At 42.6% G+C, this 57,671-nt stretch carries 54 protein-coding genes and 1 riboswitch (1 of these 55 running past the window's edge); of the genes, 20 read left to right on the top strand and 34 right to left on the bottom strand.

Annotated elements, in window-relative coordinates; translation table 11 throughout:
- Positions 1-598: the 3' portion of a hypothetical protein gene (locus FTU82_RS06965; protein WP_180101181.1), read on the top strand. The gene continues 425 nt to the left of window position 1, outside the view; 598 of the gene's 1,023 nt are visible here — the last part of the coding sequence; its start codon lies off the left edge, out of view; the stop codon is at positions 596-598.
- Positions 599-1,053: 455 nt separating this feature from the next.
- Here the strand turns inward: FTU82_RS06965 and rplT are convergent, their stop codons facing one another.
- From rplT to FTU82_RS06940, 5 genes are all read right to left on the bottom strand, one after another.
- Positions 1,054-1,413, bottom strand: a complete 360-nt coding sequence (rplT, locus tag FTU82_RS06960; RefSeq protein WP_005095799.1) for a 50S ribosomal protein L20 — start codon at positions 1,411-1,413, stop codon at positions 1,054-1,056.
- Positions 1,414-1,424: 11 nt separating this feature from the next.
- Entirely contained in the window at positions 1,425-1,619 is a 195-nt protein-coding gene (gene rpmI, locus FTU82_RS06955; RefSeq protein ID WP_004278281.1) for a 50S ribosomal protein L35, read from the bottom strand.
- Between the two features lie 196 nt (positions 1,620-1,815).
- Positions 1,816-2,238: a YqaA family protein gene (locus FTU82_RS06950; RefSeq protein WP_005095796.1), complete on the bottom strand. Its 423-nt coding sequence runs from the start codon at positions 2,236-2,238 to the stop codon at positions 1,816-1,818.
- A gap of 7 nt (positions 2,239-2,245) precedes the next feature.
- Positions 2,246-2,536, bottom strand: a complete 291-nt coding sequence (locus tag FTU82_RS06945; protein ID WP_100329202.1) for a hypothetical protein — start codon at positions 2,534-2,536, stop codon at positions 2,246-2,248.
- 74 nt (positions 2,537-2,610) lie between these two features.
- Positions 2,611-3,231 carry a glutathione binding-like protein gene (locus FTU82_RS06940; protein ID WP_180101180.1) on the bottom strand — a complete coding sequence of 207 codons (621 nt, stop codon included), beginning with the start codon at positions 3,229-3,231 and terminating at the stop codon, positions 2,611-2,613.
- A 281-nt stretch (positions 3,232-3,512) separates the two neighbouring features.
- Here FTU82_RS06940 and FTU82_RS06935 point away from each other — a divergent pair, with 281 nt between their 5' ends.
- Together FTU82_RS06935 and FTU82_RS06930 are read left to right on the top strand one after the other, a co-directional pair.
- Positions 3,513-3,968: an Hsp20 family protein gene (locus FTU82_RS06935; RefSeq protein ID WP_074384066.1), complete on the top strand. Its 456-nt coding sequence runs from the start codon at positions 3,513-3,515 to the stop codon at positions 3,966-3,968.
- Positions 3,969-4,070: 102 nt separating this feature from the next.
- Positions 4,071-4,622, top strand: a complete 552-nt coding sequence (locus tag FTU82_RS06930) for a hypothetical protein (RefSeq protein ID WP_074384065.1) — start codon at positions 4,071-4,073, stop codon at positions 4,620-4,622.
- 43 nt (positions 4,623-4,665) lie between these two features.
- Here FTU82_RS06930 and infC read toward each other — a convergent pair whose 3' ends face one another.
- The 4 genes from infC to FTU82_RS06910 all read right to left on the bottom strand — a co-directional run bounded on the left by infC (position 4,666) and on the right by FTU82_RS06910 (position 9,835).
- A complete protein-coding gene (infC, locus tag FTU82_RS06925) occupies positions 4,666-5,163 on the bottom strand; it encodes a translation initiation factor IF-3 (protein WP_004647518.1) in 498 nt (165 codons plus the stop codon).
- Between the two features lie 59 nt (positions 5,164-5,222).
- Positions 5,223-7,145, bottom strand: a complete 1,923-nt coding sequence (gene thrS / locus FTU82_RS06920) for a threonine--tRNA ligase (protein ID WP_005095787.1) — start codon at positions 7,143-7,145, stop codon at positions 5,223-5,225.
- Between the two features lie 224 nt (positions 7,146-7,369).
- Positions 7,370-8,539 (bottom strand): alanine racemase, encoded by a 1,170-nt coding sequence (locus tag FTU82_RS06915; RefSeq protein ID WP_180101179.1) that lies wholly within the window; start codon positions 8,537-8,539, stop codon positions 7,370-7,372.
- 12 nt (positions 8,540-8,551) lie between these two features.
- Positions 8,552-9,835 carry a D-arabinono-1,4-lactone oxidase gene (locus FTU82_RS06910; RefSeq protein ID WP_180101178.1) on the bottom strand — a complete coding sequence of 428 codons (1,284 nt, stop codon included), beginning with the start codon at positions 9,833-9,835 and terminating at the stop codon, positions 8,552-8,554.
- 233 nt (positions 9,836-10,068) lie between these two features.
- On the opposite strand from FTU82_RS06910, the gene FTU82_RS06905 reads away from it, so the two are divergent.
- Complete coding sequence (locus FTU82_RS06905; protein WP_180101177.1) at positions 10,069-11,709, top strand: acyl-CoA synthetase; 1,641 nt, start codon at positions 10,069-10,071, stop codon at positions 11,707-11,709.
- A gap of 123 nt (positions 11,710-11,832) precedes the next feature.
- Here the strand turns inward: FTU82_RS06905 and trpB are convergent, their stop codons facing one another.
- Complete coding sequence (gene trpB / locus FTU82_RS06900) at positions 11,833-13,077, bottom strand: tryptophan synthase subunit beta (RefSeq protein ID WP_180040504.1); 1,245 nt, start codon at positions 13,075-13,077, stop codon at positions 11,833-11,835.
- The gene (locus FTU82_RS06895) at positions 13,058-13,702 is read right to left on the bottom strand and encodes a phosphoribosylanthranilate isomerase (RefSeq protein WP_180101176.1); all 645 of its coding nucleotides are present in this window, start codon (positions 13,700-13,702) and stop codon (positions 13,058-13,060) included. Before FTU82_RS06895 ends, trpB begins: the two co-directional genes overlap by 20 nt.
- Before the next feature lie 144 nt (positions 13,703-13,846).
- Positions 13,847-14,058, top strand: a riboswitch (cobalamin riboswitch).
- A 36-nt stretch (positions 14,059-14,094) separates the two neighbouring features.
- Here FTU82_RS06895 and FTU82_RS06890 point away from each other — a divergent pair.
- From FTU82_RS06890 to FTU82_RS06860, 7 genes are all read left to right on the top strand, one after another.
- The gene (locus FTU82_RS06890; RefSeq protein WP_180101175.1) at positions 14,095-15,990 is read left to right on the top strand and encodes a TonB-dependent siderophore receptor; all 1,896 of its coding nucleotides are present in this window, start codon (positions 14,095-14,097) and stop codon (positions 15,988-15,990) included.
- Between the two features lie 79 nt (positions 15,991-16,069).
- Complete coding sequence (locus tag FTU82_RS06885; protein WP_180101174.1) at positions 16,070-16,654, top strand: cob(I)yrinic acid a,c-diamide adenosyltransferase; 585 nt, start codon at positions 16,070-16,072, stop codon at positions 16,652-16,654.
- 142 nt (positions 16,655-16,796) lie between these two features.
- On the top strand, positions 16,797-17,510 hold the full coding sequence (locus tag FTU82_RS06880) for a glycerophosphodiester phosphodiesterase (RefSeq protein WP_005095772.1): 714 nt from the start codon (positions 16,797-16,799) through the stop codon (positions 17,508-17,510).
- 440 nt (positions 17,511-17,950) lie between these two features.
- Complete coding sequence (locus FTU82_RS06875) at positions 17,951-19,114, top strand: acyl-CoA desaturase (RefSeq protein WP_005095770.1); 1,164 nt, start codon at positions 17,951-17,953, stop codon at positions 19,112-19,114.
- Between the two features lie 135 nt (positions 19,115-19,249).
- Positions 19,250-20,695 carry a YdiU family protein gene (locus tag FTU82_RS06870; protein ID WP_180101173.1) on the top strand — a complete coding sequence of 482 codons (1,446 nt, stop codon included), beginning with the start codon at positions 19,250-19,252 and terminating at the stop codon, positions 20,693-20,695.
- A gap of 73 nt (positions 20,696-20,768) precedes the next feature.
- Complete coding sequence (locus FTU82_RS06865) at positions 20,769-21,140, top strand: MmcQ/YjbR family DNA-binding protein (RefSeq protein WP_064102305.1); 372 nt, start codon at positions 20,769-20,771, stop codon at positions 21,138-21,140.
- Positions 21,141-21,188: 48 nt separating this feature from the next.
- Entirely contained in the window at positions 21,189-22,673 is a 1,485-nt protein-coding gene (locus tag FTU82_RS06860; protein WP_180101172.1) for a DKNYY domain-containing protein, read from the top strand.
- Between the two features lie 216 nt (positions 22,674-22,889).
- Here FTU82_RS06860 and FTU82_RS06855 read toward each other — a convergent pair whose 3' ends face one another.
- The gene (locus FTU82_RS06855; RefSeq protein WP_004278304.1) at positions 22,890-23,576 is read right to left on the bottom strand and encodes a response regulator; all 687 of its coding nucleotides are present in this window, start codon (positions 23,574-23,576) and stop codon (positions 22,890-22,892) included.
- 13 nt (positions 23,577-23,589) lie between these two features.
- Complete coding sequence (gene baeS, locus FTU82_RS06850; RefSeq protein ID WP_159138715.1) at positions 23,590-25,242, bottom strand: sensor histidine kinase efflux regulator BaeS; 1,653 nt, start codon at positions 25,240-25,242, stop codon at positions 23,590-23,592.
- Positions 25,243-25,377: 135 nt separating this feature from the next.
- On the opposite strand from baeS, the gene FTU82_RS06845 reads away from it, so the two are divergent.
- The 3 genes from FTU82_RS06845 to FTU82_RS06835 all read left to right on the top strand — a co-directional run bounded on the left by FTU82_RS06845 (position 25,378) and on the right by FTU82_RS06835 (position 30,045).
- Entirely contained in the window at positions 25,378-25,989 is a 612-nt protein-coding gene (locus FTU82_RS06845; RefSeq protein WP_180101171.1) for a hypothetical protein, read from the top strand.
- A 303-nt stretch (positions 25,990-26,292) separates the two neighbouring features.
- Positions 26,293-28,095 carry an acyl-CoA dehydrogenase C-terminal domain-containing protein gene (locus FTU82_RS06840; protein ID WP_180101170.1) on the top strand — a complete coding sequence of 601 codons (1,803 nt, stop codon included), beginning with the start codon at positions 26,293-26,295 and terminating at the stop codon, positions 28,093-28,095.
- Between the two features lie 168 nt (positions 28,096-28,263).
- On the top strand, positions 28,264-30,045 hold the full coding sequence (locus FTU82_RS06835; protein WP_180101169.1) for an acyl-CoA dehydrogenase C-terminal domain-containing protein: 1,782 nt from the start codon (positions 28,264-28,266) through the stop codon (positions 30,043-30,045).
- A 62-nt stretch (positions 30,046-30,107) separates the two neighbouring features.
- On the opposite strand, the gene FTU82_RS06830 is transcribed toward FTU82_RS06835, so the two are convergent.
- Positions 30,108-30,314: a hypothetical protein gene (locus tag FTU82_RS06830; RefSeq protein ID WP_005095746.1), complete on the bottom strand. Its 207-nt coding sequence runs from the start codon at positions 30,312-30,314 to the stop codon at positions 30,108-30,110.
- Positions 30,315-30,487: 173 nt separating this feature from the next.
- On the opposite strand from FTU82_RS06830, the gene FTU82_RS06825 reads away from it, so the two are divergent.
- Complete coding sequence (locus FTU82_RS06825) at positions 30,488-30,985, top strand: phosphate-starvation-inducible protein PsiE (protein WP_005172599.1); 498 nt, start codon at positions 30,488-30,490, stop codon at positions 30,983-30,985.
- Positions 30,986-31,022: 37 nt separating this feature from the next.
- Here the strand turns inward: FTU82_RS06825 and FTU82_RS06820 are convergent, their stop codons facing one another.
- Positions 31,023-31,478 (bottom strand): RcnB family protein, encoded by a 456-nt coding sequence (locus FTU82_RS06820; RefSeq protein WP_180101168.1) that lies wholly within the window; start codon positions 31,476-31,478, stop codon positions 31,023-31,025.
- A 179-nt stretch (positions 31,479-31,657) separates the two neighbouring features.
- On the opposite strand from FTU82_RS06820, the gene FTU82_RS06815 reads away from it, so the two are divergent.
- Positions 31,658-32,110 carry a hypothetical protein gene (locus FTU82_RS06815; RefSeq protein ID WP_180101167.1) on the top strand — a complete coding sequence of 151 codons (453 nt, stop codon included), beginning with the start codon at positions 31,658-31,660 and terminating at the stop codon, positions 32,108-32,110.
- A gap of 83 nt (positions 32,111-32,193) precedes the next feature.
- Here FTU82_RS06815 and FTU82_RS06810 read toward each other — a convergent pair whose 3' ends face one another.
- Positions 32,194-33,657, bottom strand: coding sequence for a phospholipase D family protein (locus tag FTU82_RS06810; RefSeq protein ID WP_180101166.1), 1,464 nt, complete (start codon positions 33,655-33,657; stop codon positions 32,194-32,196).
- Between the two features lie 105 nt (positions 33,658-33,762).
- Positions 33,763-35,901: a zinc piracy TonB-dependent receptor ZnuD gene (znuD, locus tag FTU82_RS06805; RefSeq protein ID WP_180101165.1), complete on the bottom strand. Its 2,139-nt coding sequence runs from the start codon at positions 35,899-35,901 to the stop codon at positions 33,763-33,765.
- Between the two features lie 137 nt (positions 35,902-36,038).
- On the opposite strand from znuD, the gene FTU82_RS06800 reads away from it, so the two are divergent.
- From FTU82_RS06800 to FTU82_RS06785, 4 genes are all read left to right on the top strand, one after another.
- A complete protein-coding gene (locus FTU82_RS06800) occupies positions 36,039-36,803 on the top strand; it encodes a DUF4184 family protein (RefSeq protein WP_180101164.1) in 765 nt (254 codons plus the stop codon).
- Positions 36,804-36,965: 162 nt separating this feature from the next.
- Positions 36,966-38,750 (top strand): aspartate--tRNA ligase, encoded by a 1,785-nt coding sequence (gene aspS / locus FTU82_RS06795; RefSeq protein WP_180101163.1) that lies wholly within the window; start codon positions 36,966-36,968, stop codon positions 38,748-38,750.
- Positions 38,751-38,864: 114 nt separating this feature from the next.
- The gene (locus FTU82_RS06790) at positions 38,865-39,086 is read left to right on the top strand and encodes a hypothetical protein (protein ID WP_004733007.1); all 222 of its coding nucleotides are present in this window, start codon (positions 38,865-38,867) and stop codon (positions 39,084-39,086) included.
- Positions 39,087-39,104: 18 nt separating this feature from the next.
- Positions 39,105-39,950 (top strand): lysophospholipid acyltransferase family protein, encoded by an 846-nt coding sequence (locus FTU82_RS06785; RefSeq protein WP_180101162.1) that lies wholly within the window; start codon positions 39,105-39,107, stop codon positions 39,948-39,950.
- Positions 39,951-40,186: 236 nt separating this feature from the next.
- Here FTU82_RS06785 and FTU82_RS06780 read toward each other — a convergent pair whose 3' ends face one another.
- The 17 genes from FTU82_RS06780 to mazG all read right to left on the bottom strand — a co-directional run bounded on the left by FTU82_RS06780 (position 40,187) and on the right by mazG (position 57,537).
- A complete protein-coding gene (locus FTU82_RS06780) occupies positions 40,187-40,981 on the bottom strand; it encodes a glycosyltransferase family 2 protein (protein ID WP_180101161.1) in 795 nt (264 codons plus the stop codon).
- Positions 40,978-42,180, bottom strand: a complete 1,203-nt coding sequence (locus tag FTU82_RS06775; protein WP_180101160.1) for a hypothetical protein — start codon at positions 42,178-42,180, stop codon at positions 40,978-40,980. The genes FTU82_RS06780 and FTU82_RS06775 overlap by 4 nt, the downstream gene beginning before the upstream one ends.
- A 230-nt stretch (positions 42,181-42,410) precedes the next feature.
- The gene (locus tag FTU82_RS06770) at positions 42,411-43,208 is read right to left on the bottom strand and encodes a glycosyltransferase family 25 protein (protein WP_180101159.1); all 798 of its coding nucleotides are present in this window, start codon (positions 43,206-43,208) and stop codon (positions 42,411-42,413) included.
- Positions 43,209-43,222: 14 nt separating this feature from the next.
- Entirely contained in the window at positions 43,223-43,969 is a 747-nt protein-coding gene (locus FTU82_RS06765) for a glycosyltransferase family 25 protein (protein ID WP_180101158.1), read from the bottom strand.
- 15 nt (positions 43,970-43,984) lie between these two features.
- Positions 43,985-44,707, bottom strand: a complete 723-nt coding sequence (locus FTU82_RS06760; RefSeq protein WP_180101157.1) for a glycosyltransferase — start codon at positions 44,705-44,707, stop codon at positions 43,985-43,987.
- A 128-nt stretch (positions 44,708-44,835) separates the two neighbouring features.
- Complete coding sequence (locus tag FTU82_RS06755; RefSeq protein ID WP_180101156.1) at positions 44,836-45,762, bottom strand: branched-chain amino acid transaminase; 927 nt, start codon at positions 45,760-45,762, stop codon at positions 44,836-44,838.
- Positions 45,763-45,786: 24 nt separating this feature from the next.
- Positions 45,787-48,537 (bottom strand): bifunctional [glutamate--ammonia ligase]-adenylyl-L-tyrosine phosphorylase/[glutamate--ammonia-ligase] adenylyltransferase, encoded by a 2,751-nt coding sequence (gene glnE, locus FTU82_RS06750; protein WP_100355735.1) that lies wholly within the window; start codon positions 48,535-48,537, stop codon positions 45,787-45,789.
- 84 nt (positions 48,538-48,621) lie between these two features.
- Entirely contained in the window at positions 48,622-49,890 is a 1,269-nt protein-coding gene (locus FTU82_RS06745) for a sensor histidine kinase KdpD (protein ID WP_180101155.1), read from the bottom strand.
- A 985-nt stretch (positions 49,891-50,875) separates the two neighbouring features.
- Positions 50,876-51,409, bottom strand: coding sequence for a ribosome biogenesis factor YjgA (yjgA, locus tag FTU82_RS06740; protein WP_159516241.1), 534 nt, complete (start codon positions 51,407-51,409; stop codon positions 50,876-50,878).
- A 2-nt stretch (positions 51,410-51,411) separates the two neighbouring features.
- A complete protein-coding gene (locus FTU82_RS06735; RefSeq protein ID WP_034608740.1) occupies positions 51,412-51,681 on the bottom strand; it encodes an HPr family phosphocarrier protein in 270 nt (89 codons plus the stop codon).
- Positions 51,678-52,529 carry an RNase adapter RapZ gene (gene rapZ, locus FTU82_RS06730; RefSeq protein ID WP_005172647.1) on the bottom strand — a complete coding sequence of 284 codons (852 nt, stop codon included), beginning with the start codon at positions 52,527-52,529 and terminating at the stop codon, positions 51,678-51,680. The genes FTU82_RS06735 and rapZ overlap by 4 nt, the downstream gene beginning before the upstream one ends.
- Positions 52,530-52,547: 18 nt before the next feature.
- Positions 52,548-53,396: a pantoate--beta-alanine ligase gene (panC, locus tag FTU82_RS06725; RefSeq protein ID WP_005095700.1), complete on the bottom strand. Its 849-nt coding sequence runs from the start codon at positions 53,394-53,396 to the stop codon at positions 52,548-52,550.
- Position 53,397: 1 nt separating this feature from the next.
- Positions 53,398-54,207, bottom strand: a complete 810-nt coding sequence (gene panB / locus FTU82_RS06720; RefSeq protein WP_005095698.1) for a 3-methyl-2-oxobutanoate hydroxymethyltransferase — start codon at positions 54,205-54,207, stop codon at positions 53,398-53,400.
- Positions 54,208-54,260: 53 nt separating this feature from the next.
- A complete protein-coding gene (gene folK / locus FTU82_RS06715; protein WP_005172653.1) occupies positions 54,261-54,746 on the bottom strand; it encodes a 2-amino-4-hydroxy-6-hydroxymethyldihydropteridine diphosphokinase in 486 nt (161 codons plus the stop codon).
- Positions 54,743-56,215, bottom strand: coding sequence for a polynucleotide adenylyltransferase PcnB (pcnB, locus tag FTU82_RS06710; RefSeq protein WP_180101154.1), 1,473 nt, complete (start codon positions 56,213-56,215; stop codon positions 54,743-54,745). The genes folK and pcnB overlap by 4 nt, the downstream gene beginning before the upstream one ends.
- Before the next feature lie 136 nt (positions 56,216-56,351).
- On the bottom strand, positions 56,352-56,765 hold the full coding sequence (locus FTU82_RS06705; RefSeq protein WP_005172659.1) for a ComEA family DNA-binding protein: 414 nt from the start codon (positions 56,763-56,765) through the stop codon (positions 56,352-56,354).
- On the bottom strand, positions 56,725-57,537 hold the full coding sequence (mazG, locus tag FTU82_RS06700; protein WP_074384035.1) for a nucleoside triphosphate pyrophosphohydrolase: 813 nt from the start codon (positions 57,535-57,537) through the stop codon (positions 56,725-56,727). The genes FTU82_RS06705 and mazG overlap by 41 nt, the downstream gene beginning before the upstream one ends.
- Between the last annotated feature and the right edge of the window lie 134 nt (positions 57,538-57,671).

Raw genomic sequence — 57,671 nt, 5'->3', positions numbered from 1 at the left:
TTATGAGCTGAATCCCAAACTGGCCAAGCGTATTGACACAGATCTGGAAGCACCGAACTGGGACGATATCCAGGCTTATACCAATTATGAGTTATTTGAAAGCAGCCTAGCTCAAGATTTTATAGAACCGGCGTATACCAATCTTCCATACTACGGCACGATACCTGCAATTCAGGCAGATACAGAAAGTCATTTGGCCCTGATTCCGACCGACTATTCAGCTGATTATGCCCATCAGACTTTATACCGGCTAGATGCCTTAAATGAGTTTATTCAAACTAAAATTCAACATCCCTATACGTCAGATGGTGAAGTCCTGAGCCCAGATCAGCAGCTCAATTTACGCCACTTTTCACAAAAAATTGATGATTTAAGTGCCAAATTCATCAGCAAAGTTGCCAACCACTATAAAACTGCACAGCTCACCCCAAAAGTTGCGCCTGACCCATTTGTGGGTATGAGTACCGAAGATCGTTCACCCAAAATATCTAAAGCGGAAAAACCTCAAGATCCGGGCAAATCTAATTCTGCAAATGTACTGACCTTGATTGTGATTACCGTGATTATCTGTCTGATTGGCTACTATTTTGGTCTTTAAGATTTCAGCAAGAAAATATTAACTTCTTGGATAAAACTTAGCCGAATCCAGTGGATATGTCGATATTCGACAGCAGAGATGAGCTTGAAATAATGCTGTCGGTTTTCGCGATGAGTTTTGATCATCCATCAAACAATTGAATCTCGACTCAACCAGGGTTTGATATTTTTTCGATTATTTGAATTTAACCACAATTATTTTTTACTCAGCGCTCGAGATAATGCTCTTTTTATTGATCAGTAAAGATGGGAATAAAAGGTTAAATTCAAGCAGATTACAGTATTAGTTTCAGCCCATTTTTCTGAAATAGTATCGGTGTCGTTATTCGCAAACTTAACTTTTTTTAGTCTGATCGATGGGCGACCATATTTCACGAAAATCGCGCATTAGCTATTTCCCATCTTTCAGGCAAAAAAAGACCGCCAAATGGCGGTCTTTTTTCAAGTCATAAAGACTTATGCAGCCAACGCATCTTTTGCTTTTTGAGCAATCGCAGCAAACGCAACTGCGTCATGCATAGCGATGTCAGCAAGAACGCGACGGTCAATGATTACTTGAGCTTTTTTCAAGCCAGAAATCATGCGGCTGTATGACAAACCGTTTTGACGTGCACCAGCATTGATACGTGCAATCCACAAAGCGCGGAATTGACGTTTCTTCTGACGACGGTCACGGTATGCATATTGACCAGCTTTGATTACCGCCTGGAACGCTACGCGGTAAACGCGTGAACGAGCACCATAGTAACCTTTAGCGCGAGCAAGAATTTTTTTGTGACGGCGATGAGCCTGTACACCACGTTTTACACGAGCCATTTATAATCTCCTTAGATGTACGGGCACATACGACGAACTGAAGCAACGTCACTTACGTGAACCATTACACAGCCGCGCAATTGACGAATACGCTTAGCAGATTTTTTGGTCAAAATGTGGCGTTTGAACGCTTGTTTACGCTTAAAACCGTTAGCAGTCGCTTTAAAGCGTTTAGCTGCACCACGGCGAGTTTTCATCTTAGGCATAACAACCTCTTTTGAACACCTGTTCGGCTCGTTTGCACCATTACAAAACGACCTGCAGGTAAGGGAGCGAGTATTCTAAAGCATCTTTGTTTAAAACAAAAGCATCTTCATCCAATAAGCGAATTTAAACAGGATGGTTTTATGATTTCACTTTAAAAATAGTGCGCAAAACAGAATCAGAAAAATCGCTTCAGGTTTAGAACAGGGCAAAAGCCGCATAAATAAACAGATAACGTCCAATTTTCGCCAGGCTGACAATGAGCAAAAATCGGGCAAAGTTTTCTTTCAGTAGTCCTGCAATTAAAGTAATGGGATCTCCAATAATAGGCACCCAGCTCAGCAGCAAAGACCAATAGCCATATTTCTGATATATCATTTGTGCCTTGAGCATCTTGTCTTCTGACACCGGAAACCATTTTTTATTTTTATAATGCTCGATTTTGAGCCCCAGATACCAGTTGACACAGGAACCCAGAATATTCCCCAGACTGGCCACCGCAATTAACAGTGCCACACTATGGCTTGCCTGTACCAAAAGACCAAGCAGCACAGCTTCAGACTGTAAAGGCAGTAATGTCGCTGCACCGAAGGCTGATAGAAAGAGCAGAAACAGGCTCATGCCAGTATTAACGGCTTAAACGCAGTTTTTTCTTGGCTTTGCTATATTCCCAGCTGGACCACAGTACTGCTGCCACCATTGCCATGATCCGTCCCCATTTATACTGCTGGGTAATGGGTTCAATCGCTGCACGCAAAATCTGCTGATCTTTGGTATTGAGAGCAGCAATTACCTGATCAATATGTACAATTTCAGCAATATAAAGTACTAAACATGCAGCAATACCGAAGAGAATACTCCAGTAAATTCGGGTATTGCTTTCAACAATCTTGGTAAAATTCAGAAGAAAATCGTTCATATATCCATCCAATAAAAAACCACCTTAAGGGTGGCTTTATTTATTTAAGGCTATTTTAGCATAAAGGCTGCAGCTTAACTGACCTGTATAGCAAGCGCTTTCTGAACTGCAGGACGTGCATTCAAGCGATCGATATATTTAGCCACTTCAGGATAATCTGCCAGGTTAATCTGCTGCCAGTCGTGTCGCAACAACCACGGGAATATCGCCATATCGGCAATCGAGTATTCACCAGCCACATAATCCTGCCCGACCAGCTGCTTGTTTAGCACGCCATACAGACGTTTGCTTTCATTGACATAACGCTCGGTGGCATAGGCGATACGCTCAGGCGCAAAACGGCTAAAGTGATGATTTTGCCCAAGCATCGGGCCTAGTCCACCCATTTGCCACATCAGCCATTGTTCTACCTGAATACGTTTGATTTCATCTGTCGGATAGAACATGCCGGTTTTACGACCTAAATACTGCAAAATCGCACCCGATTCAAAGATTGAAATCGGCTGGCCATCTGGCCCTTCCTGATCGACCATCGCCGGAATTTTATTGTTAGGAGAAATAGCCAGAAAGTCAGACTGGAACTGGTCATTTTCCAGAATATTAATCGGAAAAATTTGATACTTCAGCAGCATTTCTTCCAAAGCAATGCTAATTTTATGGCCATTGGGGGTGCCCCAATAATATAAATCGATCATTTTTTTAATACTCCCTGCACTTTATCTATGCCATGATGCATTCAACATAGAGGATTCAGCCAGAAACAACAAGTCTGTATTTTAAAAATATTTTTATATAAATATCATTATCTTAATAAAAATTCATGTATTTTTTTATTTTTTATCTTGAAAATTTTTACAGCAGACACATATTTATTTGTGCATAAGGATTGCGTCAATCTTATGTACTGTCGATGTCTGACATGACAGATCTTATTTTCTTGTTTTTATAACTTTGCTTAATCGAGAAGGTTCTAATCATGAGCAACTTAAATCTTCATCCTCTGTTTCGTCGTAGTATCGGTTTTGATCGCTTGAATGACTTTATTGACTATGCCATGCAAAGTGATGCGCCGAATTATCCCCCGTATAATATCGAAAAGCATGGCGAAAATAATTATCGGATTGTGGTCGCAACTGCGGGTTTCCGTCAAGAAGAACTCGACATTCGTCTGGAAAATAAGTTACTGACCATTTTAGGTAAGCCTGAAAACCAGAACAATGACCATACCGAATTCTTGCACAAAGGCATTGCACGACGTACATTTAAATTGTCTTTACGCCTGGATGAATATATTGAAGTACAACAGGCAGATTATGAAAATGGTCTATTGATCATTGACTTGCAACGTATCATTCCAGAAGAGAAATTGCCGCGCCAAATTCCGATTGGCAATAAACTGCTGATTGAAAATGGTGAAAAATCAGTTGAATAAGCTGGATTTGACTTAAAAGAAGGCCCAAAAGGGCCTTTCTTTTTAACTCCAGATTCTCTAAGCTCATTAAAATAATACGCTTTATGATCATAAAAATAAGCTATGAACGCGTCAGAAAAAATCTTGTTTCATCAGAGTAGTCCGATCATGCGCGCTATCGGATATTTACTACTCTGTTATCCGGTTGGCATATTCAGCATTTTTTATTTAAGCAGTCTGCGTAGCAATTCCAGCTTTCTGCAAGGATTGTTATTTTTATGGCAGGAGTCGCCTGGCTTTTATGTTTATATCGGCGGCTTTCTTGGTCTTTCGCTGCTCATGCTGGGAACCAAACTAAAAATAACGTCTCAGGCAATTTATTATACTTTGGCCGGTTTCCGGATCAGCCTCTGCTTAAAACGACACTCGGTACACTATAGCTTTCTGAATCCGCGATACGATTCTCTCAAAGCCCATCTCAAGCGCTGGCTGAGTAGAACTCCAGCGCATCTCATCAGTCAACGCGATGGCACGCTAGATTTTAGATTATGCCAGCCTGATCTGATCAATCAAATCTGTCTCGGATTTTTCCGGATTCAATTGTCAATGTTTTCCCGGCAACAGGCTCAACAGATTATGCAGGCCATACAAACTGCTTGGAATTTTAGGGCATAAAAAAAGCCCTGCATCTGCAGGGCTTTTTTCGCTTCATGAGTGCTTACTTTTTCTTTTTAGGACCAAGCAGCATACCCATTTGACGGCCTTCCATTTTCGGCATCTGTTCAACAGTACCGAATTCAGCCACGTCAGCTTCAATTTTTTGCAATTGAGCCAGACCCAACTGTTGGTGCGCCATTTCACGGCCACGGAAACGAAGGGTGATTTTCACCTTGTTACCTTCTTCAAGGAACTTGATGATTGCACGTAGTTTTACGTTGTAATCACCAACATCAGTACCCGGGCGTAGCTTGATTTCTTTCACCTGGACTTGATGTTGTTTTTTCTTCGCTTCTTTCTGCTTTTGCTTAAGATCAAACAAATGCTTGTTGAAGTCCATGATCTTACATACTGGTGGCTCAGCATTGGCTACGATCTCGACAAGATCAAGTTCCACACTTTCTGCTGCGCGCAGGGCTTCAGCTAAGCTTACAATCCCTTTTTGCTCACCATTTTCGTCTACAAGACGGACTTCTTTCGCACGAATTTCATCATTCAAGGCAGGACGGTTTGATTTGTTACCGCCCTGTTGATTACGGTCAGGCTGTTTAATCGCTGTTACTCCACAATGTACCGGCCGCGTTCGGCAACGGCTGCTTTTACTAGGTCAACGAAAGCATCGATTGACATAGTACCCAAATTTTTTCCTGAGCGGGTACGGACGTTTACTGTACCTTCTTCAACTTCACGGTCCCCAAGTACCAGTAAGTAAGGAATACGCTCTAAAGTACGTTCACGAATCTTAAAGCCGATTTTCTCATTTCTCAAGTCAGAAATTGCACGAATACCGTTTTCTTTAAGTTTTGCGACAACTGACTCACATGCTTCTGCCTGAGAATCGGTAATATTCATCACACACGCTTGCATCGGCGCCAACCAAGGTGGCATGAAACCTGCGTAGTGTTCAATCAGTATACCAATAAAACGTTCAAAACTGCCAAGAATTGCACGATGTAACATTACTGGCTGATCGCGGTCGTTATCTTCTGTGACATAAGACGCATCTAAACGTTCTGGCAAGTTAAAGTCACACTGAATGGTACCACACTGCCAGACACGCCCCAGACAGTCTTTCAGAGAGAATTCAATCTTTGGACCATAGAATGCACCCTCGCCCGGCTGAAGCTCCCATTCAAGACCCGCAGCATCTAAAGCATCTGCTAAAGATTTTTCAGCCATATCCCAAAGTTTGTCATCACCGACACGTTTTTCAGGACGTGTTGATAATTTCATTTGTACTTCTTCGAAGCCAAAATCTTTGTATACGTCGAGTGTCAATTTGATAAAGTCTGCAACTTCAGGCCCAATCTGTTCTTTGGTACAGAAGATATGCGCATCATCTTGGGTAAAGCCACGTACACGCATAATGCCGTGTAAAGAACCTGATGGCTCGTTACGGTGACATGAACCAAATTCTGCCAGACGTACCGGAAGATCACGGTATGATTTTAAACCCTGGTTGAACACTTGTACGTGACAAGGACAGTTCATTGGTTTAACCGCGTAGTTACGGTTTTCAGAATGCGTGGTGAACATGTTGTCTGCATAGTTGGCAGCATGTCCTGATTTTTCCCACAGCGTGAAATCAACCACTTGCGGGGTACGGATTTCTTCATAGCCGTTGTCTTGCTGAACTTTACGCATGTATTGTTCAAGTACCTGGTAAATGGTCCAGCCGTTCGGATGCCAGAACACCATACCCGGTGCTTCTTCTTGCATATGGAACAAGTCTAGCGCTTTACCAATTTTACGGTGATCGCGTTTTTCTGCTTCTTCAATACGTTTTACATAAGCTGCAAGCTGTTTCTTGTCTGCCCACGCTGTACCATAAATACGTTGTAATTGTTCGTTTTTCGCATCACCGCGCCAGTAAGCGCCCGAGATTTTAGTCAGCTTGAACGATTTTAAGAATTTGGTATTTGGAACGTGCGGACCACGGCACATATCCAAGTAATCTTGATGGTAGTACAAGCCCATTTGTGTTTCTTCAGGCATGTCGTTGATCAAGCGTAATTTGTATTCTTCGCCACGCGCTGTGAATTCTGCAATCACTTCGTCACGCGGGGTCATTTTTTTCACAACATCATAGTCTTGATCGATGAGCTTTTTCATACGCTCTTCGATGGCTGCCATGTCGTCTAATGTGAATGGACGTGGCATCCAAATGTCATAGTAGAAACCTTCTTCAATGACCGGACCAATGACCATCTTTGCTTCTGGGAACAGTTGCTTAACCGCATGACCCACCAAATGCGCGCAAGAGTGACGAATAATTTCGACACCGGCTTCGTCTTTAGGCGTAATAATTTGTAAGGTTGCATCTTCAGTGATGAGATCAGACGCATCCACTAAACGGTCGTTTACACGACCAGCAACGGTATTTTTTGCAAGACCAGGACCAATGCTGAGTGCAACGTCCATCACAGATACGGCTTGATCAAACTGTTTTTGATCGCCATTTGGCAAAGTGATAATTGGCATAAGAAATCCTTAAGGAGTGATGCCCCGTACCATGGAGCATGTCACCGCGAGATTATGATCGAGGAAAACCTCAAAAGATAAAAACGGTGGATAAATAAAATCGATTCGAATTTTACACGGCTTGGCCGCATGATTAAACCTTTTCCCCAATAAAAATCAGATTTACTCCCAAATCTTTCCCTGATCTTTAAAGACTTAGGCTCATCTTTTAATTCAAAATGTGGTTATTCCCGGAAAGTCTGCCACTCAATAAATGTTCTCTCACGATAAACATAGAGCTGGGCAAATTGTGGAATGATGGCTTCACTTTGTGTCGGCCTTAAAAACACATAATCATCGACATGAATATCGCATTGCCTAGGTACCTGAAGCATTTCCTGATTACTACTGCGACCATACAACAGATGCGGCTGGCTTTTTTCAGGATAAATATAATCTGCCTGCCAATAGCCACCATAGATAAACAGTGCTTTATGCCGATGCGGCAAATGATTCAGCATTTCCAGACCCGGAATCTGGCTATAAGACAATACCTTTAAAATCGGTGTGGCAATCCAGAGCGCACATTTTAAAGCGGATAAATTGTCCAGATCGAAGTCACTGGGTTTGAGCAGCATCGAGCCAAAAGCCAGATCATTACAGACACTCTGCTGGCAATGCTGCATAAAGGTCGGACTGCCACCACCGTTAAAACACAAATCTGCCCGCCATAAATCTGGGAATTGCTGCTGAATAGTATTTTTATATTGTTGATAAATCTGCTGCGATTGCTGATAACTTTTTTCGGGGCTTTTCAAAATATTCGGCAATTTGGCGACATGTGCATCATAGCCCATCAACCCCGAAAGCCTGAGAGCGTCGGGATGTTGCTGAATGAGTTTGAGTAAGGCTATTAACTGTTGCTGGCTACTCACCCCACCACGATGTAAGCCGACATCAATTTCAATATTGATATTTAACTGAAGATTAGATTCTTGAGCGAATTGCAGATATTGCTTCAAGCGCTTTATGTCATCGATCAGCCATTGAATATTGCTTTGATCATTTGCTTTATTTTGTTCAGGAACGTTTTGATAAAAACCTTGTACCGCATGAATTGGCATCGGTTTACCCAGCAAGATATCAGCCTGTTCAAATGCTCTCATCATTTCTAAAAGATGGGGTAAATGAAATACCATAAATCGTCGGGTATTCAGCTTTTCACTGGCCAGTTTAAGTAGCTGGATACTGGCTAGAGACTTCACCACCAGACGCGGCTTGAGCTGCGCAGGGATTTTTGCCTGTACAATCTCCAGATTCTGCTGATATTGAGCCAGATCCAGAATCAGTTGCGGTGTACCAGTTCCCTGCTGCTGCAAATCTTGGGTCAGTTGCTGAAAATACTTCGATTGCATAATTCGCTCCTGCTATTCAGACAAAAATAACTGCTGTAAATGCGGATTCAGCCACTTTTGCTGTGGGTCCAGTTGCTGGCGCAATCTCATAAAATCATCCCATTTCGGATAGAGATCACGTAGCGAAGCGGCTGTCATGCTGTGCAACTTTCCCCAATGTGGCCGTCCCTGATACTTCTGAAAAATCGGCTCGACCAGATCGAAAATAGCTCGGCAATCCTGTTTATAAAACTGATGAATCGAAATCGAAACCGAATCACGCTGATAAAAAGGACTCAGCCAGATCTCATCGGCTTTGACATAACGGAATTCGATCGGGAAAAACATCGGCACATTCTGCTTCCTTAAGGTGGCTAAAACCTCCTCCAGACATTGCAAGCCGGAATCGACCGGAAGCTGATATTCCATTTCATTAAATCTGGTCTGACGCGGAGTCGGAAAAATCCGGGATGACCAATCCACATAACAACTCGGTTTAACAAAAACACCCAATAATTTTTGCAGATAAGGATTAGATGCAGGAATAAATCGGGTCAATTCAGAACACAAAGTCAATAACGCATCTTCAGATGGCCAGTTCTCCTGCCTTGGCTGAATTTCATCATTCGTTTCATCCAGGGTTTTTAGCATGACCTGATCAGAATGAAGAAAAGCCCAAAATTCAATATGCCGGTGCTGATGTTTCCATTGATCGATATGCGCAAATATGTCTTTTAATGGACACAGCCGAATCTGTTCTTTTAATTTATAGCGCGGACGATTTTGCAGGGTAATTTTGGTCAATATCCCCAGACTACCTAACGCCACACGCCCCGCTTGAAATATCTCGGTATTCTGCTGATGATTACATTGCAACAGCTCTCCATCTGCAGTCAGCAATTCAAAACCGTCCACAAAAGCAGATAAACAGGGTAAATCGATGCCGGTGCCATGCGTTCCCGTGGAAATCGCTCCCGCCAGACTTTGCTGATCAATGTCACCCTGATTGGGTAAAGCTTGATTGATCGGGGCAATATATTCACCTAAATCATATAAACGCGTACCAGCGTGCACGGTACATTGAACTTTTGCCTCATCCAAAGCCACCACACCTTTTAAATGATCGAGATGAAGCAGCACATCATTGGTTTTAGCCAAAGCACTAAATGAATGCCCCGCACCTACTGCACGAATCTTTGCCTGTGACTTCACCAAACCTTGTAATTCGCTTATTTCTCTGGGCTGAAAAACTTGAGGAGCGCTGTGCTGACTCCCTGACCAGTTTCGCCAGACTGCATTCGCCTGTTGTATTTTCATTATTATTCTCTGGCTCATATTATTTTACTGACTCAATTAGAGTAAAATACCTAAAAAATCAAATATGGGAACCCACGGGTTCAAAAAAATCAAATAGGGCTAAATATTTTAATTAATATTCAATGACTTAAAATTTATATTAATTTACTCGACTAAAGCATAAATGCAAGATTTCGAAGAAGTGCATATCTTTTCAAAAGGATATGAAAATAACGATACAACGGAGTTTTACCATGGTTAGCGCATACGATGAATTACCGCGTACCCCCGCAAATTTTGTAGCCTTGTCACCTTTACGCTATCTAGATCGTGCAGCTTATATCTATCCGAATCAAAATGCGATTATTCATGGTCAGCGCCGCATTACCTGGCGTGAAAAATACAATCGCTGCCGTCAGTTTGCCAACCAACTCCAAAAATTAGGCATCGGTAAAAATGATACCGTGTCTGTCCTGCTGCCTAACGTCCCTGCCATGATTGAAGCGCACTTTGCTGTGCCGATGGCAGGTGCGGTACTCAATACCTTAAATACCCGTCTGGATGCCAAGACTCTCGCCTTTATGCTGGAACATGCTGAAAGCAAAGTCTTATTGGTCGACCCTGAATTTACTGCACTTGCGACCGAAGCACTGGCGCTGGTTTCACAAGAGATCTATGTGATTGATGTGGCCGATGCAGAGTTTGAAGGTGAAGACAGCCGTATTGGTCAAATCGAATATGAAGACTGGATTGCCCAAGGCGATGCAAATTTTGACTGGCATTTGCCTCAAGATGAATGGGATGCCATCAGCTTAAGTTATACCTCTGGTACCACGGGTAATCCGAAAGGTGTGGTCTATCATCACCGCGGTGCCTACATTAATGCCGCCAGTAATATCATTGCTTGTGGCATGATGCCGCGTGCCACCTATTTATGGACACTGCCACTGTTCCACTGTAATGGCTGGTGCTTTGCATGGACTATGGCGGCCAACGGCGGAACCAACGTCTGCCTGCGTAAAGTCGATGCCGAACTGATTTTCAAACTAATTGCTGAACATAAAGTCGATTATTTCTGTGGTGCACCGATTGTCCTGTCGATGCTGATTAACGCGCCTGAAGAGAAAAAGACCAAAATTGACCATCGTGTCGAAGTGATGGTCGCGGGTGCTGCACCGCCAGCTGCGATTATCGAAGGCATGCGTAATATCGGAATTAACGTGACACATGTCTATGGCTTGACTGAAACCTACGGCCCTTCTGCGCTCTGTGCATCACAAGCTGGCTGGAGTGATTTGTCTATTCAGGAACAGGCGCAATTGCATTCACGTCAGGGCGTGCCATATCCGCTACAAGATGGTATGAAAGTGCTTGATCCTGACACCATGCAGGAAGTTCCGCATGATGGTCAGACCATGGGTGAGATCATGTTCCGTGGCAATATCGTGATGAAAGGTTATCTGAAAAATCCGGAAGCGACCGCAGAAGCTTTTGCCGGTGGCTGGTTCCATACCGGCGATCTGGCCGTGTGTCAGCCTGATGGCTATGCCAAAATTACTGACCGATCTAAAGACGTGATTATTTCCGGAGGGGAAAATATTTCCTCGCTAGAAGTCGAAGAAGTGCTGTATCAACATCCTGCCATTTTAACGGCAGCTGTTGTGGCCAAGCCGGATCCACGCTGGCAGGAAGTACCATGTGCCTTTGTAGAACTCAAAGCAGGACAAACTGCAACAGCGGAAGAGATTATAGAATTTTGCAAACAGCATCTGGCGCGTTTTAAAGTGCCTAAAGATGTTGTGATTACCGAAATTCCAAAAACCTCGACCGGAAAATTGCAGAAATTTGTTTTACGCGAATGGGCCAAAGAACGCGCTGAAGGTGAGTTTTCTTAATTCCATACCAGTGTATTTTTTCAAAATCTACTCAATAAAAAATCGTGCCAAGTTTTCTTAGCACGATTTTTTTTAACTTACCCTCTCCAAACCTATCCCATAGGGAGAGGCTGATCAGAACAGTTACATCTCAACCATTTCCACGCCATCAATACGTGCCACAGTCATCAAGTCTTTATCACCACGACCTGAAACCGTCGCAATAATGATTTGATCCTTGTCCATGGTCGGTGCAAGTTTAGACACATAAGCCATGGCATGTGCGCTTTCCAGCGCCGGAATAATGCCTTCAATCTTGGTTAAATCACGGAAACCCTGTAGGGCTTCATTGTCCGTGATCGGTACATAGTTCACACGTTCCATATCTTTCAGGAAGCTATGTTCTGGCCCCACACCCGGATAATCCAGACCGGCAGAAATTGAATGCGTTTCAATGATCTGACCTTCTTTATCAGACATCAGGTAAGTTCGGTTTCCATGCAGTACACCGACATGACCGGCATTCAATGGCGCTGAATGTTTACCGCTTTCAATACCCAAACCCGCGGCTTCTACACCGTACATTTGCACATCTTGATCGTTCAGGAATGGATAGAACAAGCCCATTGCATTGGAACCACCACCAACACAGGCTACCAAGGCATCAGGCAGACGACCAGCTTGCTCCTGAATCTGACGGCGTGCTTCACGGCCAATAATCGACTGGAAATCACGTACCAGCTGCGGATATGGATGTGGGCCTGCCACGGTACCAATCACATAGTAAGTTGAATCGACATTGGTGACCCAGTCACGCATGGCTTCGTTCATGGCATCTTTCAAGGTTTTAGAGCCACTTTGTACAGGCACAACTGTCGCACCAAGCAAACGCATACGGTACACGTTCATGGCCTGACGTTTGACATCTTCAGCGCCCATAAATACCACGCACTCAAGACCTAAACGTGCTGCAATTGTGGCGGTTGCTACACCATGCTGACCGGCACCTGTTTCGGCAATAATACGTTTTTTGCCTGACAATTTTGCAAGCAAGGCCTGACCAATAGTGTTGTTGACCTTATGTGAACCGGTATGGTTCAGGTCTTCACGTTTCAGATAAATTTGCGCACCACCCAACTCTTTCGACCATCGTTCAGCATGATATAAAGGACTCGGACGACCGACGTAAAACGCCAGATCACGGTCAAATTCTGCCAAAAACTGTGCATCATCTTTCATACGGAAGTAGAGCTTTTCCAAGTCTTCTAAAGCCGCCATGAGTGTTTCTGACACAAAACGTCCGCCATGAATACCGAAATGCCCGCGTTCATCCGGGAATTGGGTATAGTCAACTGCCTGACTGTTCTGGCTAGTATTTTGCTGATCCACGATGGACTCCTTGCATAAAGCGTTCTATGAGTTGTTGGTCTTTAATACCTTTTGCGGACTCGACACCGCCACTCACATCTACGGCATAGGCCTGTGTGGTGAGAATTGCCTGTTCAATATTGTCAGGATTTAAACCGCCTGCCAAGATCAAGGGAATATCAAGTTTGGGAAATGTGTCCCAATCGAAGCTGTGGCCCGTACCACCTTTCAGATCAGGATGCCATGCGTCTAACAGCACTGCACTCGCGCCTGCATCTTGATAACGTTGAATTTCTACAACTACGTCAAGATCAGGTTTTACCTGAATGGCTTTATACCAGCGGCGTCTGACTTGCTGGGCGATAGCCTGACACTGTTCAGGTGTTTCATCGCCATGAAATTGTAAAATATCCAGTGGAACGGTTTTCAGAATATCCTGAATTTCATCTGCATGACTATTCACAAATAAACCTACAGCCTGCACATACGCCGGAATCGCCCGGATCAGGATTTCAGCCTGCTCTAAAGTGACATGACGCGGACTCGGGGGATAAAATACAAATCCTATCGCGTCACAGCCAGCATTGACTACGGCATGTACATCTTCGACTCGGGTAATTCCACAAATTTTGGCACGGGTTCGCATATTATGTTGGCTCTAGATCTACCAATGTATTGAACAATCTATAAGATTGGGGCAAATCATTGTAATGCAATTTTTCTGACTTGCGTAAAGTTCATCCGGATTATTCTCTATGCAGATTGTATATAACTCATACTGACTTTATACTGCGCTCACTTTGCAGCAAGTCCAAGCCTTCAGGCTTTAGGGAAGCTGGTGTAAATCCAGCACTGCCCCCGCAACGGTAAAAAATGAAACGTCTATCAATTTAAACTCTTCGGTTTACACCACTGCATCTTGATGTGGGAAGGTGGATATACAGCAAAGTCGCTGCTTTGCACATTTAAGTCCGGATACCTGCTTGTTGTGTTCTCTCACTCAATCATTCACGGGGAAGTGAATGTATGGAGCACATTATGTCTATTCAATTTCAACCGACTGCTTTGGTCGGTGCGATCGCACTTGCGTTGGGTTCTACTTCATCTGTTTTTGCGCAAGAACAAGCGACTGCAAAAGTATCTTTAGAAACCATCGTTATTACAGCTACACGTTCAGAAGAAAAGATTGAAAATGTGCCTGCGCGGATTTCAGTCATCGGCGAACAGCAAATTCAACAATCTCCTATTGCAGATTTAGGTTCTCTACTGAATAGAGAAGCATCTATTAACATTGTGCAATCAGGTGGTATTGGTCAAACGACATCTGCGTTCCTTCGTGGTACAGATTCAAAGCACCTTCTATTTTTAAAAGATGGCGTCAGTTTAAATACCGCTCTAGATGGTGGCTCTAATATTCCTTATATAGATTTAAGCGATATTCAACGTATTGAAGTCTTAAGAGGTCCTGCATCCGTTCAGTATGGTACAGATGCGATTGGTGGTGTCATCAATGTGATTTCTGCTACACCTAAAAAAACTGGGTTTTCACTCACAAATGAAATTGGTGAGAATAAAACGTATAAATCTGTAATTGGTGCAGATTTCGTAGATCAGTCTGGTGTATATGCTCAAATTAAAGGTCAGCGCCTTGAAAGTGATGGTACTCCCGTCACCAATAAAGCAAAAGAAGATGCAGGCTACGACCAAAAAGGTTATAGCGCGAAATTGGGTCTCGACAAAGAGAAATACAGTACCAGCCTAAGTTTTAGCGAAAATGAAGGAACCAATGTTTACCACTACGGCTCACAAAATTTTTTAAACCAAGTCCTTATTGCTAAAGCAAGTGCTCAAGTTTCACCGAACCTGTTATTAAATGGACAATACTCAAACTTCAAAGATGAGTTATTGGGATCAGGAAATAGCTATCTATTTAACACTGAACGTGATGAAGCTGATTTAAGTGCAAAATGGAAATTATCTAATACACAGCATTTTCTTTTGGGTGCCAGTTTAAAGAAAGCAAATATTGAAAGTTATGCAATTTTGGGACAAAAACAGGACTTAGACAGTACTGGATACTATGCACAACATAATTACGATTCAGATAAAGTGCATACTCAAGCAGGTTTACGTTTAGAAGATCATGACAAGTTTGGAAGTCATGTCGTCGGTCAACTCGCAGGGCGATATAACCTAAATGCCAAAACCAGTGTTTACACCAATGTCGGGACTGGTTTTAAAGCACCGACTGGCAATCAGCTTTTTTATGCAAGTACATTTATTGATACATATACTAAGCCAACACCTGTTACCTATATCACTACTGGCAATCCAAACTTGGAACCTGAAGAAAGCATTTCGTTCGAGATTGGCATTGATCAAGACTTAGCCTATGGTTTCTCAACATCTGCCTCAGTATACGAGACCAAAGTCAAAAATCTCATTGATTATGTATCCGATTGGAATGAGGAGACTCAAACATCTTCATCTACCTATGTGAACACAAGTAAAGCGAAAATGATGGGCGGTGAATTGGGGCTTAAATGGCAGAATAATGAACTGTTTGTAAGTGGTGAATATGCTTACGTCAAAACGCAAAATGAAGATACAGGCATTGAATTAATTCGCCGTCCAAGACAATCGTTAACGATCTCTGCAGGTATTCAAAATGATGTATATGGATTAAGTACATCAATTGTTGCGAAATCAAAATCTAAAGACTTTGCTGATGACGAAAACTCTCCATTAACGAATGTTCCTGGCTACACCACTATAGACTTAAATGCTTATTGGAATTTAAATCAACACATCAAATTATTTACTAATATTGAAAATGTTGGCGATGTGAAGTTTAAAACTGCATACAACGGTTCAAATTCGTACTACAACAATGGCGGTCGTTTAGCTTCTGTAGGCGTAACATTTAAATACTAATGCACTCAAGCTAAAAACTCAGGATAATGTCATAAGACATTATCCTTTTTTAATATTAACGCATTTTCAAGGAACTCATATGGGTCACCGTTTAAGTAAAATTTATACCCGCACAGGCGATTCAGGCACCACAGGTCTCGGTGATGGTTCACGTGTACCAAAAGATGACTTACGTATTGATGCGCTTGGTGATGTCGATGAACTGAATGCCGTGATTGGTGTACTTCGCTCACACATTGCTTTAAGTACAATTGAGGACAAAGCCAAGTGGGATAAATCTCTTAGCTTAATTCAACACTGGTTATTCGATTTAGGTGGTGAAGTCTGTATTCCCGGCTTTAATCTTGTCTTACCAGTATCGATTGAATTTTTAGAAAATGATATCGACCGTATGAATGAAAGCTTACCGATGCTGAAAGACTTTATTTTACCTGCGGGAACCATGGTCTGTAGCCTTGCCCATCAAGCACGTGCAGTCTGCCGCCGCGCAGAACGTAGTGTGATGTCAGTCCACTCTCGCGACCAGAATATTCAGACAGCGTCGCTACAACTGCTGAACCGTTTATCAGACTGGCTATTTGTAGCATCGCGCACCTTGCAACGCAGCGAGGGCGGTTCAGAAGTGCTGTGGCAAAAAAATATCAATGACAGCATCGAAAACTAGAATTATTTCTTGATTCTAAATCTAAAAATACGCGTCAGATGTATCTTGATTTTACAGTGCATCTGACGACAATAAGCCTTATCATCTTTTTGTCACATAGCACGCATACAATGAAATCAACTTCTCAATTTATGGGCAGTCTATGCGCATAATTGGTCATCGTGGTGCACGTGGCGAAGCCCCTGAAAATACCCTAGGCGGTTTTCAATATATTCAAGACATCGGTATTCGCGCCGTTGAGTTTGATGTGCGTCAGCTCAAAGACAATGCCTTAATCATCATGCATGATGATGATTTTGTGCGAACCACAGGTTTGCAAAAGCATTTATATGAATGCAATCGTCAAGATCTTGCACACTATAATCATGCTGTGACCTGGTCAGACTGGAATAAAGTCGAAGCCACTCCCCTTTTAAATCAGACCTTAAATGTCATTCGAGACTTTGAGCATATTGAAGTCGAAATCAAAAGTGTCGATTCCGAAGCTGCGGCTGAGAAAATTGCACTGGGCGTTGCACAGCAACTGCAAGGCTATGAGCAGGCGGCCATCATTACCAGTTTTGATGCCAAAGTCCTGCAAGCCTTCAAACAGCAAAATTCCCGGCTAAAACGCGGTTTACTCATCGAAACCGACCTAAAATATCAAGCGATTGATCAGGCGCTAGAACTGGATTGCTGTCATATTGGCTGGATGAATGAGCTGGCCAGCAAAGACCTGATTCAGGCCACCCAGGCTGCTGAATTGAATATCAGTGTCTGGACGGTCAATGATGTGAGCCGAGCCAAAGAGCTGCGTGATTGGGGAATTCAAGGGCTGATTACCGATTACCCAAAACTGATGCTGCAGCAACTCTAAAAAACAGCCTGATTATTGATCAGTTCAAATCGTTTTATTTAAGACAGCTCGATTTCATGTCAAGCTATTAAAGCGTGTCTGACTTTTAGATTGATTCGACTTGAATGTTAAATTAATTTTCTATGAGATATATTCTGCAAATTTTCTGGCAATATTGTAGAAATGACGAACAGTTAAATCGCTTAATATTAGCCCAATTAAATAGTCTAAAAGACCGATAATCCTCAGTCACTTAGTCGGAAATCAAGCCCCGTCTAGACTGGCAAAATGGTCGTTTTTGCCCTACTTATCCTGTTACTGACAAGTACAATACAACCGTACAATAATGCTAGTGATGCTATAGGCCACATGCTAATATAAACAAGATAGGCTGCTGTTAAAATCAACAGTGGTTTCTGCTTTTTGTTAAACCTTCCGAGGTTCTAGGAGTGCTGTTGGAGATGAATGCTCCCTTACCCAAAGCCCCCATTAACTGGATTGCAGTGTTTGCATTGGTGTTATTACCCATTGTCGCCCTGATTGCAATTCCGTTATATGCGTATCACCATGATTTTAGCGCCGCCGCTTGGATCAGCATGTTTGTTTTACTGGGCGTAAGCAGCCTTGGCATTACAGCAGGATACCATCGCCTGTGGGCACATCGTGCTTATGAAGCCACTCTACCATTAAAAATCATCTTAATGATTATGGGTACATTTGCTGTACAGAATAGTATCTTGTTCTGGGCATCTGGTCACCGTACTCATCATCGTCATGTCGATGATGTGGATCAAGATCCGTACTCGATCAACAAAGGTTTCTGGTATGCACATATCGGCTGGATGTTACGTGATTATCCATCAGGTGTGGCAAACTATAAAAATGCGCCAGATCTGTTAAAAGACAAAGTGGTCATGTTTCAGGACAAATACTATATTCCATTAGTGATTGCCGTTCATGCTGCTATTTTGCTTCCAATTGGCTGGGCAGTCGGCGATGTCTGGGGAGTCTTGCTGCTGGGTGGATTAGTGCGTTTAATCCTGAGCCATCATGTGACTTTCTTCATCAACTCGCTGTGTCACATGTGGGGTAATCGTCCTTATACCGACGAAAACACTGCACGTGACAACTTCGTACTTGCGATTGCCACCTGGGGTGAGGGTTATCATAATTACCACCACATTTTCCAGTACGATTACCGTAATGGCGTGAAATGGTGGCAATACGATCCAACCAAATGGTTGATCTGGACCTGTTCTAAACTGGGTTTAGCCAAAAACTTACGTCGTATTCCTAGCTTTAATATCAAAAAAGCAGAACTGGCAATGAAGTTTAAATATGCTGAACAGGATCTTGCGGTGTATGGCCATGATGTTTCTGAAGACATCATTACTGTGAAAACCAAGATTGCACAGGAATATGATGCCTTTACCCAAACTTTAAATGACTGGGCCAAACTGAAAGAGCAAGAAATTCAGGTGAAAAAGGCTTCTATGGCAGAAAAAATTCACCAGATGGATGACAAACTGAAAGTTGAATTCCAGCTGGTTGAACAGCGTTTATCCCATCACCGGGCAACCTTAAATCTACTGGTTCGTAATTTGAAAAAATCAGCAGTATCTTAATAAAAACTGCTCACAAAAAAGCCCCAATCGGGGCTTTTTTTATGTCTGAAAGATAACTTGAACTCTCGTTTATACAACAGTTTTCTACAGGCAACTTTGTTATAGTCAAGGTATTCCAAGCCTGTACTGAGTGCCATGTATTTTAACTCTCGTTATCAAACCCTTCCTGCTGCCCTTTACCACCATCAAGTTCCGCTACCGTTGAAAGGCGCAAAAGCCGGGCATTTTAACGTAGCTTTGGCAGAACAACTGCAATGGTCAGATGAAGACAAAGCGCAATGGGTCGAGATGTGTAGTGGTCAGAAAGTCTTTGCTGAGTTTCAACCCTTGGCCATGGTCTACGCAGGTCATCAGTTTGGTCAATGGGCTGGACAATTGGGAGATGGTCGCGGCCTGTTAATTGCACAGATCCTTGATCAGGAAGGTCAGACTATTGACCTGCATTTAAAAGGTGCGGGTGCAACGCCCTATTCGCGTATGGGTGATGGGCGTGCAGTACTGCGTTCGGTGATTCGTGAATATCTGGCGGGTCATGCTTTAAATTCTTTGGGTGTAGCGTCGAGCAATGCGGTTGGCTTTACTTCCTCAACGCAAGGCATTCAACGCGAAAAGCTCGAACCCGGTGCAATGATGTTACGTACCTCAGACTGTCATATTCGTTTCGGGCATTTTGAATGGATCAATCAATATCAGCCGGATCTGCTGGCTGAATTTACCCAGAAATGTATTGAATGGCATTATCCGGAATGCCTGCAAGCCGAACAGCCGATTCTGAGCTTTGCCACCAAAGTTATTCAGCGCACTGCCGTCATGATTGCCAAATGGCAATTGGTTGGTTTTGCACATGGCGTGATGAATACTGACAACCTGAATATTACCGGTTCAACTTTGGACTTTGGTCCTTATGGCTTTATGGAGCGCTTCCGTCCGAACTGGATCAATAACCATTCGGATTATCAGGGGCGTTATACCTATCAGCAACAACCAAGTATCGGGCACTGGAACTTGTGGCAATGGTTAAACAATCTGGTTCCCCTCTGCCCTGCGGATTATGACAAAGAACAATGGAAACAGGATCTGGCCTACTGTCTGGAACATTATGAGCAGACGTTCTTGGAACATTACAAACACGGTTTAAACCAGAAAATGGGCTTGCCAAGTTTTCATAAAGACAGTTTTGATTGTGCGATGGCATTTCTACGCATTTTGCAAAGCGAGCAACTGGACTACACTCAGAGTTTTATCCGCCTGCAAAATAAAGACTATGACGCTATTAAAGATGATTGTCTGGATCGCCGTCAGTTTGAAGCTTTCCTGACACAATATGAAACTATTCGTGCACATCAGGATATTGAAGAACTGGATGCCGCCATGAAGCAAGCCAATCCGCATTACATTCTGCGCAATCACATGGCACAGAAAGCCATTGAACTGGCAGAGCGGGATGATTTTTCTGAAGTAGACCGCCTGTTTAAATTATTGAGTCAGCCTTATCTGAAACAGTCAGATCTGGAACAGCCTGAAGATTTAGCACCATTGCCAAGTGATGTGCCAGAAGTAATGGTCAGCTGTTCTTCTTAATTTATTCACATCTAAAATAAAAACTGTGGATAATTTAAACACTATCCACAGTTTTTTTATTTATTCACAGCTTATGACCTTACACACTCTTACTGCCCAAACTGCTTTAAAACTTCCTGAAGTAACAGTCACCCAGCCTTTTGGCAAGGGCTGTGATGTTTATAAAGTCATGGATAAAGTCTTTATGCTGACTTTTCATTTGCAAAGTAAAGCTGCCATTAATTTAAAAGTCGAGCCTGAGCACGGTGCAATGCTGCGGGATATTTATCCATATATTCGTACTGGCTGGCATATGAATAAACAGCATTGGATTTCAGTTTACGAGGAGGAAGATCTGGATGAATCTTTGATTAAAGATTTGGTGCTGAATTCTTATGAGTTGGTTGTGGCAAAATTGAAGAAAGTTGAAAGACAGAGAATTTCTCTATTAAATACTAAAAATTAAATAACCTAATACTTCAAGAATAAAATTTCATTGCTCATGTGAGGATGCATGTCAAATATAAAAATGATAGGGATTGCTTTAACCATACTAGTCTTAATCTATCTATTTCCTCAATTCACCAAACCCACTTTAAGCAAGGAGGAACGCTTAGCGCAATTCTCCCCTCCAGGACTCATCACAGATTATTTTAACCGTACAGGGGTCGCTCTTATTAAAAATGAATCGTCTCATTTTCAAAAATTTAATAATCAAATTTATTACTTTTTCCCCATTCCACTTGCTCGATATGGCGTTCCCATTCCAGAAGCGGATGTAAACTCATTTAAAACATTGGCTCAACATTTCCATTGGAAAGATTCTTTTGATCAAGATCAAAATCGAAGAAAAAATATAGCCCTAGATAAGAACAATGTGTATTGTGGATTTCAAAAAATTCCTAATCTAAGCCCTTCTCGTTTAATTTATCTGGGAGGGGGCTATCTGACTGATCATCAAAATACTTATTTTTGTGATTGGAATTTTAGGGCAAGTTCAGATTCGATCGATCCTACTTTATCTGAAAAAATAGATGCGATGTTATTGGGGAGAAAAATTACAAAATCAGGATACCACTACCCTCTATATCAGTTAAAAAATGGTAAGCAAAACTATAAGCTAATAATTAAAAATATCATGACGAATGGTGAATCGACTTATGTTGAAGGACAACAATTAAAATCAACAGATCCATATCACTTAAGATATTTAACCTCCTTTCAACCCCATGAAAAAATCTGGCAAGAAAACAGCTATATCACAGATCAAAAAAATGTTTTTTATAAACATGAAATTTTAGATTTAAATTACAATGACGCTTTAAAATCCATTCCATTTGACTTCGAAATTTACTTATATGACCCACTAAGCGATCGCTATTTTTATCAATCACATAAAATTGATTATCCAAATCTAAAGATAATTAAAAAAGATGACAATCATACCTTTTTCCCAATTTTTACTTCTGAGGATCAAATCGCTTTTTTTAATACTCAAAAGCTTCAACTCGAAGTCCTCAACAAAAATCCCTTTATCTCAGAACTTCACAGATTATCCCCAAGTGTATTCAGTAATGGTAAGCACATTTATTTTTTTAGAAAATATCAAACCTTCTCAAGCACTTTATTCATGTTTTTTTCTGAATTATGCTCAACAACTTCAGAAATTAGAATGCTAAACAATATGCCCTTCTCTCAATGGAAAAAAGAGGAAGATCTGTTCATTCAGTCTCCCTTATATAAAGGGATTCCAATCAAAGGGAGTTTTTGGACATATGGAGATCGACTTTTTTACCTCCCAGAATATGGAAGCTGGACTGAATCTATGTTTGAGGTGAGACAGAGCACTACAATTGATCAATTACGTAAAAATCAACTGAGCTACACTCAGGCAGAAGAATTATTAAAAAACCCGGACATATTCAAGTCAGTAAAAGGTAAAACATTCAGCAAAATTAAGGATATTCAACGTTTTTGCTTTAAAAACATTTTTTCTTAAGGCAATCCCACCGCCTACTTGATATCTATTTATGTAAGTGAACATTTATTTAGTGATAAACTTTTATGAGTTGGCAATAGTAAAGTTAAAGACAACTGAGATACTGAGGATTGCGCTTTTGAAAAGTGCAGTGTTCTCTGTCTAATCTAGATACTAGTGTCTAGTCCCGAAAAAAAGCGAACCATACCTGATTCGCTTTTTTATCTCAATCCCAAATCAATCTTCAGGATATTCAAAACGGTAACCGACACCGTACACCGCCTGAATCCATTCATGACGATTGCCAGTTTCAGCCGCATCTGAAATCTTACGGCGCAAATTCTTGATATGACTGTCAATCACACGGTCTGCCACATCAAAACTGTCCGGATTAATATGATCCAGCAATTGTGCACGTGAATATACCTGTCCGACATGTTCCAAGAATAACTCCAGCAAACGGAATTCGGTCGGCGTTAGGTTCAAAGCTTTTTGCTGGTACCAGATACGCTGCTGGGATTTGTCCATACGGAATAAATCATTGCTTTCCGGTTCTGATTTACGATCCAGACGACGTAACACAGCCTGTACACGCGCAACTAGTTCTTTCGGACTAAATGGTTTACACAGATAATCATCTGCACCCATATTCAGACCCAATACCCGGTCAATTTCTTCAGTACGCGCGGTCACCATAATAATCGGCAAATCTGACTGTTCACGCACTTTACGGCAAATGGTCAGACCATCCATACGCGGCACCATCAAGTCCAAAATCATCAGACTCGGTTTACGCTGGGTAAAACTGTTATATGCTTCCTGCCCATCATGAAACATACTGACCTCAAAACCAGCAGCTTCCAGATAGTCTCGCACCAATTGTGCAAGTTCGATTTCATCTTCAACCAGCATGACATGTTTCATCAATATATTTCCTTTAGGGTTTCATTTGTTTAGGAAAACTCAGTTTGCAGCGTAAACCACCGAGTGGTGAATGCGCAAAGCTTAAGCTGCCACCCAGCGCCTGCGTAATTTTACATGATAATGCCAAACCAAGCCCAGTTCCGCCAGTCGCCCGGGTACGCGAATCATCGACACGGTAGAAACGCTCGCCAATCCGCGCCAGTTGCTCATCGCTCAAACCAAATGGACTGTCATCGACATATAAGGTCCATTCTTTCTCATCCTGCGTGCTATGAATATGCACCTGCCCACCCGCTTCAGTATAGCGAATACTATTACTGAGCAAGTTGGCCACAATCTGTTTAAAGCGGTCCAGATCCAGATTTAACTCAGTATCTTCGCCATTTGCGGTGACCGTCAATTTGGCCTGTTCAAAGTTTGGCTGGAAGTTGATCAGTTCCTGCTGTACCACCTCCCACGGATTCACCGTCGAGAAGTAAAATTGCAATTGCTGCGCATCGGCCTGTGCCAATGCGGCCAGATCCTGTGTCAGTTTTTTCAGGCTGGTGACCTGCGCCAGCATGGAAGCAAAATGTTCAGGGGTGGGTTTACGAATCCCATCCTGCATCGCTTCAATCTGTGCCTGCAATACCGCCAGTGGCGTTTTCAATTCATGTGAGGTATCTGCCACCCATTGACGGCGTGAGGTTTCATGCTGATCCAGAATCACAGCCAAGGCATTTAATTCATTGGACAAATCACCCAATTCATCATTGCGGTTGACTTTGACCTGATACTGATAATTGCCTTGGGTCAGAGCACGCGTACCATTCAGCAAACGTTGAATTGGTTTCTTGAAATAAGTCGCCAATAACAAGGAGGCAATCAGACTGGCCAAAATACTGAGCGCATAGACCAAGAACAAATAACGCTTTTGATTACTAAAAAAATTAATACTTAAGGCATCATCCTGATCCAGAACCGGCTTTAAGCCCAAATAGCCGACAATCTGATTATTCACCATAATCGGGCGATAGGAAATCTGCTCATCTGAAGCCTCACCGACCACAAAGCGCCGTTTTGCATCATACAGCGAAAGACGTGAACTGAGACCAAGACGATCCGGCATCTGGATAAACTGCTTCTTGCCGGTCGGCTGCTGTGCTGCTTGTTCGCCATTCTTACGGTCAGTTCTAAACAGATTCTGATTGGAACTCAGCGGAAATTTTAGGCCTTCAAAGGGCTGAAACTGAGAGGGTAGATTGGAAGCCAGGAGGCGTAACTCTTCTTCATTGACCTGACGCGGTGGCAAAGCCGGATCGACCATACTGGGTGCGACTTGAACCAGGGTCTGTTCCTGAAAATAGCGCTGCTGCAAGGCAATATCATACTGACGGCGCAGCCACCAGCGTGATAAACGGTCATAATCATCTGGGGCGGCTTCCCCTTCCATTTGTAGAATCTGGGCCTGAATCGCATTGCCCCAGTCCTGATACACCGCATAGACATCCGCCAGATTTTTAATCACATAATCCAGTTTCTGCATTTCGACATCAGCCACATAGCGGGCGAAATTACGCTGCATATTCAGATGCAGTACACCCAGACTCACTGTGGTAATAACCAGCGTGGTCAACAGTACGGTCAAAAATAGACGTAATGCAATCGGAATACGACGAATGTTCAAAACAGAAATCTCAATTTTTCTTCTATATTCATTATTGTAGCGAACATGGCATCAAAAAACTCTTCATTGTTTCTTCATCTTTATCGTTTAATCTTTACCTGACATAAAATCAGGTTCTTGACGGGAATAAATACAATGCAAGCCATGACAAAAATAGCCTTAATCAGTGCCAGTGTTCTTTCTATGGGTGCTTTGACTGCCTGTCAATCTACCAGTAATGTACCGAACAATGATCATCGCCAAATGATGAAACATCATCATGAGGGTAAAAAACAGCATCATCTTTCGCCTGAACAGCGCGAGCAGTTTAAGGAAAAGCGTGCGGAACGTCTGCAATTTGCCAAACAGCTGCAACAGGCCTGTGACAATAAAGCCGTAGGTTCAGCGGTTCAAATCAAGGCCGGTGATAAAACCATTGATGGCAGCTGCACTATCGTTTTTAAAGCCGATCGTAAAAACATGCAAGGCCAGCGCGGTGAACACCGCGGCATGAAAGGTGAACATCGTCCAATGCGTGCCGATGTCCGTGGCGGCATGATGCGCGGTGAAGCATTAACTGATGCAAAACGTGCAGAATTGACCAAACAGTTTGATCAACGTCTGGCTCAGCGTCAGGCAAAACAACAAGCGATGCTGCAAGCCTGTCAAGGCAAGAAAGATGGTACTGCTGCACAGATCAAAGCAGGTGAACAAACAGTGAATGGTCAATGTCATGTTCGTTTCCAGCCCAAAACATCTGCCTATTAATGCATAGGAATCAATGATTCACGACAAGCACCTTCGGGTGCTTTTTTATTGCGTGCTATTTACCCTGGATAGTTGACTATTCGTATCATACAAAATATGACTAAAGCCTTTATACTCAATATGTTTAATACGTCATGCATATTAATCTTTGACTTTACAGTCACCAAGAAATCCCCCTGAAAAGCTTGTACCGCAGGGGAAGATGTTGCAGGATTAGAATCATTCCAAACCGTGTCAGTGAAGATACGTTTTTAGTTCATCTAAGATTATAACGCTGGTTAAACCAGTATTGAGGAAACCGATATGCCACAATACAAAGCGCCTTTACGTGATATGCAATTTGTGTTGCATGAATTATTAAATGCTGAACAACACTATGCAAATCTCCCTGCATTCCAAGAAAACGTAAGCCGTGAACTGGTAGATCAGTATTTAGAAGCTGCGGCTGATTTCTGTGAAAATGAACTCTCTCCGATTAACCAGGCGGGCGACCGTGAAGGTTGTACCTGGAATGACGGCGTGGTGACTACACCAACAGGCTTTAAAGAAGCGTATCAAAAATACATCGAGCTGGGCTTCCCTTCACTTTCTGCTGAAGAACAGTATGGCGGTCAAGGCTTACCGAACTCTTTAGGGATTACCATCTCTGAAATGGTCGGTACTGCGAACTGGGCATGGGGCATGTACCCTGGCCTGTCTCACGGTGCGGTTCGTACTTTAGAACACCACGGTTCAGCTGAACAAAAAGATGCTTACCTGCCTAAACTGGTTTCAGGTGAGTGGACTGGTACCATGTGCCTGACCGAATCGCATGCAGGTTCTGACCTGGGTATTATCCGTACCAAAGCTGAACCACAAGCGGACGGTAGCTATGCAATCTCTGGCGAGAAGATCTTTATCTCTGCTGGTGAACACGACATGGCTGAAAATATCATTCATATCGTACTTGCTCGCCTTCCTGGCGCACCGAAAGGCACCAAAGGTATCTCATTATTCATCGTACCAAAATTTAACCTGAATGCTGACGGTTCGATTGGCGAGCGTAACGGTGTACGTTGTGGTTCGATCGAACACAAGATGGGGATCCACGGTAATGCGACTTGTGTCATCAACTTTGACAATGCTAAAGGCTTCCTGATTGGACCTGAAAACCGCGGCCTGAACTGCATGTTCACATTCATGAACACAGCACGTATCGGTACAGCAGTTCAAGGTCTTGCAGCATCTGAAGGTTCATTCCAAGGCGCGCTTGCATACGCAAAAGATCGTCTGGCAATGCGCTCTCTTTCTGGTCCTAAAGCACCAGAAAAAGAAGCAGATCCAATCATTGTGCATCCTGCTGTACGTAACATGCTTTTAACTCAAAAAGCATATGCAGAAGGTGGTCGTGCACTGGTTTATCTATTAGCACAATATGCTGACGTGGTTGAACATGCTGCAGAAGAAGCTGACCGTAAATTTGCGGACAACATCCTGTCATTGCTTACTCCTATTGCGAAAGCGTTCCTGACTGAAACCGGTTCTGAAGCTGCGAAACACGGTGTACAGGTATTTGGTGGTCACGGCTTTATCTCTGAGCACGGCATGGAGCAAATCGTACGTGATACACGTATTGCCTGCCTGTATGAAGGTACGACTGAAATCCAGGCGCTTGATCTGTTAGGCCGTAAAGTTTTGGGTACTCAAGGTGCAATGTTGAAAGACTTCACCAAGATCATCCACAAGTTTGCTGAAGCGAACAAAGACAACGCTGGTTTGAAAGAATTCGTTGAACCATTGGCTGCCTTGAACAAAGAATGGGGCGATCTGACCATGCAGATTGGTATGCGCGCGATGCAAAACCCTGAAGAAGTGGGTGCGGCTGCAGTCGATTACCTCTACTTCTCTGGTTATGTCACTCTAGCTTACCTATGGGCACGTATGGCATTGGTTGCTCAGGAGCAACTGGCTGCGGGCACCACTGAGGTTGATTTCTACAATGCCAAAGTGACGACAGCACGCTTCTACTTCAAGAAAATCCTGCCACGCGTTCGTTCACACGTTGAAGTGATTGCGACAGGTGTAGAGCCATTGATGAACCTGGATGCGGAACACTTTGCATTCTAAGTTAGTCTCAGACTAGCTACATTTCAGAAAAAGGACGGTCAATCAACAGGCAGTCCTTTTTCTTTATAAAGAGTTACAGAATTAACCTTTAGTCGTCTAACATTCAGATTTTGAGTGTTTTAGACTGATTAAAACTCATTTAATCAAACAATAAACAGGTGACACACCATGCCAATTTATAACGCGCCACTTGCCGATATGAAATTCATCCTGAACGATGTCTTCAATGCAGAACCGTTCTGGCAGGCCAATGAAAATCTAGCGCATCTGGATGCTGCAACAGCAGAAGCCATTCTTGAAGAAATGGCAAAATTTTCGCAAAACGTGACCCTGCCACTCAATCGTAGCGGTGATGAAGAAGGCGCAAAATATGAAAATGGCAATGTGACCACACCTGCTGGCTTTAAAGAAGCATTCAAACAATATGCAGAAGGCGGCTGGATTGGTCTGGGCGCAGATATGGAATGGGGCGGCCAGGAAATGCCGAAAATGCTGACAGTACTTTCTGATGAAATGCTGTTCGCGACCAACCCGTCTTTCATGCTGTATCCACTGCTTTCTGTTGGTGCAGGCATGGCGCTGAACAGCTACGCTTCACAAGCACAAAAAGAAACCTATTTACCTAAAATTTATTCGGGTGAATGGTCAGGTACCATGTGCTTAACTGAGCCACATGCCGGTACTGATCTGGGTATTATCAAGACCAAAGCTGAACGTAACGAAGATGGCACTTATAGCATCAGCGGCACCAAGATTTTCATCACGGGTGGTGATCATGATCTGGCTGAAAATATTATTCACCTCGTTCTAGCGAAAACCCCAGATGCCCCTGCTGGCTCTCGTGGTATTTCCCTCTTCATCGTCCCGAAATTCCTGGTCAATGAAGATGGTTCTATCGGTGAGCGTAACCCGGTCGGCCCAGGTTCAATCGAACACAAAATGGGGATCAAGGCATCTGCGACTTGTGTGATGAACTTTGACGGTGCCAAAGGCTACCTGGTTGGTAAAGAAAACGAAGGTCTGGCGGCGATGTTCGTGATGATGAACTATGAACGTCTGTCGATGGGTATCCAAGGCTTGGGCGCTTCTGAGTTTGCTTACCAAAACGCTGCACAATATGCGACAGACCGTTTACAGGGTCGTAGTGCGGCTGGCGTTCAATCACCAAACAAACCTGCGGACAGTATTCTGGTGCATGGTGATGTACGCCGTATGCTGTTGAATGTGCGTGCCAATAATGAAGCTTCGCGTGCATTCGCCGTGTATGTAGGTCAACAGCTGGATATCACCAAATTCTCTACTGATCCTGAAGCGGTGAAAAAAGCCAATGACCGCGTGGCACTACTCACGCCAATCGCAAAAGCCTATTTAACCGATACTGCCTTCCAGGCAACATTAGATGCGCAAATGGTGTTTGGTGGTCATGGCTATATCCGTGAATGGGGCGTGGAACAATGTATCCGTGACCTGCGTATTTCCCAGATCTATGAAGGTACCAACGGCGTACAGTCACAAGATTTAATCGGTCGTAAAACCATTAAATGTGGCGGTGAATATATCTCTGAATATATCTCTGAAATCCGTGACTTTGCCAACAGTCTGGATGCAGACCTAAACTTCATTAAAGACGCCACTTTGGATGCAGCAACTGAAGTCGAATCGGTGACTCAGTTTATTCTGGAAGCAGCAAGAGAAAGTCATGATTTCCCGAACTCGACCGCGGTCGACTATCTGCACGCTGTCGGTCTGCTCAGCTTCTCGTATATGTTCGCACGTATTGCCAATGCTGCGAAAAATAAAGAAGGCGAGTTCTATCAAAACAAACTGGCTTTGGCGAATTATTTTGTGCAACGCATTCTGCCTGAGCTGGCTCTACGCATCACCAAAGTAAAATCAGGTTCTGACCTGATCATGAACTTCTCTGAAGATTACTTCACGACTCAAGCTTAAGCTGAAACAGCCATAATCAAAAACGCCTGCTTGATGCAGGCGTTTTTATTACAATTCGAAACTTAAACTTTCTGAATCATTAAAGAATCCGGTTGATTATTGCTTTTCGGATTCAGATGTTTATTCACAATTTTGATATTCCCCTCTGACTCTAAAGACTCGCAGAGTTCCACCACCTTTTGCATATCTTCAGCCTTAATGCCTACGCCGAGGATTAATTTTTTTCCGGCTTCTAATTGGTCAATTTTTGTTTGAATTTTATCTAACACTTTTTTCTCCTATTTATTCAATGTACCACCCATACAATATAGCAATTTAGTCTAAAAAAAGCGCAAAAGTTCAAATAATTTAATCTTTATTTTTCATCCAATCATTCTGTGCATAATTTTTGCAGGTTATTCTCTAAGTATCGTTTATATCAAATAAAAATCAGGAAGATCTTATGCCGAAACCCCATCCCAAAGTTGAAAAACTTGAAGCCCTCCTCGACCGTTTTGGTAATCTTGCTGTAGAAAGTTTTCATTATATTGCCCTGTTTGTAATTGGCTGTATGGTGATCTGGTCTGCCGGTCATACCGTCGTCGACATTCTAACCGTTAAACAGTTCGCCACCATTGACGATATTCTTTTACTGTTCATCTATCTCGAACTCGGTGCCATGGTGGGGATCTATTTTAAAACCAATCATATGCCGGTACGCTTCCTGATTTATATTGCCATTACCGCACTGACCCGCTTGCTCATTGCGGACATTCAGCACACGCATAAAGCCAGTATGGATCTGGTGATTATTACCGGTTCGATCCTGATTATGGCATTTGCCATTTTAGTGGTGCGCTATGCGTCATGGACCTATCCATCGGTGATTCGTGACAAACACAGCGAGAAACCAGTGCCACAAGGCAAAACGCCTCGTCCGGAAGATGATGAGTTGGCTTGATATAAAAATCCCCCTTGAATAAAGGGGGATTTTTAACTTAACGATTCGGCACCAGCACATAACGTCCATTTTCATAAATCCAGTAACTGCCACGCGGTGGTGCAGGTAAGCCCAGACGCTGCCAGTCACTGATAACGCTATATCTTGAACTTTCAATTCGAGCCACATTCGGATCGCCATTCACCCAGCTATAGCTATTGGAATTTTGATAAATGGTGGTCGGCACCTGATACTGGATATTGAGACCACTTTGACTTTGAGCCGGCGGATAACCCCAATGGGTCGGTCGTTGCGGGTAATGTGGTCTAGGTGGCATCGGACGCTGCGGATAAGAGTGCCGTGGTGGATCATAAGAGCGTGATGGTGCAGCGCGGTAATTCGGCTTAGAACGTTCAACCCCTGTATATCCGCCCCAAGCGTTTCCGGCCATCGTCTGTGCAGAAGCCCCCAATAGCAATGCAGCAAATATTGCACTCAATAACACTATTTTCATTTGAGCTTCCTCTCAATCACTCGTTTATATTTTAAACAAAATAAATGCAGAAAATATGAATACGCTTACTGACCCTGCAATTTTTTGTAATGTGCCTGCGTATTTTCAATCTAGCAGGCCCATCGGCAGGCGACTGCTTTATGCTAAAATCACTTTTTTAATGTTTCGAGTTGAATACCGTGTCTGATTTAAATTTCGATCGTTTACATGAATATTTTTCTAAAGTGCCGAGTGTTCAAAAAGAACGGATTGATAGCTATGGTTCAGATGGCAAACAGGCATGGTGGTTTAAATTTCAGATCAATGTAGATCATCCGTTGGCTTGGCAGACCGTACAGGAACTAGGTCATGTCCTGAATTATATTTCTAAAAATGAACGTCTTCCGACTCAGTTCCTGCCAGTATCGCCACCACCGTATATGAATGGTGTCGCCAAAGATTTCTTGTCTTGGGTGATTCAATGTAATCATGCCGATTTCCCGCCAAATGTCGTATGTGACTGGCTAGAAGCACGTTTACCCAATCCGGTCGACCATGAAGAGCAATGGAAAATTAAAACGGATCTTGCTGAACTTGAAGCATTGTCCGATAAAGAACTGGATGAACTGGTTCCACCGAATCCGGGGCCTTAAAAAATCCCTCCTACCCTCCCTTTAAAAAAGGGAGGTAAAGTCCCTCTTTTCAAAAGAGGGATTTAGGGAGATTATTAGAGATGCTAAAACGTCGACCAGCCGCTCCATTCCATAAAGCGATACAGCCAATATTTAGACCATGAATTGTCTTCATATTGTCTATAGTCCACACTCATCACACGGCCATTCAGATTTGACCATGCACCATCAAAATATTGTTGGGCATCTTTAAACACTTCTGCCTGATGCTGACCCAGCACGCGCATATTGGTTTCCAGATTATAGTTTTTCAGATTGCGTGCGGTGAAATTGGCCGAGCCTAAAATCATTTCAGCCTGCTGAGCATTACGCTTCATCAATATTTTGCTATGACATTGCTCACCCTGGGTATTGCACCAGCGTACATCAATGCCTGCCTTGTGCAGTTCCGAAGCCACCTGTCGGTTTGGAATCCCGTTTTTCTCACGGCCAAAAGCATCTTTATTGGGATCGAGTAAAACCCGAACCTTAACCCCGCGTTCATGCGCCACGATCAGACTTTTAATAATCTTGCGCTCGGACAGATAAAACATGGCCAGATCAATCTGTTCATTTTCTTTCGCCGTCTGAATCAGATTTAAAGTCGCATCATAAATGGCTTTTTCCGTCAGTACCTGAACTTGTGGCTGGGTATTTTCTGCCTGAAAATCGCCCGCGATAATGGCCGGCATATTGGCCTGTGACATGATACCAACCGATTGTTCTGTTCTCAGAATATCCACGGCTGTGGTTCCCCAGACCAATAAACCGATATTGGAATGCCGCGAACTCCCATCATGCGGATTCATGGAGGTGACCAGCGCTTTCCAGCCCTGATCGGTGTCTACCACCAAGGTTTTACGATGATTGGCTTTAAAGTTAAATAAATCAAAATAACTGCGCAGAGTAATTTTTTCTGGGCCAAATGGATTCGGTAACCAGCCTTTTTCCGGATTATTACCAATGCCCTGGCAACATAAATACCAGAACCCCGACCAGCTCGGATTGGACGCCCGCAAAGGGATCAGATTGGTTTCAATCACATCGATACCATGCTGACGTAACTTACGATACTGCTCGGACTGAATTCCGCCATAAACCGAATTGATCGGATCGGTAATGAACTTGATTTCAACTTGCGGTTGCAGCAGACGTTTACTGATTAAGGCATCGCTCAACTGTTGACTCAATGCCTGATGCTGCTGCGTAGATGCACCGGTTTGCTGATTAAATAAAAACATATCCAGCACAATCAGCGATTTGGCCTCTTCAATCATTTTCAGCATTTCATTAAAAATGCGATGATCTAAATGCTGTTTTCCTTCTGCATCCAGATAAGTCTGATCGGCCAGAAATTTGACTTCGGCATGGCGCAGCTTGCCCGTATAATTCAGACCTTCCGGCAAAGGCTTATACGTGTGGTAGATCGCCGAAGCCAGATAACCCAAGGCCAGCATACTAATGATCAAAGCCGCATAACGGCGATTTGACCAGTTCAGTTTATTGTGAATTCGTTGAAAGATACGCATAAGAAAAAACCTAACCCAATATGCTCAGGCTAGGTTTTATCAGATGATTTTTCAAGTCAATTTCAGTGACATCTCTTTGATTTGGTCAGTTATTTCATCACTGCTTTAGAAATCATACTGCACACCGACGCTAAAGTTACGACCGACTTGCGGAATATTCGACAGGAACGAGGTATGGGAATAGACCTGATCATCGAGCAGGTTATTGGCCTTGAAATACACCCGATAAGCATTGTTATCTGCAAGGGTATTGGTATAGCTTAAGCCCAGATTGACCATGTTGTAGCCTTGGGTTTCCTCTTCATAGCTGGCAATCTTGTCCTGATTGAAGACATGATAATATTCAGCCAAACCTGACCAACCATCGGCAAAATCTGCTTCCACTTTGCTGCCTAAGCGACCGGCAGGAATACGTGGTGCATTCTCAGCTTCAATTTTGCCACGCACATAATCGCCAAAGACACTCAGCTTGTACATATCATTGATCTGACAACCGGCTTGAGCCTCAGTGCCATAGAATCTGGCCTGGTCTTGGGTATATTGCACGCCGCGCAAATTACCTTTCTGCGCTACCGTTTCGCCATAAATATAATCATCAAACCAGTTGTGATAGACATGCACATGGTAATCCAGTTTATCCCCTGCATAGTGCAGACCTAATTCAAGATTATTTGACCTTTCTTTATCAAGATCAGGATTCCCCACTTCATAGGTATTGGTCGCAAAATGCAGACCATCAGCATACAGCTCTTGCGCTAGAGGCAAACGCTGTTGATGTGATCCCACTACAGACAGTTTGTAATTCGGTGCAAACTCCCAATTCGCAGCGGCAGAGGCAGAAACACCCGTACCGGAATAATCTTTTTGCTCCGAATCCACTTTTACTTTTTGATGATCGACACGTGCTCCAAGTTCAACATGAACATCGCCGAACTGCTTATGTTCTAAAGCAAAAAGGCTGTATTTTTGGGTTTTGGTATCTGCCATCAACACATCATGATTATGATCCGCATGCTCACTATGATCGTGCTCATGTCCTTCATGATCATGTTCTGCATGACTATGCGATTCTGGAGCCGATAAATTAATTTTCTGCTGTGAAAGCTGGGTGCCAATCACCCCTTCCCAACCTGCAACAGGAACATGCACCAGTTCTAGACGTGCATCATAGCCCTTGCTTTTAAAGTTACTGATGACTGCATTTTCTTCCAGCTCATCATGTTCATAATCGGTAAAGCTGGCATGCGCACGCAATTTATCAAAACCGGCAAAAGGCTGTTCAAGTTCGGTACGAACATCATAACGCTCAGAGTTTAAATCTACCCACGGCCCCGCTGTTTCTTCATGATCATGCTCATCTTCGCCCGGTTTTGGACAGTGAAAATGATCGCCATGAATTTCACAGCCATGATATTCATGGCTGTGTCCTGGCAGACCATACTGATCCTGACGGTTGCTATAAGACAAACCAACAAAACCACGGTCATGGATCCATGAACCGCCAATATTCACCGTTTGCCCTTCGGCAAAGGTATTGTCTACACGGCGCTGTTTATGAAAATGTGAGTGATCTCCATGAGACTCTTCAACGACATAATCTGGTGCAATATAATCATTGGCCTTACGTTTTGAGCCTTCTACACGCAAAGCAAAGTTTTCACCAATTCCAGCCGTAATTCCTGCACTCGCCAGTTTCTCATCACTACCGGTGTTATAGCGCAGACCGACTGTACCTTCCAGACCATCTTCAGGCATTTGCGTTGGAATTTTCTGATCGGTGACATTGACCAGACCACCCACTGTTCCTGCTGCATAGAGTAACGTCGATGGCCCACGAATCACTTCGACCTGTTTTGCCAAAATCGGATCGACGGTGACGGCGTGATCTGGAGATAACGTCGAAACATCGGCTGTCTCTGAAGCATGCTGCAAGACTTTGACACGTGGCCCATCTTGCCCACGAATCACCGGACGGCTGGCCCCCGTACCAAACTGGTTAGAATATACGCCCAGTTCATCTGCCAATGCATCTCCAATGGTGGTTGCACGTTCAGACAAGGCTTTCTGATCTACAACATGATCCGCTACCGCAAAGTCCGCTGCAGTCTGCACCAGTGGATGAGCTTGCACCTGAATGGTGTCCATGGTCTGCACGGGAATGGAAGATGAGGTCTGTTCTGCAAAAACTGTAGGGGCAGCTACAGCAAAAATTGAAAGTGTTATTAGATTCTTAGGGAAGGACATGACTGAAGCTCAAATTCACCATTTTGGATAAATGTTATAATATAACATTTCATTGTTTTTGCAATCCTTTACGATAATCCTTCGCATATTTTATTAAAATGTGTTTTCTGGTTATTTTCATCTTTAAAAAAACTTTTATGCCCTTTACCCTGTCTCATGCTGTACTTGCGCCACCTCTTTCACGTTTAAGCGAAAACCGGCTTCCGATTGCTGCATTGGCGATTGGCTGTATGGTGCCCGATTTACATCGTCTGTTTAGTTCCAGCAATTCGAATGTTACGCATTTATGGTCCTCGCTGATTCATCCAGACCTGTGGATCGGGTTGGGCTTTTGTGCAATCTGGTATGCTCTATATCGGCCAGCCATTTACCGCTTTGTCGGAATTCAGCATGATCTAAATATTCACACTCTCATTTCAGCATTCAAGTTTTTTCTGGTAGTTTGTCTGGCGGTGATCATCGGTACTGCCACGCATTTAATCTGGGATGGTTTGACTCATGTAGACTTTCGTACTTTTGCTTTTCATGATTTTCTAGCACGACCATTTCAGCTTTTTGGACACAGTTATCCGCTGCATCGAATTTTACAAATCGGCACTTCCTTTCTGGCCTTACCGTTTATGCTGTGGATGAGCGTGCATTACTATAAAAAACATCAGCAATATCTGGCAGTGAACCTGAAAATCAAAGCTTATGCCTGCGGATTATTGCTGTTTTCGATATTCACTGGCCTATTTTCAGTCTGGGATTATGCACGTTATATCTCTACAGAAGTCTGGCAATCCGATCTGTACTATTTTACCGGCCGTTCCATCAATCAATTCAGTCAGGGTTTTCTGATCACCTTTAGTCTGGGCTGTTTGCTGTTTTTATTTTTAGATCGCGATCGCCGGATGGGCTAAGCAAAGTGCTGGCTTTTATCTCATTCACTTTAAAATGATATTGTTTTTGACCCAAGTTCTTGTGACAACATGCCCAAAGAGGCATAATCCTACCTTTACTCAAAGCGGTACGCTGTTTACGTATTCGCTGACCTTAACCCATATAGTTGGATTTCTAACGCTATGATGCGAACTCATTACTGCGGTTCTTTAACCGAAACTCAAATTGACCAGACTGTAACATTATGCGGTTGGGTTCACCGTCGCCGTGACCACGGTGGTGTGATTTTCCTTGATATGCGTGACCGTGACGGTCTTGTTCAAGTGGTTATTGACCCGGATACCCCTGAAGCATTCGCAACTGCGGACAAAGTACGTTCAGAATTCGTATTAAAAATTACAGGCCGTGTACGTCGCCGTTATGAAGGCACAGAAAATGCCAATATGGTGAGCGGTCAGATCGAAGTCTTGGGTAAAGAAATTGAAGTTCTTGCTCAGTCAGACACTCCTCCATTCCCTTTGAATGACGAAAACACCAATATTTCTGAAGAAATTCGTTTGAAATACCGTTTCTTGGACATCCGTCGTCCAGAAATGTTAGATCGCCTACGTTTCCGTTCTAAATTGACCAACCTGATTCGTAACTACTTCGAAGACAATGGTTTCCTAGACGTTGAAACGCCTATTTTGACCCGTGCAACCCCAGAAGGCGCGCGTGACTATTTGGTACCAAGCCGTGTATCAAACGGTAGCTTCTATGCACTGCCACAATCTCCACAGCTATTCAAACAGTTGTTGATGGTCGGCGGTATCGATCGTTACTACCAAATCGCAAAATGTTTCCGTGACGAAGACCTGCGTGCAGATCGTCAGCCAGAATTTACCCAGATTGACGTTGAAACATCGTTCATGAGTGACGATGACATTATGGATTTGATGGAAACCTTGACGGTTAAAATGTTCAAAGAACTTTTAAATGTTGAATTCGACAAATTCCCACGTATGACTTATGCCGATGCAATGCGTGACTATGCATCTGACAAACCGGATATGCGTATTCCTTTGAAACTGGTTGACGTTGCAGACATGATGCAAGACGTTGAGTTCAAAGTATTCGCAGGTCCTGCTAAAGACCCGAAAGGCCGTATCGTTGCGCTTCGCGTACCGGGTGCAGGTTCATTGCCACGTAGCCAGATTGATGAATACACCAAATTTGTCGGCATCTACGGTGCAAAAGGTTTGGCTTATATCAAAGTCAACGAACTTGAAAAAGGTATCGAAGGTCTTCAGTCTCCAATCGTAAAATTCATCGAGCCAATCGTGCTGGATCTGTTGCAACGTGTGGGTGCTGAAAATGGCGACATCGTATTCTTCGGTGCGGACAAAGCCAAAATCGTAAACGATGCGATGGGTGCTTTACGTATTAAGGTCGGCCATGACATGAAATTGGCAACATGTGAGTGGGCACCGCTTTGGGTCGTTGACTTCCCGATGTTCGAAGAAACTGACGATGGCAAATGGACCTCTGTGCATCACCCATTCACGCTACCGAAATCAAGCGTTGAAGAGGTGAAGAACAACCCGGGTGCTGCACTTTCTGTTGCTTACGATATGGTATTGAACGGTACTGAAGTTGGTGGTGGTTCGCTGCGTATTCATAACCTTGAAATGCAAAAAGCGATTTTTGAAGCTTTAGGCATTGATGAAGAAGAAGCGGAAGAGAAATTCAGCTTCTTGCTCAATGCTTTACGTTATGGCGCGCCTCCACATGGTGGTTTGGCATTCGGCCTTGACCGTCTGGTAATGTTGATGACTGGTGCATCTTCAATCCGTGACGTGATCGCATTCCCGAAAACCAAAACTGCGGAATGTCCATTGACGCAAGCACCGGCACCAGTTGAATCAAACCAATTGCGTGACCTTGGTATTCGCTTACGTGAAAAACCAAAAGCTGAATCTCAAGAATAATTCTTGAAGATTTAAGTGAAAAGCCCTGCCTTGCGCGGGGCTTTTTTTGTGTGATTGAGTCGACTCTGGAACAGTGGCATAATAGCGATAGTTTTTAATCTAAGGTAATTCGCAATGGCTATGCGTCCTGCAGTTCGTAATCGCAGCATTATGCTTATTGTATTTTCAGTGGTTCAATGGCTGTTCATGCGTTATATCCTTGCCAACAACCTGTTCAACCTCGATACCAATGAACGTATTGTATATTTCTGCCTGAGCAGTATTTTAGGTGCCTTACTGATTTTCGTCGGTTTGATTTATATGGTGCTGAAGGGCAATCCAGATAAAGACCTATAATCTGACGCTCTGGATAGCATGTACACCTTACTCAAAAATTTCTCCAAATTTCCATTAAGATTTATTCAAAATCTTGCGCAACTGGCTGGATCTCTTTTGTATCTCAGCCATTCTTCTGCACGCCGAGTAACTGAGATTAATCTGGCCTCTGCCTATCCTGAACTTTCGGAATCTGAACGCGCTGATTTAAGTAAACGCAGCCTGAAAAGTCAGTGTATGACCTATGCGGAATCGGTCAAGATTTGGGGTTCATCACCAGATTATGCGCTGTCTTTGATTCGAGATGTACATGGTGCAGATTTATTTATTCAGGCTTTAAAAAACCCGCATGGCTGCTTGGCGGTAGTGCCTCATTTTGGTACTTGGGAGCTGTTGAATGTCTGGGTCAATCAACATACCTCCCCTGTGATTATGTATAAGCCCAGCAAAAATGAAGATGTCGATCGCTTTATGCTGGAAGCTCGGCAACGTCTGAATGCGACACTGGTTCCGACCGATGATTCTGGTGTACGCGCTTTATTTAAGCATCTCAAACAGGGTGGTTTTTCTGCGATTTTACCAGATCATGTCCCTAAAGAATCTGGTGGAATCTATTCTTATTTTTATGGTCAAAATGCGCTATCTTCTACGCTTCTTTCCAAACTTGCGGCTAAAACACAATGCTCTGTGGTTGGACTCAGTTGTTTAAGACGTGAAGATTTATCGGGTTATGATATTTACGTGACTGAATTATCAAATGATATTTTATCGAAGGATTTACAGCTTTCCGTCGATACTTTAAATAAAGAAATGGAGCGCATGATTAATGTTGCTCCAGAACAGTATTTGTGGGGGTATAAAAGGTTTAGGAAGGTAAAAAAATAAAAAATAGACCTCTTGCGAAAGTATGCTTTTACCTAATTTTTGAATCAGCTAAAACCTTATAAAAGATAGCTTGCGGCTATTTAAATTTTGACCAACCAAAAAGGTCTAACATTTATATACAACTTACCTAGTTTAACAATCTGCTTTTTAAACCTTTATGAAAAATTATTAAAATTTAAAAAGCAGATCTATATAATATTCTTATTTCAAATTTAATATGAGATTGATTTGAATTATCAGTTAATCCAATTCAAAAAATATTCGAATATTCCAAATGATATAATTCCCAATAAAAAACCATATAAGCTATACCTTATTTTTATTTTATTCTTAATTTTTAATAATTTAAAATCTTCAGATGTTTTAATATGGTGCCCCCAACCCATATGTTCAACTGCACTGTTTTCTAAGATAGCAGCAGACATTCCCATTTGATGATACTGTTTTGAAATATTTGCCTCTGTAATCGAAGAATCAATATTCCGATAATAAGGTTGTATTATCATATAGTCTTTCTTTCTTCTAAGCCCAGGATTAAAACTAAAACCTTTCCATGTATCATCATTGCTTCCCAATATAAAGTAAGAAAAATCATCAAGGGAATATTTATCTCCTAAATAATGAAATGGGTAACGTTTATGTACATCATTCTGAAAGTTTCTTAACCAAACTTGTAAGATTTTAGAGTTATTTTCCAACACTCTTTTAGACTCTTCGATAAAATTAATACGATAAAAATTCCAATCATCTTCACAATGGAAAATATAAGGTGTATTTACAAAACTATAAGCTAAATCAATAGACTTTATTTGTCCTAATTTAGGTTCATTAATAATCACCCTAGTAAAATCTTTCCAGTGTTGAGGTATTGCCTCCCAGACTCTTTCATCACCAGAATCTTCAGTTATAATTACCTCTCTAACTGGATAAGTATTAAATCTATCGATTGATTCTAAAGTTTTTTTTAGTAATTTAAAGCGCTTACAACTTGTTAAAACAATAGTTACATCACTTTCTTTATCAAACTTCATTTCATTACCTTATTTAATTTGATTAATTTTTCCCAGAAACTCAAATCCAGATTTAACTGTGGAAGATCTTTTACTTCAAAGACCCTTTTGATAACATCATACAAACATTCATCCAGCCTATGTTTTTTGGGATCAAATTCAATAAAATCAGCCCGATTTAATTTCCAGTTATAATTAATACCTTTATAATGTGCATAATAAAAATTTTTACTTAATTGAAGTTTTTTTGATTTCACAGTGTGCACTTTCCACTGTACATCATTTTCAATTTTTTGAGGATTTATACACCATTTATAGTCACTTTCCCATTGACTCTTGTCATAGTAAAAAAAATTATTAAATCTTCTTAAATCTGTTTTATATAAAGGGATAGATTCTATCCATCTTCCCGAAATTTGTACTCCTGGTACTTTTTCTAATTCCTCAAAAACGGATTTTTTATTCTCATTGAGAATTAGCTCATCTACATCTACGTTAATTACACCTGAAGCATATTTTAAAAAACGTTCCTTAGCATGTTCCATCATGCCATATTGACAAAAATCAGAATCCCATGGTGCATTTTTAACCTCTGCTGATGTACCACCTTGTGGGCCATATTTAAAATTCCAAGGAACGATAATAATATCTACTTCCAGTTTCTCTTTAATCAAGTACTCTTTTAATTCTTCCACACTATAATAATCAGAGTTATTGTCATAAAATAACACTGCATCAATTAAATGAATTTTTTTATAAAATTTTATCCAATCAGAAATCCATTCTAATTTATTATTCTTAGATAATGTAAACAGAACTTTTTTATTTTTAAAAACATGATGAAAATTTTCATTAACTACAATATCAAACTCTAGCCCAGTCCCCCCCCATTGAAATAATTTAATTTTACTATCACTATAAAACCAATTTCTTTGTGTACGATCAAGCATAGTAATATGTAGGTCAGATTGTGTACATCTCCCATCTAAAATGAAATTTTTTTTATTGTATAAATTTTCTAATCCATATGAAGGAGGACCTGAAAAAACAAGCTTATCATCCGACATAAAAACATCAAAAGCTAAAGTATAAAAATCAAATTTTTCATTATAATCACTTGATTTACAACTATCACTTCTTGGAGATTGTCTTTTCAATATGCTGTTGGTGGGCAATATACAAGGAGCTACTTCAATGATTTTCACAAAATTAACAGACATAACAAAAAACCTTAGCCACTTAAATTTACTTTAAAAATATATTTAACAGAGTTATTAATAATATTAATTTTGAAAATCCCAAAACCTGGAGAGTCAACATTCTTAATAACCACATACAATAAGATATAAAATACTATTTTCCCTAATAACCCTATAACCAACGAAAACAATACTTAAAAAAATTCTAGGAGAACTTTATTTAAAAAATAAAAATGGGGAAGCTTGGTTAATTAAAACCGTGACGAATCTACCACAATCTCTCTTTTTACACTAATACCTAAATATTTCAATTGACGAAGACCTAAATTAATTTGGGTCTTTATTCTTCTCATTTTAAACTCCGATTTTTCACTCGCAGTTAAATCAAAATTTAATTTATTCTTTACCTGTGCAATTACAGATTCATGTATATATTTACATGGAACGGAATATTCAGGGCACTTATCACTTTGTAATAATGCAGCAGGCTCAATTTGATATGCTTTTAACTCATAACAACTATGAATAAATTCATCAGATAAACCAATAGCTCTTTTACTCATAAAATCTAATAATATTCTAGCTCCAGTTGGATATAGCACATATCCGCCCGTACCACTTCGATCAATGTAAATTTCAAAAAGATTGTAATGGTTATCTGCTAAAGAATATGCCAATTTCTTTGAAATAGTTTTTTTTCGACCATGCACTTCCAAATTTACATAGTCAATATCAGTGAATTGTTTTAAATCATTTAATATATTTTTAAAATCTTTAACTAAAATCGCATCATCTTCTAAAACAACACAGGGTTCATTGTGTTCAACAATATAATCCCATGCTTTTTTATGACTTAAGAAACATGCGAGTTCTGATTGCTTCATTGGACGCTGACCACCAAATGCCATACGTTTGTAGTCATCTTCTGAAAAATCATGAATTGATACAGCTGATAAACGTTCAAACTCCAATTCAAGGTCTTTAAATTGAGCTTGTTGTTGCGCCAAACGATCTTTAGACTGATCTAAATTAATTAATAAAACTTTCATTATTTACTCAATCTTTAAGCCGAGCAGATTTTATTTTTTAGAGCTTTCAACTTATTGCCCCACATTCTTTTTTGACGTGGCCAACGTTTACCCACACGCTGACGTGCGGCTGTTGGATTAACTTTTACAGCATCAATATCGCTTTCAGCACCATTCGGTTGAACCAATGGCGGATAAATAGAGAATCCTCGACTTGAATGTGTTAACCAACTTTGAAGAGCGACATCAATGGGTGCATTAATCTGAGCTAGATCATTTTGAAAAGCTTCTGCACCTTCACGCGACCAAACTAGACCTAAGGTGAGTACAGGGAAATAATATGCTTTTAAAAGATGATGCTGATCAATCTGACGCAACTTTTTACTCAATTTACGTTTAGTACTACCAATATTGATTAAGTACCAACCTTTTTGGTTTTCCTCTAACCACTGTACAGTTTTTTCAACTGTAGCGACCAAATCAGAAATCACCTCAAGGTCATCTTCAACAACAATAATAAAGTCAAAATCTGATGCTAAAAATTCGGCTACACATCGCTTGTGACTTAAGTAACATCCTATTTCAGCACCTAATAAATCACGCCCCATAAGCGTATTGGCTTGTTGGCTATTATAAGACTCATAAGTTTGAACATCTAACTTACGACCATCTACAGCTGAAATTCTTTCAAATTTAATATTATGTTTTTTTAACTCAGCAGAAGCTTGGGCTAAACGATCTGTACTTGAATCTAAATTAATTAAATAGACACCTAATTTCATATTTTAAATTCCAGCTTACTGCCAAGCATCCTTAATCCACTGCGATGGCAGCACATAACGGTACCACTTTCCACCCCCACCATTCACTGCATCTGGCGGATTAATCTCGCCATGAAAAACAATGATTTTGGCACCTTCAGGCTTCACAGGTGGCTTAAAGTAAGCCATCGGGATTTTTTGCAGGCAATGATATTTATAGCTCTTGCACCAGCTTTCTGGCCAGTATGTCTGTTTACCTTTACGGTCTACATACCAAGACAAATAGGCTTGCTCATTACGGAATTTTTTACGGATTTCATCAAAGTTTTCACGGAAATAAGGCAAAAGCCCCGGGAAAGCACCCAGTTTAAAACGATATACCGAACTATTACCGGTAATTCGCCAAGGACGTTTCCAGTCATGGATAATCAGGAACTCACCCGGATAGCTAAAGAACTCATCGATATTATCGACAATCACCACGTCAAGATCGAGAAATAGCGCATTGCCCTCTAAACCATACAGATCAGGTTCAAAAGTGGACAGCTTATTCCAGCCACGTTCAGGCGCACCTTCAGGCAATGCCAAAGGTGGAATTGGGAAACATTGTACTTCAGGATTAATTCCTTCCGTACGATCCGTCAGACAGACCATTTTGAAATCGACTGTCGTATGTCGTTTAACCATGTTGTATAAACGATTGACATATTCAGAACCGTATTTGGTTCCCCATTTCATACAAATAACGATGTTACTCATTGCGTATGCCTAAGCTCATCTTAAAATCTTCTGGATACCGAATATGATGACATAAGTTCGGAAGAATAAGTATATCCCTTAAAAAAAACCTCTCAAATGAGAGGTTTTTTCAATCAGTAAATTATTACTTATTTCACGTAAGTTAGCCAATGTGCATATTTAGGATCTTTACCCTGAACTGCATCAAAATAAGCTTTTTGGATTTGCGTCGTGATTAGGCCACGGACACCTTCACCAATTTGACGGTCATCATATTCACGGATTGGTGTCACTTCCGCAGCAGTACCGGTAAAGAACGCTTCATCGGCAATATAGAATTCATCACGGGTAATACGGCGTTCAACCACGTCATAACCCAAGTCTTTGGCAATGGTAATAATGGTTTGACGGGTAATACCATCCAGCGCACCACCGGCAATATCAGGGGTATGAATTACACCGTCAGTCACCAGGAATACGTTTTCGCCTGACCCCTGGCATACATAGCCTTGTGGATCGAGCAACATGGCTTCATCATAACCCGAATGCGCGACTTCCTGATGCGCCAGAATCGACAGCGTGTAGTTCCCAGATGCTTTGGCTTTACACATGGTCACGTTTGGATGATGGTGGGTAAATGATGAAGTTTTCACGCGAATACCCTTCGCCATGGCTTCTTCACCCAAGTAAGCACCCCAGCTCCATGCCGCAACCACAGCATGAATCGTGTTATCAGTTGCAGCAATACCCAGTTTTTCAGAACCAATAAAAAGGATTGGACGTAAATAGCAAGATGCCAGTTTATTTTCACGCACCACATCAATTTGCGCTTGTTCTAATGTTGCATGATCAAATGGAACTTTCATTTGATAAATTTTTGCAGAATTCAACAAACGCTTGGTATGTTCTTTTAGACGGAAAATAGCCGTTCCATTCGGAGTTTCATAAGCTCGGACGCCTTCAAACACACCCATGCTGTAATGCAAAGTATGGGTTAATACGTGAGTTTTCGCCTCACGCCAGTCAACCAGTTGTCCATCTTGCCAAATAAAACCATCACGATCAGCCAAATTCATGCCACAAACTCCAATTTTTCACAATTATTCACTATCCAGCGCAAAGCTTGCACTTGGATCAATTAGTCTTTGCCATAACTTGCAAACGGTCATTCGGGTATCGTGCCAGTCGCTTGCAGACACTTGCATGGATTGATTTGCAAGGGCTAAGCGGTGGCTCTCGGCGCGTTCACTGAGATAAGCTTGAATCAGAGCAGTCGCATCGTCGCTGGATAAGCAACCTGATTTTGCGGTATCCTCAAGAATTCTTACATTGTCGGAGAAATGGGCGAGATCTTTATTCGTCCCACTCCAGGCCAACACCGCATACTGTGCCATAAATTCGATGTCTACGATACCACCTGTATCTTGTTTTAAATGAAAAATTCCATCTTTTTTCTGCGCTTTGGAGGAGCCCAGATGATCCTTCATTTTCTGACGCATTTTCAGCACTTCTGCCCGCACATAATTTTCATCACGAGGCTGAATCAAAATATTACGGCGTAAGATTTCAAATTTTTGTCTTAGGCTTAGCTCACCCGCAATTGGACGCGCGCGCACCAAGGCTTGATGCTCCCATAACCAGGCACTCTTAAGCTGATATTGTTCAAAGGCTTTCAGACTGGTGACCAAGAGTCCTGCTTCACCTGAAGGACGTAAACGGGTATCGACTTCATAGACCCGCCCATCCAGGGTTTGCGTGGTCATCAATGACATGAATTTTTGTGCTACACGCATGGCAAACTCAAAACCACTAATCGGCTTGAGTCCATCTGTATCGGCCTGTTCTCCCATAAAATGAATAAATACTAAATCCAAGTCCGAGCCATAACCCAGTTCAATGCCACCAACCTTGCCATAACCAATGACCGCAAAAGCAGTATGCTCGATTGAACAGCGCTTGCCTTCGGCATCGAGGGGAAAACCATGCCTTTTGGCCACCATCTGATAGGCCAAATGCAGAGCTGCATTGACAGATACTTCGGCAATATCGGTTAAGGCATCAGAAACTTTCATCAAAGGACTTTCAGCCAGAACATCACTGGCTGCGACGGCCAAGACATTGGATTTTTTAAACAGGCGCAATACCCGCATCTGATCTTCAACCTGATCAATCTCAATACGGAGTAATTGCTGGCGTAAAGAATCTTCCAGATCCTGTCGTTTCGGCAACTCAAAATCCATCGACAGAAACTCATCCAGCAATACCGGATATTGCGAGAGTTCTTCACAAATCCAGGGACTCACCGTGGCCATTTTGACCAGTCGTTGCAGTGCGCCTTTACTTTCAATCAGCATGACCAGATAGACAGTACGGCGCATCACCGACTCAACCAAGGGCATGAGACGCAACAACGCCATTTGCGGCTTGGCAGACTCCAGAATCGCTTCAATCAGATAAGGCCAAAAGGTTTTTAAACGTTGAATCGCCTTGGCCGGCAACTTTTTCAATGCATGACCATGCCAGAATTCATGAACCAGATTCTTGGCGGCATCATCCAGAACATCGTTGAGCTTCTTTTCCAGCTGGACAAAACTTTCGACCTGGGTTTCCGGTTCATTTTCCTTAATCAGATGCTCAAACTGATAAATGACTTTGGCTCGCTTCTGGTTCAGGACAGTCATAAAATCTGACCAGTCTGCAAAACCTAAGGTTTCCACCATTCGCTGACGTAAATCAGGCTCAGTCGGTAAAGATTGGGTTTGTTGATCGTTTAAGGCCTGAATCGCATGTTCCACCCGGCGCAGGAACAGATAGGCATCTTCCAGATCTTGGACTGCCTGTTCATCCAAGAGTTCAGCATCATCGAGATGGTTCAGATTGACCAGACATTGGCGATCCTGCAATTCAAGTTTGGCTCCACCATAAATCAGCTGAAAGACCTGCACGATAAATTCAACTTCGCGAATACCGCCAGCACCGAGCTTGATATCATCTTCAATATTACGCCGCTGGACTTCACGCTCGATCATGGTTTTCATTTCGCGCATGGCTTCAAAAGCACTGTAATCCACGTATTTACGAAAGACAAAAGGACGGGTCATGTCAAGCAGAGCATCACCTTCCGGACTTGGATTGACAACACGCGCCTTGATCCAAGCGTAGCGCTCCCATTCCCGGCCATGCTGACTTAAGTATTTCTCTAAGGCCACATGACTAATGGCCAGGGCTGAACCATCACCCCAAGGACGCAGACGCATATCGACCCGAAACACAAAACCATCCGCCGTAATCTGATCCAGCAGGTGAATCAGTTTTTGTCCCCACAGGATGCAAAACTGCTGCACATCGATACATTTGCGTCCATCGGTTTCACCCTGTTCATCGAAGGCAAAAATCAGGTCAATATCACTGGAAAGATTAAGTTCTTGCGCGCCGAGTTTGCCCATAGCGATGACAATAAGATCCTGAACTTTACCGTTATAAGCAATCGGCTGGCCATACTTGGCAGCAATCGGCATACGGGCAAAATCTTTGGCTGCACAAATACAGGCATCGGCAAAATCGGAGAGTTCTCGGGTGAGGGTAATCACATCGGTCAGTTGATTGGCATCCTGCCAGATCCAGCGAAACATCAGGCGGGCCCGCAGAATACGCATGGCGCGCATCCAGGCGGCTTCGTCTATAATATTCAGGATACAGTGCTGCACCAGCTGATCAATATATTCCCGACTGAGTGCAGCCTGAAACTGGTCAATTGCATAATCCTGTTCCAGGAGGCTCTGGTGATTGGCCAATACCTGTTCAGCATATTGGCTTGCTCTTAAGGTTTTTTGCAATTGTGTCGCATTCATCACTCAACTCTTCCCCCGAAACGTTCTGCTTAGTTATAGCAGGAGTTTTGTCTCAGGGGGAGTGTTTTAGTTTGAAATTATCTTTTAGGATTTCTCAGCATGCAGATCTTCAAGCACCAGTGCCTGATGATCATTGGTGACCATTGGCAAACGCACCGTAAAGGTCGTACCTCGACCTTCTTTTGAATCCACCGCGATTTGACCATGATTCAGATCAATAAAGCGCTTGCACAATACCAAACCTAAACCAGCACCTTTCTCTTCAGCGGTACCTCGGACACTCACCATCAACGTCGGCTTGAACAGATTCTGTATCTGCTCTTCAGTCATGCCCAGACCGGTATCCTGAATGGTGATTTTAACCTGCTCACCGTCCATTTCTGCCTCTAAAATGACTTTACCGCCTTGATTAACCGGGGTGAATTTCAGCGCATTGGAAACCAGATTCTGCAACACTGAAGTAATCATATTGATATCCGCATGGACTTTAATGTCTTCGGGAATATTGTCGATTAATTCAATTTTTTTATTCAACGCCAGACTGTGCAATACACTGCAGACAATTTTACTGGATTGCTTGAGTTCATAATTAATCGGATGATATACAAAGCGTCCGCCCTCGGCCATGGCCCAGGTCAGCAAGCTTTCCAGCAGGTTATAAGTCGATTGTGCATTATCATATAAATAATCCGCGATACTCTGAATACTGGACTCATCCAAGGTATCACGTTCCTGCGCCAGAACTTCGGAAAAGCCCAGCAGGCCATGAAATGGCGCACGCAGATCATGTGCGATGATCTGGAAAAATTTGGTTGTACTAAAGTTTTGTACACATTGCTGTTCGTATAGCTCTTTCAGCTCAGTATGTTCTTCATTGAGTTGGATTCGAATCACTAAACTTTCAGCAAATTGTTTGATGGTGGCAATATCGTCCTGATCAAACAGTTCGGTCTGATCATCAAAGAAAATGACCTGTCCAAAAGACACACCGCTACTTGATTTTAAATTAAAGGCGACTAATCTCTGATGCGCTACACCGAAATCTTTCACATAATTTGACAATTCTGTATAAGCAGGATGCGTCTGATCGATGACATCTGCCTGTTGCAGATACGTAGGCACATTCACGTCCTGCGGGGCATGCAAGGCCCGGAAACCGCGCGGACAGCTGTACCAGATATACGGTTCCATGTGGAAGCTAATAATGCTGGTTTTAACGTTTAAAACTTTACGGGCGATCTTACAAAAGGTGTCTAATAGGTTGTTGGAGGTATAGACACCTAAAATGAGAGATATACGGCACGAGCTTAATTGCTCCGTATTCTGACCGACCTCTAGCAGTTTTAGTTCCATGTCTGCCTCTCTGAATATGTATGGAATATAGAAAACACTGCCGACCAAATTTATACAATCAATAACAAAGATTCTATATTTACTGAACGCTGAAAACTCACCTATAGGTTAAAGGATTTGTTAATCTGTTTCTATCCAAATACACTCATAACCGCAAGGCACTGATATTTAATTAATTAAGAATAACTTGAAAATTTAATCTTCAAAAAAAGTCTGCTTAAGTATTTGAAACTCAATATCTAAGCTAAAATGAAGCATGTTTATTTGTATTTACTTTAACACACTCTTGACCAAAAAATACTCAGCATCGATTTTTATCCCCTTTTAAATAAAAGTTAAAGGTTTTTCAACTATATAAATTTAAATTTCGTTTAAAAAAATAAATTAGATTGGCTTCACTCTCTAATAACGTTCAGAATTCATTTTTTATTTTTAAAAAATACTTAATAATTATCTTGAGTCTCAACTTAAAGTCTCAAAAAAACTGTCTGAAAGATAGCCTTTGAATTGTAAAGAAATTACAGTCTTTAACAAATTAATTGCGAAAATTTTGTGATTTTTTATCACTCCAGCTTACATTAAAAATGGAAATTTCATGCTGAGGAAGAATGAATCCAATTCAGGGTATTTTTTACACAAGGAACAGTGCACTTAAGGTAAAGACAAAAAAGGCGGCCTAAAAAGACTAATGCTGATCAGTTAAGGAGTTTAGAAATAGACTCTTTAACTTTTTAGTCGTTCACGACGGAGTCTTAAATTTATAAATCAAATACTTAAAAATAATTTGTTACTTTGGTTTCGCCCAAATGAGAAGCGAAGCTTCGCAAGGAAGGCATCTTGCGGTGCAATACACCTCATGCCTCAAACAGTTGCGGATGACTTTTCTATCTATCAGATATAATCATGAATTTGAAAAAGAAAATGCCAGTCAATTCCTTAACTGACTTGGCATTAGCCTAAAAAGACCGCTTTTTTTAACGAAGAATTATTTGTCTGAAATTAACGCCACTTGCTGTACATAGTTAAATAACTTTAACTTAGACGCATTGACCTCTGCTTCAGGTGCTTGATTCTTTAAATCACGATGTACGCGAAGATAATGCTGACGCAAGGTATGACGTTCTGTGGCATTATAGGTTTTGGTAAATTCATTAATGGCCGGGTCACCATCTTTGACAATTCGATCGACCCAACGCTGTAATTGGGCTGTCTTTTTAAGACCTTGTTTTGGTGTTAAATAAGATAAAATCACCGTTTCATTTTCATTGCGCAGTAATTTACCAATACGTGAAAATTGACGGCGACGTGCTTCATGTGAGGTAAATTCCTGTACATCGAGCAATGCTTCAATCAAACGCTCTTCAACAGGCAAGTTTTTAATTTGTTTAGCACTCAACTCAGCCAGCTGTGCACCCAAAGCCGCCATACGCTGGACTGCTTTTTTCTGTTCGGTTTTACTTGCGCGTCCCTCTAAAGAATCAAAATCTTCTTCAGTTAAACTGTTCGGTCGACGTGCCACGATTAATCTGCCTCATAAAATTTTGCTGCAAATAGTGCCTGAATTTCAGATAAGGCTTTGTCCTCATCCGCTCCTTCAATCACCAAGCGTAAAGTTGTTCCTTTGCCCGCACCGAGCATCAGCAAGGACATGATATTTTTTGCATCTACCAGTTTGTCCGTTTTTCCAATCTGGATACTGGAACGAAATTTGGTAGTCACTTCTATAAGTTTACCAGATGCGCGTGCATGTAAACCCAGTTTATTAATTACGTCAACAGTGGTATCAATCATGACCAGTGCTTCATTTCTCGATGGAGGACTTGAATAGACCATTTTGCCTCAAGGGCTTTTTTTAGTCTATCCACAATGTAAACAGAACGATGCTGGCCACCGGTACAGCCAATTGACACAGTCATATAATGACGATGCCCTTCAGAAAAGGTTGGCAACCATTTGTCCAGAAAATGATAAATATCATTAAACATATCCTCGACCTGATCGCTCTTTTGCAAAAACTCCTGCACCGGTTGATCGAGTCCTGAAAATTTGCGTAATTCCAGTTCCCAATGCGGATTCGGCAAATGCCGGACATCAAAGACATAATCGGCATCCAGTGGAATGCCATGCTTATAACCAAAAGACTGCAAAATTAGGATCAGGTTATCGGTCTGTCCCAACTTGGTCAATAAGGTATGTTTCAGGTCATGCACGCTTTTATCTGTAGTATCGATGTGCACGGTAGAACGCAGCTGGATGGGCATTAGCAGGATTTTTTCTTCCTGAATGCACTCGTTCAGACTCTTAAAGCGCGAAGCTAGAGGATGCGGCCGACGCGAGGCACTAAAGCGCGCAATCAGTTCCTGATCCTGCGTGGTCAGATAGATAATATCAACCGAGCCATGCTGTTGTAGCTGCTCGAACACATGATCAAATTCTTGCAAATCGGCACGGGTACTGCGTACATCGACCCCCAAAGCCAACTGTTCCAGATTGTTCTCACTGTGCAGTTTCGCCACGATTTCGGGAAGCAATGCCAAAGGCAGATTATCAATACAGTAATAACCCAGATCCTCAAGCACCTGCAATGCAGATGATTTACCTGAACCAGATTGTCCCGTGACAATTAAAATGCGCTTCATACATGCTACCCTTTCATCCTATCCGGCAGTGTATTTGACCTGCAGGTTATCGATCAGACGTGTATTACCTATCTTTGCAGCTACAAATAACACAACATCTTGATTAAACGTATGAATTTTTTTTAATTCTGGCGTTCGTGCTTCAACATAGTCTACGACAAACCCGACATCTGTTAAAGTCTGGCGAAGCTCGGCCAATACCGTATCCAGTTCAATCGCAGCATGGAGCTGCTGTTCAGCCTTTTGTAAGCTTTGATAAATGACCGGTGCGATTGCACGATGCTCTTGGCTTAGGTAACCATTTCGAGAACTTAAGGCTAAACCATCTTCTGCACGGGCAATTGGCACGCCAATCACTTCTAATGGAATATTCAGGTCTTGTACAAACTGGCGAATCACTGCCAACTGCTGATAATCTTTTTGCCCAAAGAAAGCATAGTTTGGCTGAACAATGTTAAACAATTTGGTCACCACCACCGCTACACCATCAAAATGGCCGGGGCGCTGCAAACCACACAAGTCATCAGTAATGTCAGAGATACTGATATTGGTCAGACGCGGTTTTTTGCCATACATTTGCTCAACCGTTGGCGCGAAGACGATATCACAACCGACGTCTGCCAAAAGCTGCTGGTCCTGCTCCAGCGTACGCGGGTAGTTATCAAAATCTTCATTGGGTCCAAACTGGATCGGATTGACAAAGATACTGACCACCACCACATCACACAGCTTACGCGCTTCACGTACCAGATTTAAATGCCCCTGATGCAGATTGCCCATAGTGGGTACAAAACCAATAATCTTGCGGTTGGCACGTGCCGGATTAAGTGAGGCCGCGAGTCCCTGAATGGTGGTTTCTGTTTTCATCTTACAATTCAACCTGAAAAGTTTGTGCTGGTGCCGGGAAAGATCCATCTAAAACTGCAGCATGATAAGCTTTAAAAGCATCCAGAATGGCAGTAGCACCCGATTGTTCCTGCATAAAATTACGGACAAATTTTGCAGTATGGCCAAAGGTTAAACCCAGCATGTCTTGTACTACCAAGACCTGACCATCAGTGGCTGCGCCTGCGCCAATGCCAATCACCGGAATTTGTGGAAACAGTTCTGTGATTTCCTGACCCAATTGTGCCGGTACGCATTCAAGTAGCAATAGTGCAGCACCTGCATCAACCACTGCTTTACAGTCTGCAATCAGTTGATCCGCTGCTGCACGGGTACGGGCTTGCAGCTTATAACCGCCAAAGACATGTACCGATTGCGGCGTTAATCCCAAGTGCACACAGACTGGAATACCGTTACGGGTCAGCACCTGTACGGTTTCTGCCAGCCATGCACCGCCTTCCATTTTCACCATTTGTGCGCCGGCCTGCATCACGGTTTTGGAACTTTGCAAGGCATCATTTAAGGTGGCATAACTCATAAACGGCAAGTCAGTCATGATAAAGGCATGCTGGTTACCACGGCGTACCGCAGCGGTATGATAGGCCATATCTGCAACAGTCACTGGTAAAGTCGAATCGCGGCCCTGAATTGACATTCCCAAAGAGTCGCCAATCAGAATACTGTCTACTTCTGCAATTTCCATGGCTTTGGCCATGCTGGCATCATAGCAAGTCAGACATGAAAATTTGCGTCCATCTGCTTTGAAGCGTCTTAAGTCACTCAGACTGACCATGAAGATGTTCCTCTATGATTGAAGTTCTCGCGAACATACCCATAACTCAAAAATTAAATATTTGCCCAGTTTGTGTCATCGAGTACCGTTAAGGTCGATTGCTTGACGATGTCCAGGTCTTTTAAGGATGTAGCATGAACCTGTATTTCAGCATCAATGTCCAGCAACGGAATGAGTACAAAATCACGCTCTAACACACCGACATGCGGTACAGTCAGGCGTTGATTTTGTATCTGTTCATCTCCGTAGATCAGCAAGTCCAGATCCAGCGTACGCTCGCCCCAATGACGCAAACGTACCCGACCGGCTTCCTGCTCGAAGGCTTGCAAATAATCCAGCAAGCTTAAAGCTGCCAGATTAGTATTCAACTGCACCACAGCATTCAGATAATTTGGCTGATCCTGTGGCCCCATCGGTGGACTTTGATACAGATGCGAGGTTTTTACCTGACCCAATGTCGCCAGTTTCTGTACAGCTTCTGCCAAAATCTGGCGTGAATCGCCCAAGTTACTACCCAGGCCAATATACGTCACGATCATTGTGTTGGCCCAAACACCACCTGGCTTAAATCACGTTGCACCCGCTTACGTTTCATAATCGGATGATCTGCGCCAATTTCACCACTGGCACTGGCTGCCACATGTGACAGGGTTTTCGCCTTGTCTTCAAACTTGGCTTTACGCACCCGGCGGTTACGTGGTTCAGGTTCATTGACTAAAGGCTCAATCTCGGCAAGATCCTGTTGTGCCGTCAGTTTCTGTTCCAGATGTTCTTCTTGAGTGGCCTTACGACGGCTCTTGGCACGTTGACGGTTGTACTGGCTAATCGCCCGTTCTTTCTCGTCACCACTCATTTGCTGATAAGCATCCCACCAGCTGCCCATGCCTTGCGCCACTGCATCGCCTGATTTTTCGCGCAACAGCAAAAAGTCAAATCCGGCACGGAAACGCGCATGACTAGACAAGGCCTCAATTTGTTGCGGTTTTGGATTCAGTAAACGGGTCTGCATTTCCCAGACTTCACGAATGAAAGTCTCGGCGAAGCGAGGAATAATGGTCCGGGTTGCCTGACGTTTCAAAACATCCAGACCCGCTTGGGCACGTGCTTCTGCTGCGACCACGCCTTTATTCAGATAAAACTCACAACGCTCGAGGAATGGCTGCCATAATAGTACCGCGTAGAAAAATGCCGGGTTGATGGTCTTGCCAATCGAAATACGCTGATCGGTATTTTTCGCAGCACGCTCCATAAACGGCGTGATTTCAGCTTTGATATCGGCGAACAGCTGATGCCAGATTCCGAAGTCAATCAGCATGGGCAACACACGATTCAGATGCCCCATGGTGAATAACTTTTGTGATTCATCATAGAGTCGATGCGGAGAGACATCACGCAGCAGCTGGGTCATTTCCGGCGTGAAAATATCCAGAATGGCTTCATCAATACTGAAATTCAGCTTGGCAGCAAAACGTAAAGTACGTAACATCCGCACCGGATCTTCTTCAAATCTTAAGGCCGGATCACCGAGCAAACGTAAAGTTTTGCTGTGAATATCATCTACAGCATTGCAGAAATCCAGCACAATCGCTTTACGCGGCTGGTAATACATTGCATTGATCGAGAAGTCGCGACGGGCAAAATCCTGCTCGATGCTGCCCCAGTTATTATCACGCAGAATCATCCCCGCGGCCGAGGTGACTGCTTTTTTTGGAGGTGCCCGGAAAGTGGCCACTTCAACCAGTTCCCGCCCTGAATAGACATGCGCCAGTTCAAAACGCCGTCCGATAATTCGACAACGTCGTCCGAATACTTCCTTGACCTGAGCCGGGGTTGCATTGGTAACTGCATCGAAATCTTTAGGATTCAAACCTAACATCAGATCTCGAACACCACCACCCACGATATAAGCTTCATAGCCTGCCTTGTTTAAGGCATCAATCACATCGAGAATATAAGAAGGTAATTGAGCGGTTGATAAACCACATTTTGACGCGCGCAAAGTTTGCAAAAGACGCTGTCTCCTACGTCTGAACGTAAAATTCTAAGATGACGCTAATCATATCGCTTACACGACTAAAGGGCAATTTGATTATGTCAATCCTGCAGCTCAGATTGATTCTGTATTCAGCATCAATTCCGTCTATTCACAACGCGAGTCTGGCCTTGTTTTTGGCAAATAATGCCGGCCCAATGCCTTTGACCAGCTGAATATCTTCAATGCTTTTAAATTTCCCATTTTTCTGCCGATACTCAACAATGGCTTGGGCTTTCTTTTGTCCCACGCCATGCAACTGTTGCAATTGTTCAATATTTGCACTATTTAAACTAATTCTATCACCTGTCGCTTGTACCGAAAGTGCCGGTTTTGCCAGATAGTGATCTGCTTTAGTCGATGCATTCTGTTGTTTGAGCCGCGCATCATGTTGCTGTTGTCTGGTCTTCCATTCCATATAATCGGTCGCAGTTGCATGTGCAGTTCCAATAGCAATATAGCCTAGCCATAAACCCAGAAGAAGATTAATCCACGCCGGACTTGTTCGATGTTGTTGTTTGTTCATGCGCCGCTCTTTGTTTTAATTCTAATTTGGCCTGTTCCCAGAGCTGATCCAATTCAGCCAGTGACAAGCGGTCTATATTGAGTTGTTGTTTTTCCGCCTGATGTTCCATCAAGGCAAATCGAGTACGAAACTTATGGATCGTGCCTAATAATGCCATTTCACTCGAGATTCCAAGTTTACGGCCAACATTGACCAGAGAAAATAAGCAGTCACCAAATTCTTCCTGTATTTCATCGGAATTCTGGCTTGCCAAAGCTTCTTTTAACTCGGCCAGCTCTTCTTCTACTTTGTCATATGCCCCAGTGACATCGGGAAAATCAAAGCCGATTTTTGCGACATTTTTCTGGATTTCATCTGCCTGTACCAAGGCCGGTGCATGCTTGATTTCATCTAAACGGGAACGTGGCTTGCCCTGCTTTTCTTGCTGTTTAATTTCTTGCCAGAGCTGAGAGACATCTTCCGGGCTCAATTTTACAAACTGTTCAGCCTGAAATACATGCGGATGACGGCGGATAAGCTTGTCGCTAATGGCCTGCACCACATCCTGAAAATCAAAAGCGCCCTGCTCGCTGTACATTTGCGACTGGAACACCACCTGTAACAGCAGATCGCCCAGTTCATCGCGAATCTCGTCAACATTTCCAGAACGTACCGCAGCTTCTACTTCATAAGCTTCTTCAATCGCATATTGGGTCAGAGATTCGGGAGTCTGCTGCTGATCCCATGGACATTTTTCACGTAATTCACGCATGATATTAAGCAATTGTTCCACTTTTAAAACCTGTTCCTTAAAATGTAGTCAAACATAGTCAAGGACTAATTCGCACTCTGTTAATGTCTTGTTGCCAAACGTGTAACTAGAGCCTGAGTCGGTCAGTTCCGACTTATAGCGATCAGTCCGTTCTT

It is taken from the genome of Acinetobacter sp. YH12151, assembly GCF_013418355.1.
Taxonomy (GTDB): Bacteria; Pseudomonadota; Gammaproteobacteria; order Pseudomonadales; family Moraxellaceae; genus Acinetobacter; species Acinetobacter pseudolwoffii.
The sequence above is the reverse complement of the archived record's forward strand: the minus strand, read 5'-3'. Positions and strand labels throughout refer to the sequence as shown.

Excerpts from the sequence above, each read along its gene's own strand:
- FTU82_RS06880 (WP_005095772.1), top strand. The coding sequence starts at position 16,797 with ATGCGCATAATTGGTCATCGTGGTGCACGTGGCGAAGCCCCTGAAAAT.
- thrS (WP_005095787.1), bottom strand. The coding sequence starts at position 7,145 with ATGCCAATTATCACTTTGCCAAATGGCGATCAAAAACAGTTTGATCAA.
- FTU82_RS06915 (WP_180101179.1), bottom strand. The coding sequence starts at position 8,539 with ATGCAATCGAAGTATTTTCAGCAACTGACCCAAGATTTGCAGCAGCAG.
- panC (WP_005095700.1), bottom strand. The coding sequence starts at position 53,396 with ATGAAAACAGAAACCACCATTCAGGGACTCGCGGCCTCACTTAATCCG.
- FTU82_RS06820 (WP_180101168.1), bottom strand. The coding sequence starts at position 31,478 with ATGAAAATAGTGTTATTGAGTGCAATATTTGCTGCATTGCTATTGGGG.
- panB (WP_005095698.1), bottom strand. The coding sequence starts at position 54,207 with ATGGTCAGTCTGAGTGACTTAAGACGCTTCAAAGCAGATGGACGCAAA.
- FTU82_RS06735 (WP_034608740.1), bottom strand. The coding sequence starts at position 51,681 with ATGATTGATACCACTGTTGACGTAATTAATAAACTGGGTTTACATGCA.
- znuD (WP_180101165.1), bottom strand. The coding sequence starts at position 35,901 with ATGTCCTTCCCTAAGAATCTAATAACACTTTCAATTTTTGCTGTAGCT.
- FTU82_RS06870 (WP_180101173.1), top strand. The coding sequence starts at position 19,250 with ATGTATTTTAACTCTCGTTATCAAACCCTTCCTGCTGCCCTTTACCAC.
- FTU82_RS06780 (WP_180101161.1), bottom strand. The coding sequence starts at position 40,981 with ATGAAGTTTGATAAAGAAAGTGATGTAACTATTGTTTTAACAAGTTGT.
- FTU82_RS06865 (WP_064102305.1), top strand. The coding sequence starts at position 20,769 with ATGACCTTACACACTCTTACTGCCCAAACTGCTTTAAAACTTCCTGAA.
- FTU82_RS06760 (WP_180101157.1), bottom strand. The coding sequence starts at position 44,707 with ATGAGTAACATCGTTATTTGTATGAAATGGGGAACCAAATACGGTTCT.
- FTU82_RS06845 (WP_180101171.1), top strand. The coding sequence starts at position 25,378 with ATGCAAGCCATGACAAAAATAGCCTTAATCAGTGCCAGTGTTCTTTCT.
- FTU82_RS06935 (WP_074384066.1), top strand. The coding sequence starts at position 3,513 with ATGAGCAACTTAAATCTTCATCCTCTGTTTCGTCGTAGTATCGGTTTT.
- FTU82_RS06950 (WP_005095796.1), bottom strand. The coding sequence starts at position 2,238 with ATGAGCCTGTTTCTGCTCTTTCTATCAGCCTTCGGTGCAGCGACATTA.
- FTU82_RS06855 (WP_004278304.1), bottom strand. The coding sequence starts at position 23,576 with ATGAAACATGTCATGCTGGTTGAAGATGAAATCGAACTTGCACAATTG.
- FTU82_RS06905 (WP_180101177.1), top strand. The coding sequence starts at position 10,069 with ATGGTTAGCGCATACGATGAATTACCGCGTACCCCCGCAAATTTTGTA.
- aspS (WP_180101163.1), top strand. The coding sequence starts at position 36,966 with ATGATGCGAACTCATTACTGCGGTTCTTTAACCGAAACTCAAATTGAC.
- FTU82_RS06895 (WP_180101176.1), bottom strand. The coding sequence starts at position 13,702 with ATGCGAACCCGTGCCAAAATTTGTGGAATTACCCGAGTCGAAGATGTA.
- FTU82_RS06940 (WP_180101180.1), bottom strand. The coding sequence starts at position 3,231 with ATGATCGATTTATATTATTGGGGCACCCCCAATGGCCATAAAATTAGC.
- rapZ (WP_005172647.1), bottom strand. The coding sequence starts at position 52,529 with ATGAAGCGCATTTTAATTGTCACGGGACAATCTGGTTCAGGTAAATCA.
- FTU82_RS06755 (WP_180101156.1), bottom strand. The coding sequence starts at position 45,762 with ATGAATTTGGCTGATCGTGATGGTTTTATTTGGCAAGATGGACAACTG.
- rplT (WP_005095799.1), bottom strand. The coding sequence starts at position 1,413 with ATGGCTCGTGTAAAACGTGGTGTACAGGCTCATCGCCGTCACAAAAAA.
- rpmI (WP_004278281.1), bottom strand. The coding sequence starts at position 1,619 with ATGCCTAAGATGAAAACTCGCCGTGGTGCAGCTAAACGCTTTAAAGCG.
- FTU82_RS06885 (WP_180101174.1), top strand. The coding sequence starts at position 16,070 with ATGGGTCACCGTTTAAGTAAAATTTATACCCGCACAGGCGATTCAGGC.
- FTU82_RS06785 (WP_180101162.1), top strand. The coding sequence starts at position 39,105 with ATGTACACCTTACTCAAAAATTTCTCCAAATTTCCATTAAGATTTATT.
- FTU82_RS06910 (WP_180101178.1), bottom strand. The coding sequence starts at position 9,835 with ATGAAAATACAACAGGCGAATGCAGTCTGGCGAAACTGGTCAGGGAGT.
- FTU82_RS06860 (WP_180101172.1), top strand. The coding sequence starts at position 21,189 with ATGTCAAATATAAAAATGATAGGGATTGCTTTAACCATACTAGTCTTA.
- FTU82_RS06705 (WP_005172659.1), bottom strand. The coding sequence starts at position 56,765 with ATGAACAAACAACAACATCGAACAAGTCCGGCGTGGATTAATCTTCTT.
- FTU82_RS06835 (WP_180101169.1), top strand. The coding sequence starts at position 28,264 with ATGCCAATTTATAACGCGCCACTTGCCGATATGAAATTCATCCTGAAC.
- folK (WP_005172653.1), bottom strand. The coding sequence starts at position 54,746 with ATGATCGTGACGTATATTGGCCTGGGTAGTAACTTGGGCGATTCACGC.
- FTU82_RS06875 (WP_005095770.1), top strand. The coding sequence starts at position 17,951 with ATGAATGCTCCCTTACCCAAAGCCCCCATTAACTGGATTGCAGTGTTT.
- FTU82_RS06810 (WP_180101166.1), bottom strand. The coding sequence starts at position 33,657 with ATGCGTATCTTTCAACGAATTCACAATAAACTGAACTGGTCAAATCGC.
- FTU82_RS06840 (WP_180101170.1), top strand. The coding sequence starts at position 26,293 with ATGCCACAATACAAAGCGCCTTTACGTGATATGCAATTTGTGTTGCAT.
- FTU82_RS06790 (WP_004733007.1), top strand. The coding sequence starts at position 38,865 with ATGGCTATGCGTCCTGCAGTTCGTAATCGCAGCATTATGCTTATTGTA.
- FTU82_RS06930 (WP_074384065.1), top strand. The coding sequence starts at position 4,071 with ATGAACGCGTCAGAAAAAATCTTGTTTCATCAGAGTAGTCCGATCATG.
- glnE (WP_100355735.1), bottom strand. The coding sequence starts at position 48,537 with ATGAATGCGACACAATTGCAAAAAACCTTAAGAGCAAGCCAATATGCT.
- FTU82_RS06770 (WP_180101159.1), bottom strand. The coding sequence starts at position 43,208 with ATGAAAGTTTTATTAATTAATTTAGATCAGTCTAAAGATCGTTTGGCG.
- FTU82_RS06825 (WP_005172599.1), top strand. The coding sequence starts at position 30,488 with ATGCCGAAACCCCATCCCAAAGTTGAAAAACTTGAAGCCCTCCTCGAC.
- FTU82_RS06745 (WP_180101155.1), bottom strand. The coding sequence starts at position 49,890 with ATGGAACTAAAACTGCTAGAGGTCGGTCAGAATACGGAGCAATTAAGC.
- FTU82_RS06765 (WP_180101158.1), bottom strand. The coding sequence starts at position 43,969 with ATGAAATTAGGTGTCTATTTAATTAATTTAGATTCAAGTACAGATCGT.
- FTU82_RS06890 (WP_180101175.1), top strand. The coding sequence starts at position 14,095 with ATGTCTATTCAATTTCAACCGACTGCTTTGGTCGGTGCGATCGCACTT.
- FTU82_RS06775 (WP_180101160.1), bottom strand. The coding sequence starts at position 42,180 with ATGTCTGTTAATTTTGTGAAAATCATTGAAGTAGCTCCTTGTATATTG.
- FTU82_RS06800 (WP_180101164.1), top strand. The coding sequence starts at position 36,039 with ATGCCCTTTACCCTGTCTCATGCTGTACTTGCGCCACCTCTTTCACGT.
- FTU82_RS06945 (WP_100329202.1), bottom strand. The coding sequence starts at position 2,536 with ATGAACGATTTTCTTCTGAATTTTACCAAGATTGTTGAAAGCAATACC.